This is a genomic window from Mycobacterium sp. 1465703.0 (assembly GCF_001672975.1).
Classification (GTDB): domain Bacteria; phylum Actinomycetota; class Actinomycetes; order Mycobacteriales; family Mycobacteriaceae; genus Mycobacterium.
In genome coordinates this window covers 1-54,419 of the sequence record NZ_LZKU01000090.1, presented here as the reverse complement: position 1 = coordinate 54,419, position 54,419 = coordinate 1, and the positions used below count along the sequence as shown (strand labels likewise).

Annotated in this window: 45 protein-coding genes and 3 pseudogenes; 22 read left to right on the top strand and 26 right to left on the bottom strand. The window is 64.3% G+C overall.

What is annotated here, in order from left to right:
- The 8 genes and pseudogenes from A5625_RS29015 to A5625_RS08530 all read right to left on the bottom strand — a co-directional run.
- Window positions 1-1,028, bottom strand: a pseudogene (locus A5625_RS29015) (hypothetical protein); the annotation flags it as partial.
- A gap of 17 nt (window positions 1,029-1,045) precedes the next feature.
- The gene (locus tag A5625_RS29010) at window positions 1,046-1,696 is read right to left on the bottom strand and encodes a hypothetical protein (RefSeq protein WP_156748048.1); all 651 of its coding nucleotides are present in this window, start codon (window positions 1,694-1,696) and stop codon (window positions 1,046-1,048) included.
- Window positions 1,697-1,800: 104 nt separating this feature from the next.
- Window positions 1,801-2,091, bottom strand: coding sequence for a hypothetical protein (locus A5625_RS08555; RefSeq protein ID WP_066991557.1), 291 nt, complete (start codon window positions 2,089-2,091; stop codon window positions 1,801-1,803).
- A gap of 14 nt (window positions 2,092-2,105) precedes the next feature.
- Entirely contained in the window at window positions 2,106-2,375 is a 270-nt protein-coding gene (locus tag A5625_RS08550) for a WXG100 family type VII secretion target (RefSeq protein ID WP_066991554.1), read from the bottom strand.
- A gap of 81 nt (window positions 2,376-2,456) precedes the next feature.
- Window positions 2,457-3,269: an ESX secretion-associated protein EspG gene (locus A5625_RS08545; RefSeq protein WP_066991551.1), complete on the bottom strand. Its 813-nt coding sequence runs from the start codon at window positions 3,267-3,269 to the stop codon at window positions 2,457-2,459.
- Window positions 3,266-4,348, bottom strand: coding sequence for a PPE domain-containing protein (locus tag A5625_RS08540; protein ID WP_066991548.1), 1,083 nt, complete (start codon window positions 4,346-4,348; stop codon window positions 3,266-3,268). The genes A5625_RS08545 and A5625_RS08540 overlap by 4 nt, the downstream gene beginning before the upstream one ends.
- Before the next feature lie 88 nt (window positions 4,349-4,436).
- Window positions 4,437-4,736, bottom strand: coding sequence for a PE family protein (locus A5625_RS08535; RefSeq protein ID WP_066991545.1), 300 nt, complete (start codon window positions 4,734-4,736; stop codon window positions 4,437-4,439).
- A gap of 18 nt (window positions 4,737-4,754) precedes the next feature.
- Entirely contained in the window at window positions 4,755-5,945 is a 1,191-nt protein-coding gene (locus A5625_RS08530) for a hypothetical protein (protein WP_156748047.1), read from the bottom strand.
- A gap of 1,547 nt (window positions 5,946-7,492) precedes the next feature.
- Here A5625_RS08530 and A5625_RS08520 point away from each other — a divergent pair.
- The 9 genes from A5625_RS08520 (at window position 7,493) to A5625_RS08480 (ending at window position 17,909) form a co-directional block, all read left to right on the top strand.
- A complete protein-coding gene (locus A5625_RS08520; protein ID WP_066991537.1) occupies window positions 7,493-8,899 on the top strand; it encodes a TIGR00366 family protein in 1,407 nt (468 codons plus the stop codon).
- A gap of 14 nt (window positions 8,900-8,913) precedes the next feature.
- Complete coding sequence (locus A5625_RS08515) at window positions 8,914-10,530, top strand: allophanate hydrolase (RefSeq protein ID WP_066991534.1); 1,617 nt, start codon at window positions 8,914-8,916, stop codon at window positions 10,528-10,530.
- Between the two features lie 64 nt (window positions 10,531-10,594).
- A complete protein-coding gene (locus A5625_RS08510) occupies window positions 10,595-11,224 on the top strand; it encodes a TetR/AcrR family transcriptional regulator (RefSeq protein WP_066991532.1) in 630 nt (209 codons plus the stop codon).
- Window positions 11,225-11,264: 40 nt separating this feature from the next.
- On the top strand, window positions 11,265-11,939 hold the full coding sequence (locus A5625_RS08505) for an enoyl-CoA hydratase/isomerase family protein (RefSeq protein ID WP_066991574.1): 675 nt from the start codon (window positions 11,265-11,267) through the stop codon (window positions 11,937-11,939).
- Complete coding sequence (locus A5625_RS08500; protein WP_066991527.1) at window positions 11,936-12,439, top strand: hotdog fold domain-containing protein; 504 nt, start codon at window positions 11,936-11,938, stop codon at window positions 12,437-12,439. Before A5625_RS08505 ends, A5625_RS08500 begins: the two co-directional genes overlap by 4 nt.
- A gap of 99 nt (window positions 12,440-12,538) precedes the next feature.
- Complete coding sequence (locus A5625_RS08495; RefSeq protein ID WP_066991524.1) at window positions 12,539-13,465, top strand: alpha/beta hydrolase; 927 nt, start codon at window positions 12,539-12,541, stop codon at window positions 13,463-13,465.
- Window positions 13,466-13,666: 201 nt separating this feature from the next.
- A complete protein-coding gene (locus tag A5625_RS08490; RefSeq protein WP_066991521.1) occupies window positions 13,667-14,275 on the top strand; it encodes a TetR family transcriptional regulator in 609 nt (202 codons plus the stop codon).
- 302 nt (window positions 14,276-14,577) lie between these two features.
- Window positions 14,578-15,012, top strand: coding sequence for an MmpS family transport accessory protein (locus A5625_RS08485; RefSeq protein ID WP_197516022.1), 435 nt, complete (start codon window positions 14,578-14,580; stop codon window positions 15,010-15,012).
- Window positions 15,009-17,909, top strand: coding sequence for an RND family transporter (locus A5625_RS08480; protein WP_066991516.1), 2,901 nt, complete (start codon window positions 15,009-15,011; stop codon window positions 17,907-17,909). Before A5625_RS08485 ends, A5625_RS08480 begins: the two co-directional genes overlap by 4 nt.
- Here A5625_RS08480 and A5625_RS08475 read toward each other — a convergent pair.
- The 5 genes from A5625_RS08475 to A5625_RS08455 form a co-directional block, all read right to left on the bottom strand.
- On the bottom strand, window positions 17,902-18,684 hold the full coding sequence (locus A5625_RS08475; RefSeq protein WP_066991513.1) for an SDR family oxidoreductase: 783 nt from the start codon (window positions 18,682-18,684) through the stop codon (window positions 17,902-17,904). The genes A5625_RS08480 and A5625_RS08475 overlap by 8 nt on opposite strands.
- Before the next feature lie 133 nt (window positions 18,685-18,817).
- Window positions 18,818-19,186, bottom strand: coding sequence for an STAS/SEC14 domain-containing protein (locus A5625_RS08470; RefSeq protein ID WP_066991511.1), 369 nt, complete (start codon window positions 19,184-19,186; stop codon window positions 18,818-18,820).
- A 106-nt stretch (window positions 19,187-19,292) separates the two neighbouring features.
- Complete coding sequence (locus A5625_RS08465; RefSeq protein WP_066991508.1) at window positions 19,293-20,159, bottom strand: hypothetical protein; 867 nt, start codon at window positions 20,157-20,159, stop codon at window positions 19,293-19,295.
- Window positions 20,156-21,403, bottom strand: coding sequence for an acyl-CoA dehydrogenase family protein (locus A5625_RS08460; RefSeq protein WP_066991505.1), 1,248 nt, complete (start codon window positions 21,401-21,403; stop codon window positions 20,156-20,158). The genes A5625_RS08465 and A5625_RS08460 overlap by 4 nt, the downstream gene beginning before the upstream one ends.
- A 78-nt stretch (window positions 21,404-21,481) precedes the next feature.
- On the bottom strand, window positions 21,482-21,862 hold the full coding sequence (locus tag A5625_RS08455; RefSeq protein WP_066991503.1) for a DUF1801 domain-containing protein: 381 nt from the start codon (window positions 21,860-21,862) through the stop codon (window positions 21,482-21,484).
- 1,343 nt (window positions 21,863-23,205) lie between these two features.
- On the opposite strand from A5625_RS08455, the gene A5625_RS08450 reads away from it, so the two are divergent.
- The 6 genes from A5625_RS08450 to A5625_RS08425 all read left to right on the top strand — a co-directional run bounded on the left by A5625_RS08450 (window position 23,206) and on the right by A5625_RS08425 (window position 36,116).
- Entirely contained in the window at window positions 23,206-29,586 is a 6,381-nt protein-coding gene (locus A5625_RS08450) for a type I polyketide synthase (protein ID WP_066991500.1), read from the top strand.
- Window positions 29,583-30,923, top strand: coding sequence for an aminotransferase class I/II-fold pyridoxal phosphate-dependent enzyme (locus A5625_RS08445; protein ID WP_066991497.1), 1,341 nt, complete (start codon window positions 29,583-29,585; stop codon window positions 30,921-30,923). The genes A5625_RS08450 and A5625_RS08445 overlap by 4 nt, the downstream gene beginning before the upstream one ends.
- Window positions 30,920-31,564 carry a GNAT family N-acetyltransferase gene (locus A5625_RS08440; RefSeq protein WP_082984326.1) on the top strand — a complete coding sequence of 215 codons (645 nt, stop codon included), beginning with the start codon at window positions 30,920-30,922 and terminating at the stop codon, window positions 31,562-31,564. The genes A5625_RS08445 and A5625_RS08440 overlap by 4 nt, the downstream gene beginning before the upstream one ends.
- Complete coding sequence (locus tag A5625_RS08435) at window positions 31,564-34,374, top strand: RND family transporter (protein WP_066991494.1); 2,811 nt, start codon at window positions 31,564-31,566, stop codon at window positions 34,372-34,374. Before A5625_RS08440 ends, A5625_RS08435 begins: the two co-directional genes overlap by 1 nt.
- Before the next feature lie 123 nt (window positions 34,375-34,497).
- Window positions 34,498-35,019 carry a nuclear transport factor 2 family protein gene (locus A5625_RS08430; RefSeq protein ID WP_066991491.1) on the top strand — a complete coding sequence of 174 codons (522 nt, stop codon included), beginning with the start codon at window positions 34,498-34,500 and terminating at the stop codon, window positions 35,017-35,019.
- Window positions 35,016-36,116 carry an NAD(P)-dependent oxidoreductase gene (locus A5625_RS08425; RefSeq protein WP_066991488.1) on the top strand — a complete coding sequence of 367 codons (1,101 nt, stop codon included), beginning with the start codon at window positions 35,016-35,018 and terminating at the stop codon, window positions 36,114-36,116. Before A5625_RS08430 ends, A5625_RS08425 begins: the two co-directional genes overlap by 4 nt.
- Before the next feature lie 10 nt (window positions 36,117-36,126).
- Here the strand turns inward: A5625_RS08425 and A5625_RS08420 are convergent, their stop codons facing one another.
- The gene (locus tag A5625_RS08420) at window positions 36,127-37,098 is read right to left on the bottom strand and encodes an aldo/keto reductase (RefSeq protein WP_066991485.1); all 972 of its coding nucleotides are present in this window, start codon (window positions 37,096-37,098) and stop codon (window positions 36,127-36,129) included.
- A gap of 95 nt (window positions 37,099-37,193) precedes the next feature.
- Between A5625_RS08420 and A5625_RS08415 the strand changes: the two genes are divergently transcribed.
- Both A5625_RS08415 and A5625_RS08410 read left to right on the top strand, forming a co-directional pair.
- Complete coding sequence (locus A5625_RS08415; RefSeq protein ID WP_066991482.1) at window positions 37,194-38,516, top strand: acyltransferase; 1,323 nt, start codon at window positions 37,194-37,196, stop codon at window positions 38,514-38,516.
- 70 nt (window positions 38,517-38,586) lie between these two features.
- A complete protein-coding gene (locus A5625_RS08410; RefSeq protein WP_232003539.1) occupies window positions 38,587-39,414 on the top strand; it encodes a pyridoxamine 5'-phosphate oxidase family protein in 828 nt (275 codons plus the stop codon).
- A gap of 49 nt (window positions 39,415-39,463) precedes the next feature.
- Here A5625_RS08410 and A5625_RS08405 read toward each other — a convergent pair whose 3' ends face one another.
- Window positions 39,464-40,114, bottom strand: coding sequence for a TetR/AcrR family transcriptional regulator (locus A5625_RS08405; protein WP_066991476.1), 651 nt, complete (start codon window positions 40,112-40,114; stop codon window positions 39,464-39,466).
- Between the two features lie 99 nt (window positions 40,115-40,213).
- Here A5625_RS08405 and A5625_RS08400 point away from each other — a divergent pair, with 99 nt between their 5' ends.
- The 3 genes from A5625_RS08400 to A5625_RS08390 are packed head-to-tail and all read left to right on the top strand — an operon-like array spanning window position 40,214 to window position 43,796.
- Window positions 40,214-41,344, top strand: coding sequence for a VOC family protein (locus A5625_RS08400; RefSeq protein WP_066991474.1), 1,131 nt, complete (start codon window positions 40,214-40,216; stop codon window positions 41,342-41,344).
- The gene (locus tag A5625_RS08395; protein ID WP_066991470.1) at window positions 41,341-42,279 is read left to right on the top strand and encodes a fumarylacetoacetate hydrolase family protein; all 939 of its coding nucleotides are present in this window, start codon (window positions 41,341-41,343) and stop codon (window positions 42,277-42,279) included. Before A5625_RS08400 ends, A5625_RS08395 begins: the two co-directional genes overlap by 4 nt.
- On the top strand, window positions 42,276-43,796 hold the full coding sequence (locus A5625_RS08390) for a bifunctional 3-(3-hydroxy-phenyl)propionate/3-hydroxycinnamic acid hydroxylase (RefSeq protein WP_197516021.1): 1,521 nt from the start codon (window positions 42,276-42,278) through the stop codon (window positions 43,794-43,796). Before A5625_RS08395 ends, A5625_RS08390 begins: the two co-directional genes overlap by 4 nt.
- Before the next feature lie 5 nt (window positions 43,797-43,801).
- Here A5625_RS08390 and A5625_RS08385 read toward each other — a convergent pair whose 3' ends face one another.
- From A5625_RS08385 to A5625_RS08340, 10 genes are all read right to left on the bottom strand, one after another.
- Window positions 43,802-44,686, bottom strand: coding sequence for a universal stress protein (locus A5625_RS08385; protein WP_066991464.1), 885 nt, complete (start codon window positions 44,684-44,686; stop codon window positions 43,802-43,804).
- A 148-nt stretch (window positions 44,687-44,834) separates the two neighbouring features.
- The gene (locus tag A5625_RS08380; protein ID WP_066991461.1) at window positions 44,835-45,743 is read right to left on the bottom strand and encodes a formate/nitrite transporter family protein; all 909 of its coding nucleotides are present in this window, start codon (window positions 45,741-45,743) and stop codon (window positions 44,835-44,837) included.
- On the bottom strand, window positions 45,740-46,009 hold the full coding sequence (locus A5625_RS08375; RefSeq protein WP_066991458.1) for a hypothetical protein: 270 nt from the start codon (window positions 46,007-46,009) through the stop codon (window positions 45,740-45,742). The genes A5625_RS08380 and A5625_RS08375 overlap by 4 nt, the downstream gene beginning before the upstream one ends.
- A complete protein-coding gene (locus tag A5625_RS08370; RefSeq protein ID WP_066991456.1) occupies window positions 46,006-46,635 on the bottom strand; it encodes an RNA polymerase sigma factor in 630 nt (209 codons plus the stop codon). Before A5625_RS08370 ends, A5625_RS08375 begins: the two co-directional genes overlap by 4 nt.
- 10 nt (window positions 46,636-46,645) lie before the next feature.
- Window positions 46,646-47,713, bottom strand: a complete 1,068-nt coding sequence (locus tag A5625_RS08365) for an acyl-CoA dehydrogenase family protein (RefSeq protein WP_066991453.1) — start codon at window positions 47,711-47,713, stop codon at window positions 46,646-46,648.
- A gap of 81 nt (window positions 47,714-47,794) precedes the next feature.
- Window positions 47,795-48,319, bottom strand: coding sequence for an OsmC family protein (locus A5625_RS08360; RefSeq protein ID WP_066991451.1), 525 nt, complete (start codon window positions 48,317-48,319; stop codon window positions 47,795-47,797).
- 161 nt (window positions 48,320-48,480) lie between these two features.
- Complete coding sequence (gene efeB, locus A5625_RS08355; protein ID WP_066991569.1) at window positions 48,481-49,797, bottom strand: iron uptake transporter deferrochelatase/peroxidase subunit; 1,317 nt, start codon at window positions 49,795-49,797, stop codon at window positions 48,481-48,483.
- Between the two features lie 2 nt (window positions 49,798-49,799).
- Window positions 49,800-50,984: an iron uptake system protein EfeO gene (efeO, locus tag A5625_RS08350; protein ID WP_369829995.1), complete on the bottom strand. Its 1,185-nt coding sequence runs from the start codon at window positions 50,982-50,984 to the stop codon at window positions 49,800-49,802.
- Between the two features lie 37 nt (window positions 50,985-51,021).
- A complete protein-coding gene (gene efeU, locus A5625_RS08345; protein WP_066991448.1) occupies window positions 51,022-52,632 on the bottom strand; it encodes an iron uptake transporter permease EfeU in 1,611 nt (536 codons plus the stop codon).
- Between the two features lie 91 nt (window positions 52,633-52,723).
- Complete coding sequence (locus A5625_RS08340; protein WP_066991445.1) at window positions 52,724-53,557, bottom strand: DUF3097 domain-containing protein; 834 nt, start codon at window positions 53,555-53,557, stop codon at window positions 52,724-52,726.
- 219 nt (window positions 53,558-53,776) lie between these two features.
- On the opposite strand from A5625_RS08340, the gene A5625_RS08335 reads away from it, so the two are divergent.
- Window positions 53,777-54,064 (top strand): DUF3349 domain-containing protein, encoded by a 288-nt coding sequence (locus A5625_RS08335; protein WP_066991442.1) that lies wholly within the window; start codon window positions 53,777-53,779, stop codon window positions 54,062-54,064.
- Between the two features lie 20 nt (window positions 54,065-54,084).
- Here A5625_RS08335 and A5625_RS08330 read toward each other — a convergent pair.
- Window positions 54,085-54,273: pseudogene (locus A5625_RS08330) on the bottom strand (hypothetical protein); the annotation flags it as partial.
- On the opposite strand from A5625_RS08330, the pseudogene A5625_RS29545 reads away from it, so the two are divergent.
- A pseudogene (locus A5625_RS29545) lies at window positions 54,260-54,419 on the top strand (hypothetical protein); the annotation flags it as partial. The pseudogenes A5625_RS08330 and A5625_RS29545 sit on opposite strands and share 14 nt — an antisense overlap.

The window sequence follows — 54,419 nt, the reverse complement described above, 5'->3', positions numbered from 1 at the left end:
TGGCCGAATAGCGGTGGAGGAGGCGGCTGCTTGTTCTTATCGTCCGCCGGCGGAGGAGGTGGAGGCGCAGGCGGCGGAACGGAATTAGATTGCGACGAACCGGTACTGAACGTAGGGTTTTTGGAAGCGATGGCGTCAATGTTGGGGACATAGACGTTATTCATCACTTGATGCGCATAGTCGTTGAATTCTTGGTCGATCTCGTCTCGATAATTGGGGTATGTCTCAACCAATTGGTTGTACGCGTCTAGTCTCTGATACAAGTACCATCTGGTCTGGAAGACCGTGTGTGAAAAGGCGTCGATCAAAGCGCCCAACGCATTCGTCCCCGCTACCAACGCTTCTGGTTCCCTTAAGGATTGGGTGATGTTCGCTAACGCGGCGTCGTGCGTTTCACCCTGCCACTCGTTCAATTCTTCTTGGGCTCCGAGTGATTGCTGGAATGTTTGCGACGCTGCGGCTATGTTGGCGCTTGTTGCCTTCCATGCAGTGCCGTTTCCATTGTCGAGAGTATTGCTAGCGAACTGAAACGCCGCAGCCAAGTTCATATAGTTGATTTGGCTAAAGTCTTCCATGGGAACAGTGATTGCATTGCTGGTCCCGGTGATGTTGTTGAGTAGCGAGCTAAGGTCGTATTGTGGAACATCGACGCTGCCGTCGTCGCCCCTGGAGATGCCGCCCTGCGAATCTATGGTACCCGGCGAAAGATTGTACTTCGAAAGATCAACACCAGGATAATTTATCTTATTGGGGTCGATGTGATTGGCATTAGCCCAGTTTACAAGGTTATTTATATCGTCCGGTGATAACGAATTAAATTCGTTATCACCGTCGTCGAAGGAATTATGAGTTACAAGATTGTCGAGGCTATATCCGTTCTCGACTGACCATTCGATGAGATCAGGGAGATTAGCATCTTTGAGGTCTATACCTGAACCACTAAGACTATTCTGGTAGATTTCATCGATATTCTGTCCTTTTGCTATCAATCCTTCGATATAGGTATCGAGGTCATCGGCATTAGACATAGTTTTACACCCCGCCGCTACCCGGCCTGCATAAGGTGGTCAAAGGCTTTCTTCACGGTTGTCGACAGTTCATCGAGGTAATCAATGTACTGGTCGAGCGATCTTTCAGCACCCGTGAGTCCTGTCATACCAAGTAGTAGATTCTGCTTTGTTAATACTCCAGACTGCAATGCGCCCGGATCGCCCAGCGACTCCTGGTTGCTCATCTTTTTACGTTCGGCCTTCAGGGTGGAAAGATAGGTATTGATGATTTTTAAATACTTATCGCGAGCCGCCGCAGTCATCTTCAGGTCAGCCTTGCCGTTCTTCTGAATGTCTTTTAGACCACTCGTCAGGTCGGTGGTCGAACCACCCGAGCCCCCGGCAGACCCGGTTCCGTCGGTGCTGTCTCCAGCCGCACCACCATTGGAACCTCCACCACCGTTATTGGAACCTCCACCACCGTTATTGGAACCTCCACCACCGCTATTGGAACCTCCGTCACCACCATTGGAACTGGCTAGAACACTAGATTTTTGGGCACCGCTCGACGGCTGGGGCGCGACACTAGAGATCCGCGGATCGACGGCATTGATCCGCGGCTCGACGGGATGGACGGCTGGCTCTTGGCTGATCAGCGTCCCAGCGACATGCGGCTCGATTTGCCCAACGGGGTTGTTAGTAGCCATGACTTCTTTCCGCAATCTGTGTTAAGTGCACGAGCTGGGTGCTGAGTTAAAAGGACTCAGCACCCAGGTTCCCGCGCGATCGTCAGAACTGTGCAGCGTGCTGGTTAGCCACCGAGGGATGAAGCGTGCCTGGCATCCAGGGCCTGCATGTGGTTCTGCTGGTCGACAGCATTGCCAGTTGTCTGGCGCATTTGGTGCGCTAATTCCTCCAAACCGCTGGTGATCTGATTACCCGTTATTCTGAACTGCTGAGCAGTTGTACCATCGAAAGCCGCTTCCAACCTATTGAACAGGTCGATAACGTCGTTTTTCGCGCTTTCGATTTTGTTGACCCCGTCGCCAACGTCGCTCAGCGTTGAAAAGTTGTTTGCGAAATTGTACTGAATGTCGCTCATTGGTCTTTTTCTCCTTATCCCTGGTCGGCGGCGATCATGTCTCTGACGGCCCCTTCAGCCGACCTCACCGCATTTTGCAACTTCGTGATCATCTGCTCCACATCGTCGTTCTGCGCGCTCGATGATTTTCCGTACCGACCAGCGCTATCGCCCTGCCAGTTCGAAACCAACATTTGCTGTTGGAGTTCCTGAACCTGTTGCAACGCCTGGGTCGCGTGATTGCTAGAGGTCTGGATATCGTTGAGGAATTGGGGAGCTTGGGACGGGTCGATTTTCAAAGCCATGTTGTATCGGTGATCCTTTCTTATTCGTTAATCGTTGAGGCCGCGGGACGGTGTCATTTCGACCACCCAAACGCATTCCGGCTAGCGATCACCCCATCTCTGATCGGCCAGCTCGACCAGCTGGGTGATCGCCTGCCCAAACGCATGCTCGGTACCGGCCTTGAGCGTGGTCCACAATTGCCTGGCCGGCGATGCGCTGGGAGCACCGATAATGCGGCCTCGCTTGGTGTAGAAAACTCCCACCGAGGCCGAGCCGCGACGAATCCGCCCTTCGGTGTCGGCGAGTGCGCAGTACACGATCTCGGCGAACGCCTGCCGTGACCCCAACGCCACACCGAGCCTCATCGCCACGCGAGGATCCGCGCCCAGTGCCCGGATGCGGTCGCCCAATTGCACCGCGTCGTGCGTCCCGGACAAACATGCCGTCATCTCGGTCAGCGGTGCTGCGACCGGGTCCACATCAGCAGGCCTGGCCGGTGGCAGCTCACCCCGCAGCGCCGCGATCACGCCGCTCAATTCGATGCAGTGACCAAGGATCCGCACTGTGACCTCGTCGCGGATCCGACTTGCCAATGCGCACAATGTGTCTCGCCGCACCACACTGGTCCGCGCCGTGCCCTCGGGGGTGACCAACCGCATCGCCACCTCGCGATCGGGTCGCCCCAACGCCTGCAACAGCGGTACCAGATCCGGGTGCACGACATCCCCGACGATCAGCTTGCGCGACACCAGCTCTCGGGCCGCGCGGTCGTACGCGGCTTCACGTCCGTCGATCGTGGCGTGACGCGACTGCATATTCAGCACCGCAGGCAGGTCATTGGCGCCAACACGCAGGGCCAGCACCCGAAGCTGATCGTCGGTGAGCCTCAACTCGTCCACTACCGTCGCGCTCACCGCGTCAATCCTTTGTCCGCGCCGATCACCGGTGGCGACACCCACCGATCGGAGACCTGCTCGAGGGTCGGCGCCGGCGCATCGGCGAACTGCGGTGGCTCCGGCTCGACAGGCCCAGCGAGCTGGTCGAAAACCGACGTGCTGGGGTCCCAGCTGACCTGCGACACCACAAACGGCGCGTCGCTGTGCTGGGTGGCGGGCAGCCACGACGGATCACTCACGGACACACCGGCGCCCAACTCACCACCACCGTCGATGCCGCCCGCCAACGACGAGTGATGCTCACGCGTACTGCCAGCACCGCGGGCCAGCCCCGCCATCGGCCCGTATCCAGCAGGACCCATCCCCGCCGTCCCCGTCGCCGAGCCGGCAGATTCGACTTTGCGCGATTGCGCCGCGGTTCTGCTCGACTTGACCTCGACGGCCCGAAACGCCGCCAGCGGCGGCGCCATCACACCCGCGCCAGCACCAGCCCCCGCGCTCGCGGCCTGGTCCTTGGAGGCCTCGGCGTCCTGCTCGGCGGTGAGCGCCGCACCCTTAGCCGCATCGGGCACAGCGGGCTGCGGCCACGGCCTATCAACACCGTCGCAGGCTTCTTCGTACTGATACATGACCGCCGACGCGGCACCCCGATGAGCAGCGACCGCCTCGTCGAACTCGGCGAACTGCCCGGTCAGCGCGGCCCCGTTGTAGGCGGCCAGCGACGCCATCACGTCGTGGGAAGTCTTGGCCGCAATCACCTGCGACACACTCGGCATCCCCAGCACCGCGACGCTATACGCCACGGCGGCCTGCTCGGCCCGCTGCCCGTTGTCAGCTGCACTTACGGCGACAGAGCCCAGCCACGCACCGAACTCTTCGAGCCTGCGCGCCGCCGCATCAGCACCCTGACTGGAAAACGAGCCCTTGATCTTGTCGACAACGGCGCCGAATTCGGCGGCAATGCTCGCCCATTCATCAGCGACGCGCACCCACGCCGCACCGGCCTGACCCACCGACGTCGGTCCCGGACCGTCGGTGAGATCGCGGGCAAGCCGCTCCGCACTGCGTGACTCCCATGCCACATTGGTAAATCCCATGCCTGCCCTCCCTTCCCTCACAACGGAACTGATGCGCTCGCGATACGGACGCGCCTCAGGTCAATGGCATCCGGCGGTACTGGTTCGCTCAGACGGCAAAATCTTGTTCTGCCGCAACGACGTTGTCGACGTGTGCACGCAACGTTGCCGCTATCTCCTGGATCTCGTGGGTCCCCTGGTCGGCCACCTTGCCGAATTCGGTATGCACGTCATTGAGCGTCGACGCCACCCGCACCGAGACCTCGTCACGGCCCGGGGCCGTCACCGTCAGGTTGGCCTGCTCAGCCTGCATGAGTTTCTTTGCGCGACTGGCTAATTCGTCAAGCTTCCGGGTTGCATCGGTAACTTCGGCCGGCTGCATCCGCAACACATCAACGCCACTTGACATCTCGCAACTCCCTTTTTCCTAGATCGTCAGATCGATATCCGGGCGCGGGATCGCTTCTCTGACCCCGATCACCGGCGGGGCAACGTTGCCCAATTCGCCGACGATGTCGCCACCCTGATCACTGGTATGCAGGAATGCCGCGACAGTATGGCTCCTACCCACGCCGCCATTACCGCCACGCGCCAAGGGAGCACCGCCCATCATCGGAGCACCGCCCATACCCCCGGGCGCGACAGCAGCGTTGATTGGCTCCCCGGGGATCCTCGGCTCGATTTCTGGAAGCAGTGGGGCCAAGCGCGACTGGGCAGCAAGGACCGGCACCCCAGTACCGCTGTGGCCCCCGCCGCCACCCCCACCGTGGGCCGACGTATCGAGGCGATTACCGCCACCGGCGGGCTGCTGTGCGGCGCTGGCCAGCTGCGCACCCGGTCCCCCACCAGCCGAACCAAGGCCACTAGTGGCCGCGCTGATCCCCTCCATCGCCGGCATCGCCAGACCACTCGCCATGCCCAGCATCGGAGCCAACGAGCTCAGTCCCGATGCCCCACCCAGCGGAGCACCAAGCCCAGAGGCCGCAGCCGCGGCCGGAGCCGCAAACGCCGACACCGGACTCAGGGCCGAACCCGGAATCTGGGCCGCCAACCCTGAAGTGGCCAGCGGCGACGCTGGCACGGCCCCACCAGCCGAACCAACCTGCGGGGGGGAGGTCACCGCGACCGGAGCGCCGACCGCGTTGACATTCGCCTCTTGAGCCCCGAGCGTGCTCTGCAGCTGCGCCATCGCTGACGTGGCCTGGGTGACAGCTTGATTGGCCGCCGCAATGGCCGCTGCCCAGCCCCACGGAAAGATGATGTTGGGACCGATTGCCGCCAGCGTCGCCATGAACTGGTTGACGATCGCGACCAATTGGGCCTCGCCTTGCGCCACACTGGCCACAGCCGCCGACAGACTCGCGCTCAAACTATCTGCCTGGCTTGCTACTTCGCTGCCGTTGGCCAACACCGAGGCGGTCTTTGCTGCCGCCGACGACGCGGCAGCGCCCTGCCACACCCCGTCAAGGCCGCCTAAGGCATGCTGCACCGTCTGCCCCGCCGAACCCAAGGTCTGCGAAACCCCACCCAACATCGCCGTCGGGTTCAGACCACCAAACTGCCCCGAACCCAACATGCCCAACATCTCGACCACCGGCCCAATCAAGCCAAGTGGCAAAGCAGCCAGGCTCGACAAGCTCGACAAGCTCGAAAGCGCCGAATTGTCTCCTGGTGATACGGCATTGGGATTGTTGGGGTCATCCGGTGGCTGAGGATCCGCCGGCTGCGCTGCTTGCGGCGAGCCCGGTAGTCCTAGCCGCGAAAGAACCCTGTCCACAGGCTGATTCAGATATTCGGCGAGGTTCTGCTCACTCGCATCGAGGACCGACCCCGGATCAGCTGATGCAAATGCCATCAGAAACCAACGTCACAGGTGGTCGTCAGCAGCCGCAAATGAGGCGTTCGCAGCTTCGGTCGCCGCACCAATCGCCGCATGCGCCCGGCCCACCTGCATAGTGGCAGTCAGATTATTCTCCTGCGCCGACCCATAGGCCGCCAAGTAGCTCGCGCCGATCGGCCCCAACGCAGCGGCGGCTGCGGCTAGCATCGCCTCCGAATCGGCCGCACCAGCAGTCGAAATCATCTCTCCAGCAGCGCTGTTGGCGGCCGCAAAAGCTGCCAATGCCGACGGAACAACTGAAAGAACCACTTCGTGAACCTCCCATCCCCGAGCCGCGGGCCAGAACTGACCCCCATTCGCGCCGTGATGACAAGAAGATCTCTGCCACACACGAGTGCGTCTGGGTTCAATTCTGTGGTCGTCGACCGGACTATTGCTACGACGGGTGTCCTACCAACTAAGAGGCTGCAACTTACTTCGACGAGAGATTACAGCTCAGCGGCAGTGAGTGCGGATGATCGCCGCCTAAGATGTGAGGAGCCCCATCGAAAACCGCTTTCCTAATCCCAGATCTCACAATGGATTCCGCGCACAACGCGATGCTCATCTTCGTGCCCCCAAAAAATTCGGGCATCAGGATCGTTAAGCCACGACAGCACTCGGCAAGTCACGCTAGTAGTCGCCGCTTCGGCGGGTCTGGTCATGTGCAAGTTCAGGTATGTGGGCCGTCGATTCACGACCACCGCCTCGGTCGTCTTCATTGCCGCTGGGCGCACGCGCACCGGTCTCTGCCGCTGGAGGCCCGTCGGCCCATGCATCACCAGTCGCGCCAGCGCCAGCCGCCAGTCGTGCCCACCCGACCACCGAGTGTCACCGGTGGAAGACAACACCACTGGGCACGGCGTCCCGTGCCGACAGCGCCCAACGGTCATGCCTTTGCCGGATACAGGGTTCTGCACCGATCGGACTCAGAGGTGCTCGGTAAGCAGTATCTTGCGCAGCCCCACGGCTCCGAATGGGAAAACGTAGCCTCGTCAAACGAGACCGGCGAGCCGAATTCCGCGGCGGTGCCCAACCCGGGACCGGATCGTCGGGACTTGCAGCCACGTCGAAACCGCTGCTAGGCGCCGGCTGACGGGACTGAGCAGGTTAACCGACGATGCGTCCGGCGGCGCACCAACCGCAACACGTTCTACAGCGCGTCGCAGGTTCTCGTCGTTTGCGCGTCCTTCTGCATTCACCTACTCGCAATCTTTTTGGAGTTGCCTAAGGCAGGTTTCGAAAAGTCAACGAGATCACGACGCGCGCCAGGAGATAAGGGACCAATGACCACGAGCGAGGATCGACAGGTCGAACGGCGCGGCTTCATCCAGCGCCTCACCACACTGTGTGTCCGATACGTCGAACGCCTCATGCCCGACCCCTATCTGTTCGCCATCATCCTCACCCTCGTCGTGGTCGCGCTCGTGGCGCTGCTCGTCCGGGGCGCAACGCCCGCTGGTGTTCTCAAGGCGTGGTACGGCGGAGTGTGGGGGGCGCAGAACATCTACACCTTCGCGTTCCAGATGGTCCTCGTCCTTGTCACCGGCTACACCCTGGCCGAGGCGCCCATCTTGAAACGCGCCATCATTAAGATCGCAAGCAAGCCAACCAACCAGGTTCAAGGTGCCCTGCTGTGTTTTGGGGTCAGCACCGGTTTTTCCCTCTTGAACTGGGGACTGGGTCTGGTTGCGGGCGCGCTGGTCGCGCGCCAGGTCGCAAAACGGCTAAAGGGTGCGCATTTCGGCTACCTGATCGCGGCCGGGTTCATGGGCTACATCGTGTGGACACAGGGGATGTCGTCATCGATCGCGCTTGCCAACACCGATACGAGCAGCCCGATCAACGTGATTCACAAGCTGACCGGCATGACCGTGCCGTTGTCGCAGACGGTTTTCCAGCCCTACAACTGGCTCGCCGTGATTGCGGTGGTCGCCTTGCTCTCCATCGCCATCTGGCGCATGGCGCCCAATCAAAGCCTTGAAGCTGATCCGGCCGTCTTCGAGGACGAGCCCGAACCCGTCAAGCCCGACGGTGAGCGGACAACTGCTGAGTGGCTGGAAGGCCTGTGGATTCTTAATGTCCTTGTGTTTGCCGCGGGCATAACGTATTTCGTGCTGAGCGGCTTCGCGCTGAATATCTCGTCGATGATCATGTTGTTCACCATCACGAGTGCTTTGCTGCACCGCACGCCAATCCGCTTCATCCGGGCATTTTCCAACGCCGCAAAGGTGTCGGGTCCTTTGCTGCTGCAGTACCCGCTATACGGCGGGATCGTTGGCCTATTGGGTTACCTGCCAACCGGATCGGGCAAGGCGCTTCAGACGGTGCTCGCGGAGGCGCTGGTGCGCGGCGCAGATCAGTACACGCTGCCGTTCTTCACCTTCATCGGGTCGGTCCTGATCTCGTTGTTCGTACCTTCCGGCGGCGGACACTGGGCAGTGCAGGGTCCGATCGCCGTCGGCTCTGCGATGGCGATCGGGCAGCACTCGCCGGCTTACCTTGGGCTGATATCGATGTCGGTCGCGGTCGGCGAGGGAGTCGCGAACATGATTCAGCCGTTCTGGCTGTTGCCGGTGCTGGCGATCGCCAAGCTGAATGTGCGCCAGGTTATGGGCTTCACGGTGATTGCCTTCCTGATCGGGTTCGGGGTCGCCGGCGGTGCGGTCCTCATCGCGCCCCACGTGCTTTGAGATCGAGTAAGTAAATGACCCGTTGCTTGCCCACCGCACGCGTAACCGCCGCGTACCGCCGCATCGCCGAAGTCGACCGGCCAGAAATTTGGATCACATTGCGCGAACAGGCCGACGTGCTCATCGACGCCGACGTGGTCGAGCAACGGCTCGCCGCCGGAGAGAGCCTGCCACTGGCGGGAATGGTGATCGCCGTCAAGGACAACATCGACGTCGCCGGCCTCCCTACCACCGCGGGCTGCCCAGAGTTCGCCTACGCGCCAACAACCTCTGCCATCGCCGTAGACCGGCTCTGCGCCGCCGGTGCGGTCGTCCTCGGCAAGACGAACCTTGACCAATTCGGCACCGGCCTGACCGGTACCCGCAGTCCCTATGGCGCCGTGCGTAATTCGCGGCATCCACACCTCGTCGCCGGGGGCTCCAGTTCCGGCTCCGCCGTGGCCGTCGCGCTGGGCATCGCCGACATCGGCATCGGCACCGACACCGCAGGATCCGTTCGGGTCCCCGCGGCACTCAACGGAATCGTCGGAATCAAGCCCACACTCGGGATCATTCCTACCCATGGGGTGGTCCCCGCCTGCGCCGACTTCGACGCCGTCTCGGTGCTCGCGGCAGATCTGCACACGGCCGTCGTCGCGGCGGCCGTGATGGCCGGCCCAGACTCTCTCGATCCGCGCAGCCGTACCTGGCCCGCTGATGTTCGGCTCGGTGCACCCACTGCGCCCCGGATAGCGGTTCCCGAAGCCGCCAACCTCGCCGCGCTCAGCGATGCCTACCGGCACGCCTTCCAACAGACCGTGGCGCTGGCCACCGATGGCGGATTAACGGTCGAACCGGTCGATATCACCGTTCTGTTAGACGCGGCCTTGCTGCTCTACGACGGTGCTTTCGTCGCCGAACGCTATGCCGCGGTCGGTGAATTCCTGGACACCGCGCCAGCGGGCGCAGACCCCTTCGTGGCGTCAATCATCGCCGCGGGACGCGCGATCACCGGCCCTGCGTTCGCCGCTGATCTGGACGCGCTGGCGCGCGCACGGGCCGACGCCGCGGTCGTCCTCGAGGGGTTCGACGCGTTGTTGCTCCCGACCACCACCGAACACCCGTCATTGGCCGACTTACAGGCCGATCCCTATTCGATCAATCGCCGCATGGGCACGTACACCAATTTCGCCAACCTGCTCGACATGGCCGCGGTTGCCGTGCCCGGAGTCCCGACGCAGACCGGCACCCCATTCGGGGTGACGATCGTCGCGCGAACTTTCGGTGACCAAATCGCAGTGGACATCGCCACACGACTGAGCGGCACTACCCCCGCGCTGCTCGTCGAAGCCGGTTGCGAGCTAGCGGTATTCGGTGCCTACCGACGTGATCAACCACTGCACTTTCATCTCGAACAAGCCGGCGCACGCTATTCCCACGACATCAACACGATTGACGACCACCGGTTCGCGTCGGTCGACAACCCGGCCGCCAGCATCGACGGGGAATTGTTCCGCATCTCCGAAGCCGGCCTGGGCCGTCTACTGGCATCCCTGCCCGCGCCCGTGGGTCTGGCCGGTGTCGAACTCGAAAACGGCCGCACCGTCATCGGTTTGACAGCACCGATCACCGATGCGGGACGCATCAGCTGAGATGCGACGCCGCGGGGTTCAGCGCCGTTAGATAATAGAGCACTTACTCTGTTACAGTGGCCGCATGCCACGCCCGCGTATACATGATCCCGACGTCGTGCTCGACGCCGTCGAAGACTTGGTGGCGCAGTCGGGTCCAACCGCGGTGACCATCCGAGCGGTGAGCGCGGCGGTGGGTGTGTCCAACGGCGCGATATACCACACGTTTACGTCGCGGGCCGGGCTGATGGGCCAGGCCTGGCTGCGGGCGGGCCGACGCTTTTTGGCGCTGCAGACTTCGCTGGTCGACGAGGCGGTGGCCAATAACGACACGGGCGGCCCGATCGAGGCCGTAGTGGCCGCAGCCGACGCGGCGGCGGTGTTCGCCGAACGACATCCCGGCTCTTCCACGCTCGTGTTGCGCGTGCGTCGCGAGGAAGTGCTCGCCGATGATGTCCCCGAGGATGTTGCCGATGAGCTGAGAAGTCTCGACAGGCTTCTGGTCGCGTTGATGGTCCGGCTTGCCATCGCGGTGTGGGACCGCAAGGACACGGCAGCGGTGGACGCGATCACCAGCTGCGTCGTGGATCTGCCGACCGCGCTGCTGCTGCGCCGCGGCCGGCTTGGAAGCGGCACCGCACGCGCGCAACTGCACGCGGCCGTGCGCGCAGTGCTGGCGGTGAAACTCCCTGCGGCGCGGCAGCATCGCGGGTGACCAACCGTCAGACATACGAGTGAAACTCAAGGAGAAACAGATGCCAGTGAAATTGGACTACGCCGACAACATCGCCATCGTCCGCCTCGGCGAGGATGAGAACCGGTTCAGCCCAACCTTTCTCGATGACATCGATGATGCGCTCGACCAAGCCGTCTCGGATGGCGCCCAGGGACTGGTCACCACTGCCGGTGGAAAGTTCTACTCCAACGGGCTGGACTTGGAATGGCTCGGCGCCCACAGCGACCAGGGCCAGTGGTACATCAACCGAGTGCATCGGCTGTTGGCGCGCATGCTGACCCTGCCCATACCCACGGCGGCTGCCGTGGTGGGCCACGCGTTCGGCGCCGGAGCGATGCTGGCCGTCGCACACGACTTTCGTGTGATGCGCACCGACCGCGGGTACTTCTGTTTTCCCGAGGTGGACATCCGCATTCCGTTCACTCCCGGTATGGCAGCGCTCATCCAGTCGAAACTTACTCCCCGCGCCGCGATCGCCTCGATGACCACCGGGCGACGCTTCGGCGGCCCGGATGCCGAGCAATTCGGCATCGTCGACGTCAGCTGCCCCGAGGACGCGGTCACCGATACTGCCGTCGACATGCTGCGCCCGTTGCAGGGCAAGGATCCCGGCACGCTGGGCGCAATAAAGCAGTCCATGTTCGATCGGGCGGTCCACGCGCTGACGGATGACGAGAACAGGTCGCAATCATGACAGGTCCCATCACGCCCACCGCACCCAGCACCACGCTAAAGCTCTGGAACAGGCTGCACCGCTTACCTTTCGGCAATAAGATCTTCAGCCGGGCGGTCTGCTTCAAAGCGCCGTACTTTGCAAGCGTGCATCCCACCATCACCGCGTTGCAGCCCGGTCGCTGCGAAGTTCGTGCACCCAACCGTCGAGGTAGCCATAACCACTTGGGCACCTACCACGCGATCGCCTCCTGCAATCTCGCAGAATTGGCTGCCGGGATGATGACTGAGGTCACCGTCCCGGCCACCCACCGCTGGATCCCGGTGGGGATGACCGTCGAATATCTGGCCAAGGCCGAAACCGATATGCGGGCGATCGCGACGGTTGATTCCATGCCGGAACTCGGCGATGAAGCCACCACGCTGATCGTGCCGGTGCGTGTCACCACTGCTGACGAAACCTTGGCGGTGCGGGCGGAAATAACCATGCATATCTCGCCGCGCCCGGCGCGGCGCGCCTAGTTCTGCGCGTCAAGCTCAGGTGATTTCCACCCATGGACATTGCGTCCGTTCCTGTATGGTCAGCGATGTCTGCCGGCGCAAGGGAACAGAGGGCATTCGATGGCAAACAGGCTCCCCGACAACGCCTTCACGTCCCCACACGTATTGGATCCCGGCCTTCGTAAGGTGGCTCGATTCGTACCCCGCGGATACGCCTTGCATCGGGGTCTGAAGCTCCAGCGCGCGCTCCATAAACTGATGGGCAATGCGGGACGCCTCCGCACCGTGCCCGTTGTCACCGTCAACCAGCATGTCAGCGTCCGCCTGCATCGTCCGGCCGGACTTCCCGACCGCGCGCCCGCACTGCTGTGGATCCACGGCGGCGCCACCATCATGGGTCATGCCGCCCAGGACGATAAGTACCTGCGCAAGCTGTCTGAGCGCACCGGTTTCGCGATCGCGGCGGTGGAATACCGGTTGGCTCCCGAACACCCGTACCCGATACCGCTCGAAGACTGTTACGCCGCCCTGCTGTGGCTGGCGCGCCAGCCATGGGTGGATCCGGATCGAGTCGCCGTCGGCGGGGCCAGCGCCGGTGGGCATTTCGCGGCTGCGGTGGCACAGCGGGCGCGCGATCGCAACGACGTCGAAATCGCGTTTCAGATGCTGGTCTACCCGATGCTCGACGATCGCACCGGCGCCAGGCACGACGGTCCCCGGCGCATCATGTGGACCGAATCCGACAACCAACTGGCCTGGCGGTGGTACCTCAACGGCGCCGACCCCAACGAGGCGGCGCCGGCGCGTCGCAAGGATTTGTCGGGTTTGCCGCCCGCCTGGATCGGCGTGGGGACGCTGGACCTGTTTTATCAGGAGAGCTTGGAGTACGCGCGACGCCTGCGCGAGGCGGGTGTGCCGGTCCAGGAGGAAATCGTTTCGGGAGCATTTCACGCGTTCGACCAGATCGCGGACAAGGCGCCGATATCGACGAAGTTCTTCGAAAGCCAATGCGAATATTTGCGGGGAGCGCTTACCCCTAGCGGATAACCGCCATCCACCCGGCGTCCCCTTGGCCACGCATATGCGGATCAGTATGTTTCAGAACGGCTTCCGCTGCGGCATGCATCGCCCCCGGTAAACGGGCAGCATCGCGCGCTCAGTCGGGTCGGCTTTGCTGACGGAGGTTGGGCAGCGCCGAACATGGCGCCTTCTGACTGCAAAGTGTGCACAACGTGCAACTATATGAGTATGGCCAATCCCGTGGGGCTACGCGAGCGCCGTCGCCGACAGACAAGCGCCGACATCCGTGACGCCGCAGTGCGCCTTACCCTGGAACGCGGATTCGACAAGGTCACCGTCGACGAGATCTGCGCCGAAGCGGGGATCGCCACGCGCACCTTCTTCAACTACTTCCCCAACAAAGAGTCCGCGATCGCCTACGGACCTTCGGACATACCGCCCGAGTTGGTAGCGGACTTCGTTGCCGCCGGACCCGCCCCCTATCCGGTGGTACTGGCCGAGCTGATCACCCTCGCGGCCCACCATCTGCGCGACGTGCCACCGCGCCGCGAGCATGCCGCCCACATGCTCGAACTCGCCAAGACGTCGCCGGCGGTGTTGGCGGCGTTCCTCGCCGATCTGGAGAGATTCCAGAACCAGTTGACCGACATCATCGTGCGTCGCCAGGCGATGCGCCCCGATGACGAGATGGCCGCGCTGATTTCGAAGTTGGCGCTGACAGCGGTGCGCTCCGGCATCGAGAAGTGGGCCAGCGGTGAGCCACATGAAACCGACGACACGCCCATGCCCTATGTTGAGCGTGCCGCGGCGCTGGTGAACAGCATCTTCACAAAGTGATCCGAAACACCAGTTGCAAATGTTGCATGCACTGCAAGATATGCACATCATGTACTATGCGCAGGTGGCGGTGCTCGGGGACGCTTCAGGAACAAGGCGAACTGAGCATCGATACCGGGGACGTCGGCCGGGGTGGGCTGCCAACTATCGCGGTGTCTGACGCTCGAGCGCGCGCGAACCGTAGCAATCGACGTAACTCGTTGTTGAGCAAGGCGACTTGTGGGCACTCACCCGCCCACCACCTCCCCTCGCGCAAACGCTGATCCACGTCACGACCGCGTGACGAGGAAAGGACCACCTAGGTGCAGATATCGAGACTGGTGCGCAACGCCTGGCTGCCGCTGTTGATCGTGGCGGTCCTGGTGGTCGGCGGCTTTGCCGTGTTTCGGGTCAAGTCGTTCTTTGGCGCTCACGACACCGGCATCATGACGAGTCCACGGCTCGACGATTCCAAGCCGTTCAAGCCCAAGGTGGTCAAATACGAAGTCTTCGGCTCGGCTAACCAGGCGAACGTGAACTACTTGGATTTGTCGGCCGACCCGAAGCGGGTCGACGGCGCGCCACTGCCATGGACTCTGGTTCTCAGCACCACCGCCCCCTCGGTCTTCCCGAATCTTTCGGCACAGAGCGACGGCAATTCCCTTGGTTGCCGCATCACCATCGATGACGAAGTCAAGGCCGAGAACATCACCCACGGCGTGCACGCCCTGACCTTCTGCTTGGTGAAATCCGCATGAGCACAACAGTCGACGACACCCGCACCGACGCCATCCCGGTCGTCAAAGAGCCCGTGCATGACAAGATCCCCCGGATCATCCGCACATTAGCCGTGCCGATCATTCTGGGCTGGATCGCGCTCATCGCCGTGCTCAACGTCGTCGTCCCACAGCTGGACGAGGTCGGCAAGATGCGCTCGGTGTCGATGGCACCGGACGATGCGCAATCGGTGGTTGCGACCAAGCGTATGGGCGCGATATTCAACGAATACAAGTCCAACAGCTCGGTGATGATCGTGCTCGAGGGCCAAAATCCGCTGGGTGCTGACGCGCACGCCTACTACGACCAGATCGTCAAAAAGCTCGACGCCGACACCAAACACGTTGAGCACGTGCAGGATATGTGGAGTGATCCACTGACCGGGGCGGGCGCGCAGAGCAACGACGGCAAAGCCGCCTACGTCCAGGTCTACCTCGCGGGTAACCAGGGCGAAGCCCTGGCCAACGAATCGGTGGAATCCGTTCAGAGCATTGTCAAGAGCGTGCCTCCACCGAAAGGGATAAAGGCTTACGTCACCGGGCCAGCGGCGCTGTCGGCGGACCAGCATGAGGCCGGCGACCGCAGCCTGCAGCTGATTACATTGGCCACATTCACCGTGATCATCGGCATGCTGCTGTTGGTCTACCGCTCGGTCATCACCGTGCTGCTGACGCTGGTGATGGTGGTGCTCGAGCTATCGGCCGCGCGTGGCATGGTCGCTTTCCTGGGCTACTTCAAGCTCATTGGCCTTTCGACGTTCGCCACCAACCTGTTGGTCACGTTGGGAATCGCGGCCGCCACCGACTACGCGATCTTCTTGATAGGCCGATATCAGGAAGCCCGGGCCACCGGCGAATCCCGAGAAGAGGCCTACTACACCATGTACAAGGGCACTGCCCATGTGGTGCTCGGGTCCGGTCTGACCATCGCCGGCGCGACGTTCTGCCTGCACTTCACCAACCTGCCGTACTTCCAGACGCTGGGTATTCCGCTGGCCATCGGCATGGTGGTCGTGGTCGCGGCGGCATTGACCCTGGGTGCCGCGGTCATCTCGGTGGCCACGCGGTTCGGCAAAACCTTGGAACCCAAACGCACCCAACGCACTCGCGGGTGGCGCAAGATCGGTGCACTCGTTGTCCGCTGGCCCGGCCCGATCCTGGTCATGACGATCGGGGTGGCACTGGTCGGCTTGCTGACCCTGCCCGGCTACCGCACCAATTACAACGACCGCAACTACCTGCCCGCGGACCTGCCCGCCAACGAGGGGTACGCGGCCGCCGACCGGCACTTCTCCCAGGCGCGGATGAATCCCGAAGTGCTGATGATCGAAAGCGATCACGATCTGCGCAATTCGGCGGACTTTTTGGTCATCGACAAAATCGCCAAGACGATCTTCAAGGTCCCAGGCATCGGGCGCGTGCAGGCCATCACCCGCCCGCAGGGCACGCCGATCGAGCACACCTCGATCCCGTTCCAGATCAGCATGCAGGGCGTCACCCAGCAGATGAACCAGAAATACCAAGAAGATCAGATGGCCGACATGCTGCATCAGGCCGACATGATGCAAACCACCATCGACAGCATGGAAAAGATGTCCAGCATCACCGTGCAGATGTCCAACGACATGCACATGATGGTCAAAAAGATGCACGACATGACCATCGACATCAACGAATTACGCGACCACATGGCGGATTTCGAGGACTTCTTCCGGCCGATCCGCAGCTACTTATACTGGGAAAAGCACTGCTATGACATCCCGGTGTGCTGGTCGCTTCGCTCCGTCTTCGACGGCCTCGACGGTATTGACACGATGACCGACGACATTCAGAGCCTGCTGCCCATCATGGATCATCTAGACACCCTGATGCCGCAGATGGTCGCGCTCATGCCCTCCATGATCCAAAACATGAAGGCCATGAAAACAACGATGCTGACCATGTATTCGACCCAGAAGGGTCTGCAGGATCAGCAGAAGCAAGCCCAGGAGAACTCCAACGCGATGGGCAAGGCGTTCGACGCCTCTAAGAACGACGACTCGTTCTACCTGCCGCCGGAGACGTTCAACAACAAAGAGTTCAAAAAGGGCATGAAGAACTTCATCTCCCCCGACGGCCACGCCGTGCGCTTCATCATCAGCCACGACGGCGATCCGATGTCGGCGGAAGGCATTTCACACATCCCTGCCATCAAGAAAGCCGCCTACGAAGCACTCAAGGGCACCCCGCTGGAGGGCTCGAAGATCTATCTCGGCGGCACCGCGTCGATTTACAAAGACCTCGGCGACGGCAACAAATATGACCTGCTGATCGCCGGAATCGCCTCACTGTGCCTGATTTTCATCATCATGCTGCTCATCACCCGAGGCGTGGTGGCATCCGCGGTCATCGTGGGCACCGTCCTGCTCTCGCTGGGCGCCTCGTTCGGCCTGTCGGTGCTGATCTGGCAACACCTCATCGGCATCGAACTGCACTGGATGGTGCTGGCGATGTCGGTCATCATCCTGCTGGCCGTCGGCGCCGACTACAACCTGCTCCTGGTGGCCAGGTTCAAAGAGGAGATCCACGCCGGCCTGAACACCGGCATCATCCGCTCGATGGGCGGCACCGGCTCGGTGGTGACCTCGGCAGGCCTGGTGTTCGCCTTCACGATGATGACAATGGCGGTCAGCGAATTGACCGTCATCGGCCAAGTCGGCACCACCATCGGTCTCGGTCTGCTCTTCGACACCCTGATCGTGCGGTCGCTGATGACACCGTCGATTGCCGCGCTGCTCGGCAAATGGTTCTGGTGGCCACAACGCGTCCGGCAACGCCCGGTCCCGGCACCTTGGCCCAAACCGGCCAAGGAAGCCGAATCGCTAACCGCCGCTAGGTAACCCAGTCCGGCTGTTCGTCGGTCTGAACGGTGGAGAAGTCCTTGTGTCCCAGGCCGGCGGTGGTGCCGCCGTCGACGACGAACTCCGAACCGGTGGAGTAGCTGGACTCATCGCTGGCCAGATAGACCACGAGGTTGGAGACTTCCTTGGGTTCGGCGGCCCGGCCCAACGCGCTCTGGAAGATGTCTTCGGGGACCCATTCGGTCATCGGAGTCTTGATGAGACCGGGATGAATCGAGTTGACTCGAATTCCGCTGGGCCCCAGTTCGAGTGCGGCCGACTTGGTCAGTCCCCGGACGGCGAATTTCGTTGCGGTGTAGCCGTGGCAAGCGATGGTGCCGGCCATGCCTTCGATCGACGAGATGTTGATGATCGATCCCCGGCCCGCTTCCTTCATCGGCTTCACCACAGCGCGGATACCGAGAAAGACGCCGGTCAAATTGATGTCGAGGATCCGCTGCCACTCCGAGAGCGCGTAGTCCTCCAAGGTGCCGATGTTGATGATGCCGGCGTTGTTGACCAAGACGTCGATGCGGCCGAACTCGTTGAGGGCGGTCGCTACCGCGGCATCCCAATCTTCCGGCTTCGTCACGTCGAGGTGCAGATAACGGACGGTGTCGCCGACCTCGGCCGCCACCGCCTTGCCTTCGTCGTCGAGGATGTCACCGAAGACCACCTTGGCTCCCTCGGCGACCAGCGATCGCACGTGCGATGCGCCCATCCCCCGAGCTCCGCCGCTGACGAGGGCGACCTTCCCGGCCAACCGTTCTGCCACTGCGTTTCTCCTGTCGTGTCGGTGCGCCACAACGATCCGCGTTAGTCGAGCATGCAGGCATGGCGCATATCGGCACCATACAGATACGCCGTGATGTATGACCAGGGTCAGGTCAAGAGCGTGCGCACGCCCCTCAGCCGGCCGCCCACTCTTTGGCGCGCTCCAGCTCGTCGAGGCCGAACACCGCGAGCTCGCCCGGGACCATCCACGACAGCGCGTGCAGGGTATGGGCCACCCACTCCTTGTCCGACACGACCGCGATTCGCTTGAAAGCCGAATGATGCGGCAGGACAGTGCCCAAGCCCAGCTTGAGGTCTTCGACCAAACCACCACGCCCGAAGCCCTCGTAGTCGGATGCGATGACCTCGACGATTCTTATTTCACCGGCCTTCAGCGCTTCCCCAAGGGCGGGCTTGATCTCGCGCAGTTCATCACCTCGCAGCCGGCCCGACACGCGGATTCCAGTCACGCCGTCCGGCATGTCCGACAGCACCTCGATCATCGAATTCTCCTTCCTCGCGCGCTTTTGAGCTTGTATGCGAGGCCGACGACTGGCTAGTGCCGTAAGTCACCAGCCCGGCATACCAAGTCGCGCCGGCTCGGACGGCTTAGCCGACGATGTCGAACACGGCCGCGGCGGAGGTGACCGCCTTATCGGCGTTTCCCTCGTCATGTAGCAGCATGCGCACGCCGACGCGGCCGGGTCCGCCCGGATGCGCGGTGCCCTCCACCCGGAAGGGCCCCACCTTGCCGCGCGACATGAACATCACATGCCAACTGACCACCTGCAGCTTCTTGGTCCCGGCGACCTGAGCGGCGAGATCGATCGCCGCGGTCTCGAGGACCACGTGCTGTGGTCCGATGTGCAGCGCGGCATCCGGCGACGCGAGTTCGGTGCTCAGCTCGGGCAGGATCCAGTGGCCGTCGCCGCGCAGGCTGGCACCGAAGGCCTGCCACAGCGGAGGCAGGTCCGGCGAGTCCTCGACCACTAGCTCGGTGCCCGAAACATCCATCCTGTCAAGGCCTTCCGGCGGAATACCGATAATGGCGCCCTGCCCCTCGTTGAAGGCGATGACGCGGTCGGGGTTGTCGGCGTCGACGATCGTGCAGCGACCGTAACCCATGGTGCGCCCCTGGTGCACAATGCCCGACCCGACGATCTCGATCCTGGCGACGTCGTAACCGGGGTCGACTATCTGCACCGACGCGATAACCGGATTCGGTACGGCAACCATATCGGTCTGGCAGCCCTCCGGGGAGGAAATGGCCAACGGCGCCACCATGATTCCGCCCGCTTCGTTGCGCATATCGCGACGGATGGTGACGGTGTCGTCGCTCTCCCCGAGGTTCATCGCCGAGTGTTTGCGACCGATGTAGCGGTAGCTGAGCAGGCCGGTCCAGCGCCGGTACAGTTCGTCGCGGTAGGCGTCGGAGTCGCCCGCCAGCTCGCGGATGTCGCGAAGTCGGTCGCTCAATGCCGTTCGCCCCCCGTGCTTTTGCCCCGTCTCACCTGGTTGAACGGCACACCGCGGTCGTCGGCGCGCTCACGGGGGAAGTTCAGCACCCGCTCACCGATCACATTGCGCGCCATCTCGGTGGTACCGCCGCCGATGCTTGCAGTCTGACGGCCCAGATAGCGCGTTCCGATGTCAAGCAGTCCGCGTTCGTCGTCGACGACGCCCGCCGGGCCCGCCACGGCCAGCGCGGTGTCGGTTTCGACATCGTGCACCTCTGCCATGTAGAGCCGGATGATCGAACCCGCTGCGGGCGGCAGGGATCCGCTGGCCACGGCGTGGAAGACGTGCTCACTGAGTTGTCCATGCACGGCGCGGTGCACCAGCGCCCGGCCAACCACTTCCTGAAGTCGTTGATTGCCAGCCTGATTCGTCTTTTCCAGCAGCGACACCAGGTCGACGGAAACGTCGTGCGCCTCAGCGATTCCCGGTCCGCTGGTGTACTCGGACCCGTCGCCCATGGTGCGCCGCTCGTGGTAGAGCTGCCGCGATGCGACGTCCCAGCCCTTGCCCGGTTCCCCGACGACAGCGTCGTCGCCCACGTCGACGTCGTCGAAGAACTCTTCACAGAATTCAATGGAGCCGTTGACCTGCTGGATACGGCTGATGGTGACACCGGGGTGGGCAAGCGGCACCAGGAACATCGTCAGCCCATCGTGTTTGGGCACGTTCCAGTTGGTCCGCGCCAGACACAGGCCGTAGTCGGCGGCAAAAGCCCACGTGCTCCAAGTCTTGGCGCCGTTGATGATCCACCGTCCGTCCCGGCGTTCGGCACGGGTGATGACGCCCGCCAGATCCGATCCACCATTGGGCTCGGACAGCAGCTGCACCAAGACTTCCTCGCCACGCAGCGCCGCAGAAATGTGTTGGCGCTTTTGATCCTCGGTGCCCATGTCGAGAATCGTCGCGCAGCAGATGGCGAAGGACGGCACGTTGAGCAGAAGCGGAGTCTCGTACGCGTGGGACTCGATGTCGAACGCCTTCTTGTATTCGTAGCTCAGCCCCAGTCCGCCATACTCGCGCGGGAAGCAGATCCCGGCGAATCCACCCTCCCACAGCAGCTTTTGCAGTTCTCGAGCCCGGTGCCACGACGACAGCTCATCGCGTTCCAGCAGCGCCGCCTTGGCCGGATCCAGTGGTGGCATATTCGCGGCCAGCCACGCCCTGGCCCGGCTCCGAAATTCCTCGACCGATTCCGACGTCACCGGATGGCCTCTCATTCGAGCGTCGACCTTGTGCTGGGCGACTGTACAGCACCGCCTGTCCGGTGTATAGGTCGGCGCCTAGGAACTGTTGAGATCGACCGCGGCGCGAATGAGCGCCTTCTCGTCGATCGGGTCGCCCTCGTGGAAATCGATTGCGCGTCGGGTGTTGCCGTCCAGGCTGGAGTTGAACAGACTCGCGGGATCCTGCAGCGACGCACCCTTGGAAAAGGTCATCTTCACGACGTTCTTATAGGTCTCGCCGGTGCAGATCATCCCGTCGCGGTACCACACCGGAACGCCCCGCCACTTCCACTCCTCGACCACGTCGGGGACCGCCTGCTTGATCAGTTGCCTGATCCGAGCGAGCGTCTCCCCGCGCCAATCTCCCAACTCCCCAATCCTGGCGTCGATCAGTTCGGCGGGAGACTTGGCTGCGGCGCCGCCGTTAGGGTTGGCCATCGTGGCTCGCTTTCAGTGATGTTGTCGCTCGCCGGACCGTACCTCACCGGATCGTGAGCGCCGGCCCGCCCGCATCGATCATCGCGGCATCGTGTACGCACGCGGATCGTCGCCATGGCTTGCCCCGCCGCGATGGTGCTGCATGGTCATCGGTGCGCGCTGGCGTTCGACACGGCATTGCCGAGCTACGACCCTGGTTTCCCCACCCCGTCGGGTCCCCACCAGAAGGCGGGCCGCCGAGCGCGACGGACGCTCGCCCACGGCGGCGGTCAACGGTGAGGTGCGGCGCGTCGCGGCGCCGGCCTGATCAGTGTTGAGAGGGAATACCCACCCGTCGAGGTGAGGGCCGGCTCACGGCAGGAGATGCTCGGCTGATCCCAGTTTCGGTCCGAGGATGACACTATGCGCAGGGGTTTGAGGACCACGCATTCCCTCGCGAACCTCAGCAATGGCCTGCGGCTACTGAAATATATTTGGGTGCTTCGTTTTCGATCAGCCGACGCAGGGCCGCCACTCGGCTTGACGACGGCGCGGGTGGTGCGTTGAGAGATGCCACCAGTCCGGTGACGACCCCACCAAGGTGCTGAGAGATTACGCCGGCGAGATCCTAGTTTGTTGTACCCCAACATATCTCGATACAGGCAATATCGATATCCGTTGCGCTACAAGGAATACCCGCCCCTGCGACCCAGGCGCCCGGTGCCCGATGCCCGCCGCGAGAGAGCGGCGCTCGAACTCAGCAGCCGGTTGATAGCTGCACCTCCCGCCATCCGGGCTAATGCCCGCCTAGGACATGTCGCGGCAACCCGTCCACGCGGCCAGCAAATTAGGTACGGAAAGCAATCTGGCAACGATATTGGTTTTGCTGCCCGCTGGGAGCTGGCCAAGTTCCGGGAACTGACGAGCTTTTGCATCGCTGCCCGTCCGAATGTACGAGGTCAGAGACGGCTGCAGCTTGACTAGCGCGTTCTTGTGTCGCAACTTACTCTCGGGTAGTGTCCGACGGCGTCCGGCGCGATGCCCACCGGAACGGCTCTCTAGCAACGGAGGTGCCAGGCAGCTTGCCTCGTAATCCCATCTCACCGACGCGTCGTCGACTCAGCTATGAGCCGACCGTGCCCCGCGTTCAGCCGGGCCTCGTCCCACGCTCCCTGACCGACGGGTAGCCATTCCGGGAACGACACATGACGGGTACCTGACGCGATTCTTTCGCACTGCCAATCATGGCGTGTGCATGACGGCACTTGCGCCGCAAAGCGCGGCTTTGCGGCTTTCATCCGAGATATTCACGCGAGGACTCATCGACGAGACCTCAACAGCTTCAGACAGCGAGGCATACAGACGTGGTAGAAGTCGCGATTGTTGGTATGGGATGCCGATTCCCGGGTGGGGTGGCGAGCCCCGAGCAGTTCTGGCAGTTTCTGGTCAACAAGGGCGACGGCATTGTTCCGGTTCCCGCCGACCGCTGGCGCATCGAGGATTACTACGACCCGGACCCCGACGCTCCCGGCCGGATGTATACCAAACACGGTGGCTTCCTGACGGAATCACTGTGGGACTTCGATCCCGATTTCTTCGGTATCAGCGCCCGTGAAGCGTCCGTCATGGATCCACAACAACGGCTGTTGCTCGAAGTGGCTTGGGAAGCCCTCGACGATGCGGGGCTGGCCGGCCGCGTAGCCGGCCGTCCGGTCGGTGTCTATGTCGGCGGCTTCACCAACGACAGCGCGATGTCGCGCGCTACGCAGAACGCGCGCCCTTATATCGGCACTCACACTCCCACCAGCTCGGCGTTCACCCTGCTGTCCAACCGCATATCGTTTGCCCTCGACCTGCTCGGGCCGAGCATGACTATCGACACTGCCTGCTCGTCTTCCCTTGTGGCCCTGCATGAGGCAACGCAGGCGATCGCCCGCGGCGAGTGCGAAATGGCCCTGGTCGGTGGCGTCAACGCGATGTTGCAGCCGGAAACGTTCATCTCAATGTGTAAGGGGCGCTTCCTGGCGCAGGATGGCCGATCGAAGAGCTTCGACGCGTCGGCCGACGGATACGGCCGCGGCGAGGGCGCCGGCGTTGTGCTGCTTCGCCCCCTGACGGATGCTACGGAAAGCCGCGACCGCATCTATGCGGTGGTGCGCGGAACCGGGGCAAACCAAGACGGTCGCACCATCGCCATCACCGTGCCCAATCCCGAATCCCAGGAAAGACTCGCCACCCGTGTTGCCGCCGAGGCAGGGATCGCTCCTGCGGCCATCGGCTACGTCGAAGCCCACGGCACCGGGACTGCGGTCGGCGATCCGCTGGAAATGGAGGCGCTGGGCAACGCGTACGGATGCGTCGAGAACCGCGCCGCCGATCTCCTCGTGGGTTCGGTCAAAGCGGCGATCGGCCACACCGAGGCTGCGGCCGGAATCGCCGGGGTGATCAAAGCCGCGCTGAGCGTCTATCACCGGACCATCACCGGCCAAGCGTGGCTGGAAACACTCAACCCCAATATTCCGTTCGCAGACTTGCGACTTCGCGTGCCAACCGAATGCGAGCCATTTCCCGGCGGCTACGACAAAGCGATCGTCGCGGTCAATTCGTTCGGCTACGGCGGAACCAATGCGCACGCCATCCTCGAGGAGGCGCCGAAGCCCGATGTTGCCCAAGAGCGAAGCACCAGACCGCTGCAGTTGCTGCCGGTATCCGGCCGGACCGAACCGGCCGCGCGGGCGGTAGCCGCGGGGATGGCAGAGGCCGTGGCAACCGACATGGACCTTGATCTGCTCACTGAGGCCGCGTGGACGCGGCGGGCGCACCACCTGACCCGGAAGGCATTTGCCTTCACGGACCGCGAAGATTTGCTCAACCAGCTGCGCGAGTTCGCCGGCGGGCAGGGCCGCGCGGAGCCACGCGTGACCGGCGCGGACGGGCAGCGCCCCGTTTTTGTTTTCAGCGGAATGGGACCGCAATGGTGGGCGATGGGTCGCGGCTTGCTGTCGTCAGAGGGACCATTTTCACGGGTCGCGCGGGAAATAGATGAGGCATTTCAACCGATCTCGGGCTGGTCGATCATCGACGAGCTGCTTCGCGACGAATCGGAATCCCGGATAACGCAGACGCAGTTCGCTCAACCGGCGAACTTCCTCGTGCAGGTCGGGCTGGTCGCCGAACTCGCCGCGGCCGGAGTGCAGCCAAGCGCCGTCGTCGGCCACAGCGTCGGCGAGGTCTCCGCGGCATACGTTTCCGGCGCGTTGAGCCTGCATGATGCCCTGGCGGTGAGCTACCACCGCGCCCGCCTGCAGGCGACCACCGAAGGAACCGGCGGCATGCTCGCCGTCGGACTGTCCGAATCGGAAATAGCCAAATGGCTCCCCGACGACGGCAGCCTGTCGATCGCCGCGATCAACAGTCACACGGCGGTGACCCTCGCCGGGCCGCATGCGGCCCTGGATACCCTCGATCAAAGCCTGCAACACGCAGGAGTATTCGCCCGGAAATTACGGGTGCAGGTCCCCTATCACAGTCACCTGATGGATCCCATTCTCGCCGAGATCACCTCGGAATTGGCAGCGCTCAACCCGAAGGCTCCCGCACTGGCGCTCTATTCCACCGTCACCGCGGCTCGCGTGACGGACGCCAGTTGGGGCGGCAATTACTGGCGCGACAATGTCAGACAGCCGGTTCGTTTCGCCGACACCGTCAATACCATGATCTTCGAGGGCCGGTCGATCTTCTTAGAAGTCGGCCCACATCCGGTCCTATCGGGCAACATCCGCGAAATATTATTGCGGGCCGGCAAAGTCGGTGCGGCGATGCCGACCCTGAGCCGGGACAAGGACGATACGCACAGTGTGATGGAAGCACTCGCGGGGCTCTATGCGGCGGGTGCGCTGGACACCTCTCGTTGCCCTGGTCTGACGGCCCCGACCGACCAGACGCAGGTGGCGACACCGCACGTGGTATTGCCGCGCTATCCCTGGCAGCGGCAGCGCCTGTGGACCGAGCCCGAAACAATCCGCCGGCAGCGGCTCGGCAGTCCCGACGAGTACCCGCTGCTGGGTGCCCGCACGGAGGCTGCCGTCGACGAATGGCAGCTGGAGCTCTCGATCGAGCGGCTGCCGTGGCTCGCCGACCATGTCGTCGACGGTGTCGTCGTCCTGCCGGGCGCCGCCTACCTCGACGCCGCACTCAGCGCCGCGGCGGCACGCACCGGACGCCAGGATTTGGCGTTGGAATCCATACAGTTTCGGTCACCCCTGGTCATCGCCAAACATGCGGTCCCGGTAGTCCAGTTCACCGTGGAACCGACCACCCGCCGGTTCACGATCCGGTCGCGCAACGTCGACGCCGACCTGTGGACGGTCAACTGCACCGGGAGACTGGTCGAGGCGCCCGTTGACGCCGTCAAGGTCGACGTCAGCGTGCTCAGCAATGCCCTGCCGGTCGACGGCGCCGACCTGTATGACGCACTGGCTGCGCGCGGGCTCGTATACGGACCCGCGTTCCGTTGCATTGTGCGCGCGCAGCTTGGCAGCGCGGCCGTGCGTGCCGACCTGGAGATCTCGCACCTGGACGACCTGGGACACGTCGCTCATCCAGCGGCCGTCGATGCCGCACTGCAGTGCGTCGCGCTGCTTGCCGGCTCCGGTACCGATGGTGCGCTCATTCCCTCGGCGGTGGGCACTGTTCGGCGTTACGCGTCCATCCAGGCCGATGCTGTCGTCCTTGTTCGACGACAAGACGACTCCGGGCTGGTCGACATCGTCATCGCGGACCAAACCGGTTCGGTCGCCATGGAATTGGGCTCCGTCGAGTTCAAGCCGGTCACCCCGCCCGCGTCGGTCACCGACCAGCTGGACCGGTTGTTCTACGAGCCGGTGTGGGAACTCGCCGACGATCGTGACCTGGCCGATGCCGCCAGGGAAGCCGCCACAGCGACGTCGGTTGTGGTCTGCCTGGGTGACAAAGTGTCGCGCCGGGTTCGGGCGATCGCGGCCGAGTGTGGAAACTCCACCCTCGTCGACGTGCACGATCCGGCAGATTCCGGCGCCGAGGGACGTATTCGCGACGCCTTGCTGACGGCAATGTCCTCGGCGGGCGATGACGGCGTCCGCCTGCTAGTGATCGCCTCCCCTGAGTGGACTGCGGACGAGAACACCTATGGCCTGGTAGCCATCGCGCGGGCAGCCCAGTTGGCCGCGACCGCAACGAATGTCGCGGACTCCGAGGACCAACCGCGACTGCTGCGCGGCGTCGTGGTGACCGAGAACGCATTCTGCCTTCCGGGCGATGTCGAAGGCGCCGCCATGTCCGTCGCGCCACTGGTCGGGGCGCGACGGTCGCTGGCCAACGAACAACCCAGCCTGCAGTGGCGCCTCGTCGACGTCGGGGCCGGTGTCGGCGATGACCAAGTCTCGGCAGAACTGGTCACGTCGGGGGTCTTCGCCTCCGACATCGCCGACGAGGTCGCACTGCGCCACGGGGCTCGATGGGTAATTCGGCTGCGCGCAAATCTTTCCGAACATCTTGCCGCGCGCAACGAGGCACGTCCCCTGTCCGATCCGGAGACATCGTTCATGGTCGAAGTCCCCGCCAGCAAGATGCTTTCCGATCTCGCACTTCGCGAGGTTGACCGCGTCGAACCCGGGCCCGGACAGGTCGAGGTCCGAATGGACGCGGTCAGCGTCAACTACAAGGACCCGTTGAAGGTGATCGGGCTGCTCACCGACAAGGAGCTTGCGGGAACATATTTCGGTAAGGCACTCGGATTGGAGGGTGGCGGCACGGTCGTCCGTGTCGGCCCCGGAGTCACCGATATCGCCCCCGGAGACAAGCTGGGCGTCGGAGCGCGCGGGATGATGCGCCGCTACATCACCATCGAGCCGGAGGCCGGCAACACCACCCGGGTGGTCCAAACCTGGATCGCCGAACAATGCTGTTCCACGTTGCCCTTCTTCTGCGCCCAGTACGGGCTGGTCGACCTCGCCAACACGCAAGCGGATGAGACCGTTCTCATTCATGGAGCCGCGGGAGGCATGGGTCTGGCGGCGATCCAGATCGCGAAGGACCTCGGCGCGCGGGTGATCGCCACCGCCAGCACCGAAGAGCGCCGCGCGGCAACGCTCGCCGCCGGGGCGGATCACGCGATCGGTTCTCGGTCGGTGAACTTCGTCGACGAAGTCATGCAGCTGACCGATGGCCGCGGCGTCGACGTGGTCTACACCTCGGCGCCCGGCGAGATCGGCGCGCAGAACTTCCGCGTGGCTGCGGAGTTCGGGCGCATCGTCGACATCGGAAAGGCCGACATCTATGGCGGCGGCACACTGGATCTCGCACCGTTCGACCGCAACCTGTCCTATTTCGCCGTCGACATGGATCGCATGCTCAGATACAAACCGGCCGTGGTGCGCTCGTTGACGCGGCAGGCAATCCACCGCCTGTCCGACGGCCACTTCAACTACCTGCCCTACACCAGCTATCCGGTGAGCAGGCTGGCCGAAGCCTTCGAAACGGTCGCGCGATCGCGACACGTCGGCCGTGTCGTTCTCAACTTCGAAGAGCCCGAGCCGATGGTGCGTCCGCGGATCCCTTCGTTCCGAATTGCACCGGACGCCAACTACCTTGTGACGGGCGGCTTTGGCGCCTTCGGTCTGGCTACGGCGAAGTGGCTCGTCGCGGAGGGCGCGCGCCATCTCGTACTGCTCGGCCGCAGGGGCCCGGCGACCGACGTCGCCCGCAGCCACATCAGCGAGTTCGAACAGGCGGGTGTGGACGTCGTCATCGAGACAGTCGACGTCGCCGACTACGACGCGGTCCTCGCGGCGATCACCCGTGCCCATCGGCCCGCCACGCCACTGCGGGGCATCTTCCACACCGCGGGGCTCACCGATAGCCGTCCGATCTTCGAGATCACCCCCGACAGCTTGCGGGAAGTGTTCCGGCCCAAAGTCATCGGTGGCTGGAACCTGCACCGCGCCGCCGAGGAGACCGGAGCCGAGTTGGACGCGTTCGCGCTGTACTCCTCGGTCAGCGCGCTCGTCGGCGGCGCACCCCAGCTGTCGTACTCGGCGGCGAACTCGGCGCTGGACGCGCTGGCGGCAACCCGGCACGCGCAGGGGAAGCCCGCCGTGGCGATCAGCTGGGGTGCCATGGGCGGTGGTGGAATGGCCGAAGCGAGCGAAGAAGCCGTGCGCTACCTCGCGTTGCTGGGCTTCAGTCCAGTCGACATGGACGCCGCCACGCTTTACCTGCGTGAGTGCTTGGTCCTGGGAATCCCGCACGCCGCCGTGATGAAGATCGATTGGTCGGAATGGGCCATGGTCAACGGACCGGGAACCCGCAACCCGCGATTGGTGGAGCACATCGACTCCGCCGCGGCCAGCAGATCGGGAGTAACGGCATTGCAGGCCGAAATCCTGGCGCTGCCCGAAGAAGAACGCCCAGCGGTGCTCACGCACATCCTCGCCGAGCAACTCGCGATGGTGATGGGCGTTTCCAGTGACGCGATCGACGTGCTGAGCGCGCTGCCCGATCTCGGCCTCGACTCACTCATGGCTGTCGAGTTCGCCGCTCGTATCGCGAAAACACTGGGCGTCGAACTGTCGGTGCTCGAATTCGGCCGGGCTGCCGGGCTATCCACCATCGGCGCCCAGCTGGCCACCCAATTCACAGGCGCCGCAACGCCGGCCGATGCCGCGTCGGTGCCGTCAACCACGGTCAAGGAGGCCGCAGCTTTATGACCATCGACCCCCGGGAGCTCGCCCGCGACCTGCTGGCGCGCTCCGCAGGCGGGCGTACGGCCGCTCCGGTCGCCGTTCGCCCTGCGCCAGTCGGTCCCGGCCGGACTCGCACGCTGGCCCGACCGATGACATCGTTCGTCGACCATCCCGACGTCGTGCGGGTGCGTGAGGTATACGGCGGCCTCGACGATCTCTACCGCGCAGCGGAATTGACCAACCCGCTGTTCGAGCCACACTGGGGCTCCAACGGTGCGAGCGTGCACCAAGGCGGCCGCCGACTGATCAACTTCAGCAGCTTCAGCTATCTCAACCTCGCCTCGCACCCGCGGGTCCACGCCGCGGCCAAAACCGCGATCGAGGCGTACGGCACCTCGGCATCGGCCAGCCGGATCGTCTCGGGTGAGATACCGCTGTTCGGGGAGCTTGAGACGCGACTCGCGCACCGCTACGACGTTGAGGCGGCGGTGGTCACGCCCAGCGGGTACGTCACCAACGCAGCCGTCATCGGCTACCTGTTGGGAGCCAAGGACGTCGCGGTGTGCGACGGTCTCGTCCACAGCAGCGTGGTTTCGGGTACCCGCTGGGCCGGCTGCAAACGCCTGACCTTCCGGCACAACGACCCGGAATCGCTGGACGCCGTGCTGAAGATGTCCCGCCGTAGCTTCCACCGGGCGCTGGTCATCGTCGAGGGCTGCTACAGCATGGACGGCGATATCGCCCGGCTGCCCGAACTCATCGCGGTGGCCCGCCGGTACGACTGCTCCATCATGATCGACGAGGCGCACTCCTTCGGCGTTCTCGGCAGCACCGGTCGTGGAATCCGCCAGCACTTCGGCCTTCCCGGCGATGCCGTGGATATCTGGATGGGAACCTTGTCGAAGGCGCTCGGCAGCGTAGGCGGTTTCGTGGCCGGCAACAGCGATCTCATCCGCGCGTTGAAGTACTCGGCGCCCGGCGTGAGCCTCTTTGCCACCGGCCCGGCCCCGTCCACGATCGGGGCCGCGCTGGAGGCCCTCAACGTGATCGACGCCGAGCCCGAGCGGGTCGCGCGGTTACAGCACAATGCGCAGCTGCTGCACGGCCTGGCCCGGACGCATGGGTTCGATACCGGATCATCCGGCGGAACGCCCATCGTGCCAATCATTTTCGGCGATATCACCCGTGCCGCCCTGGCAGCGGTCAGGATGGCGCAAGAAGGGGTCAACGTCGCCATCATCGACTCCCCGTCGGTGCCGGCCGGAGAGGAGCGGTTGCGTTTCTGCGCCACAAGTGATCACACCGACGCAGAGATCGCGTACGCCGTCACGACCCTTCGCACTATCGTCGACAGCTTATGAGGTCGCGCGAAGAGAGTTGGCCGACAACCGGTTCCACTCTGGTGGTGCGCGATGCGGAATGCAGCGACATCAAGGCCATGACGACCGTCCTCACCACTGCGTTCGCCCATGATGACCCGTTCGGCGAGTGGCTGTTCCCCGATCCCCACACGCGGGCACGTCGCGAGCCGAAAATGCTGGCGGCGATGATCCGCCACCGGTTCATCCCGCAGGGCTCGGCCTTGGTGGCGACAATCGACGAACGTGTGGTCGGCACCCTGTTATGGAACGCAAGCAGCCGTAAGTTCCGCCCGATCCATGCAATGCTCGGGGGTATCGCCCTGATCGGTTCAATGGGCAGCCGGGTGTCTGCCGGCATCGCGATGGACTCGACACTCGCAGCGCTGGATCCTGGTCGACCGCACGTCGTCGGCGTGTATCTCGGATGCGCTCCGGATGTACAACGGCGCGGCGTCGGGCGCGCGCTGGTGAATGCCCTTACCGCCCAATGCGACCGAGACGACTTGCCGCTCTATCTCATGTGTAAGGACGCCAACGTCACCTACTACCGGGATTCCGGGTTCGACGTCGTCACCCTCTCGCAGCTGGGTAACGACGGTCCGGTGGTCAACGTCATGGTCCGACCTCCAGATCATCCCTGATGGCGAACTCCGTCCGCTTTGGTCACCGCCTGTCCATCTGGGTGATCGTCGTCTGGCTGCTGGCCACGGGTGCGGTGAATCTCGCCGTGCCGCAGCTCGAGCGCGTGGTACGCGAACACTCGAAATCGTTTTTCGCACCGGACACTTCCGCGGTCAGCGCGGCCGTCCGGATGGGCCACGAATTCGGCGACTCCACCACCAACAACGTGGCTTACGTGGTCATCGAGAGCTCGGCGGCACTGGGCTCCGGCGATCATCAGTACTACCAGCGCCTCATCGACGCATTGCGCGCCGACAAGGCCGACGTCGAGTCGGTGATGGACCTGTGGTCCGACCCCTACTCCGCGCCGATCGCCGAGGCTTCCGACCACCGTGCGGTGACCGTGCTGGTAAGGCTGTCCGGCGATATCGGGGATGCTGTGGCAGCCAAAGCCATTGCCGCCGTGCGACATAACATCGATGGGCTGCAGCGCCCGGGAAATCTCGGGGTCTACGTCAGCGGGCCCGGGGCCAGCGTCGTCGATGAATTCGCGACCATCGAACACCGACTCGCAACCATCACGATCGTCACCGTGATCGTCATTGCCGCGCTGCTCTTCGCCGTCTACCGCTCGGTGACAACCTGCGCGGTGGTGCTCACGACCATCGGTCTGTCGCTGGCAGCCGCTCGGGGGGTGGTGGCGCTACTGGGCGCACTCGGTGTTGCCGAGGTCTCGACGTTTTCCGTGTCGCTGATGTCGGCGATGGTCCTCGGGGCCGGTACCGACTACACCATCTTCCTCATCGGCCGCTACCACGAGGAGCGGCGCCGCGGTGCCGCCGCCGACGTCGCACTGCGCAACTCCTACGCGCGCACCGCACCGGTACTCATCGCCTCGGCGTCGACGGTGGCCGTCGCGCTGTGTTGTCTGGTCTTCACCAAGGTGGGGCTGCTGCGCAGCGCAGGCGTTCCCTGCGCAATCGCGGTGCTGCTCACCGCGATTGCATCGCTCACCCTCACGCCGGCCCTTGTTCGGCTGGCCGCGGGACGCGGACTGTGCGAGCCGAGGCGATCCGATGCCAGACGCTGGCGGCGACTGGGGACCGTGATCGTCCGCTGGCCAGCCCCCATCCTCGCCAGTGCCACCGTGCTTCTTTTGCTCTGCGCCGTACCGGCTCTCGGCTTGAGGCTGAGCTACGACGAGCGCGCCGGCCAACCGGTGTCGTCAGGTTCCAACCGCGGATACCAGGCGGCCGATCGCCATTTCCCGGCCAACGCCCTGCTCCCTCAATACGTCTTGGTCGAGACCGACCATGACATGCGCAACCCCGCCGGGCTGATCGCGATCGAGGGCATCACGCGCCGCATCATCGCCCTGCCCGGGGTCCGCGCCGTCCAGTCCGCGAGCAGGCCGACCGGAGCAGCGCCCGCCGGTGCCGGCCTCATCGACCAAGCCGGCCTCATCGGCCGCCAGATCAAAGACGGGTTGCTCTCACTGCACACCGCGATCGAAAGCATCGACCGCACACAGGCGTATCTCTCCCAGCTCGCCGACGGGCTCAACCAGCTCAATACCGGCCTCGCGGACACGGTCGAGGGTCTGCGCCGGATCAACACCGGCGCATCGAACACCAGGGCCGGCGCCAGCGGGCTGCACAGCATTACGGATTCCATCTCCGAACAGCTCACACCCTTGCGTGACTTCGTCAGCGCCACACCGGATTGCCCGCAAAACGCCATCTGCGCGCTGGTCAACCGGGTGATTGAACCGGTGGACGCCGCGGTGACGAGCACCCGGCAACTCGAGCAGGGCACGTCGCAGCTGGTCGACGGATCCGGCCGGGCCGCTGAATCGCTCGCCGCGGCAAGCTCGGCGATCTCGGCCACGCGCGCCAAAATGGGGCAGGCACGTGCGATGATCACGTCGCTGAGCCTGGATACCGGGTCCGCGCTGCCCGAATTCACCCAGCTCGCCGATTATCTGACCGCGTTGAGCGCTGACTTCGCGGGCAGTCCCGAGCGGGGTTTCTACCTGCCCGAACCCGCACTGCACAGCCCCGGGTTTCAGCGCGCTGCCCAACTGCTCTTCTCACCCGATGGGCACGCGACGAGGTTGCTCGTCTTCGGTGAAGGCGAAGCGTGGGGCCAGACGACGGCTGACCACACGACGAGCATCCGCACCGCGGTACACGAAGCCACCAAGGAAGGAACCCTGCGCAACAACGTCGTGCAGATCACCGGCGTCGGCGCCTACACATCGGATCTGCAATCGACGCTGGCCCGCGACATGTCGCTACTCGTGGCGGTCGCGCTGATCCTGATCTTCTTGGTGGTGCTGCTCCTGATCCGCAGCCCGGCCGCGGCCATCAGCGTGGTCGCGACCGTCGTGTTCTCTTACCTTTCCGCGCTGGGAGCCACTGTCGCGTTGTGGACCGGCCTATTCGGCCAACAGATCCACTGGGCGGTGCCGCCACTATCGTTCGTCGCGCTGGTGGCCGTAGGCACCGACTACAACCTGTTGTTCACCGCCCGCCTCAAAGAAGAGGCGCCCCGCGGGCTGAAGACAGGGATGGTCCGCGCGTTCGCCAGTACCGGCGGTGTGGTCACCACCGCCGGAATCGTCTTCGCGCTGACCATGCTTGCGTTGCTGGCCAGCAGGGTGAGCAGCATCGCCCAGATCGGCACCACGGTAGGCATCGGGCTCGTCATCGACACACTGGTGGTGCGCACGTTCATCTTTCCGGCGCTGGCCCGGCTGCTGGGCCGATGGTTCTGGTGGCCGCATCTCCAGCCGGCCCTCATTCCGGCGAAGGATACGACACGCCGATAGCCGGCCGGGAACGCTCCAGGCAACCCGCGGCCCTGGCCGGACATGGTTACGGGTTTATAGTCCTTGCCGGAAACGTCGCTCTGCCGTGGGTGAGCAAGCGCTGATCAAGAGAATCGAGCCGCAATGACATCGGAGGACCTGGTGGCCGGGACACCGCCGGCGATCGAATCCATCAAGCAGCTCAAAGCCCGCTACTGCCGCTACCTGGACACCAAGGACTGGGCAGCGTGGCGAACGATTTTCGCCGACGATTTCGTCAGTGACACGTCCGAGGCGGGCGGCAAGGTGATCGCCGGCGCCGATGATTTCGTGGCATTCACCCGCCACGCCCTCCACCGGCCGACACAACCCACCGCCCACCAGGTACACACACCCGAAATCGAACTCACCTCGGCGACGACCGCGCGTGGAATCTGGGCGCTGCAAGACGTCGTCCGATTCGGGCCCGGGGTAACCTTGGTCGGCTACGGCCACTACCACGAAACGTATGAGAACATCGCCGGCCAGTGGTTTATCAAAAGCTCCAAGCTAACTCGACTTCGCGAGGACATCGTGACGCCGTTCTTCTCGATCTACGTCTCTCCCCGACTCCGCACGGCGATCAGCAAGATCGCCGGACGGGATGGATCGGTGACGCGCCCATGACAGTGGACACCGTGTTGGTCACCGGCGCCTTCGGGCAAGTCGGTAAGCGCTGCACGCAGATCCTGCTGGAACGCGGCAGAACCGTCGTCGCGATGGATCTGCGCAACGACAACACGGTCGCCATTGAAAAAGAAGTCGCGGCCGGCGCGCACCCGGGCACGTTGATTCCTGCATACACCGACCTACTGGACGCCGAGGCGGTCAACGCTCTCGTTGCCGCCCACGAGCCCGGAGCCGTCGTTCACCTGGCCGCCATCGTGTCCCCACCGTCGTACCGCAATCCCGAACTGGCCCGGCGGGTCAATGTCGGTGGCACCGAGAACCTCTTGGCCGCCTGCGCCGCGCTCCCCCGCCCGCCCCTGTTTCTGATGGCGTCCAGCGCCGCGGTGTACGGATCGCGCAACCCTTACCGTCAACCCGAACGGATCACCCCGGACACCCCCGTGAACCCGATCGACCAGTACGGGCAGGACAAAGTTTTTGCCGAGGCGGCGATCCGTGGCAGCGGTCTGCCCTACGCGCTCTATCGGCTCGCCGGGGTCATCTCGCCGGACACGCAGGCGGCCATCAACGGCGACTACCTCACCCTGATGCGTTCGATGCCCAGCGACAACCGAATTCATGCGGTGGACGCGCGTGACGTGGCGCTGGCATTCGCCAACGGCGTCGACCGCGAGGACTCCATTTCCGGCAAGGTCCTGCTCATCGGCGGCAACGAAACGTACGTGCTGCTACAGCACGCCCTGCAGGACGACCTGATGAGCGCGGCCGGCCTGGGTCCGCTCGGCCCCTCGGCCGGGCTGCCCGGCGACCCGGCCGACGACCGCGGCTGGAGTTTCACCGGCTGGTACGACACCACCGAGGCACAAGCGCTGCTGGACTTCCAGGAGCACGACTGGAGCCAGACACTGGAGTGGATGGCCGAATCGCAGGGCCGCCTGCGGATCGTGCTGCGACTGATCGGCCCGATGCTACGCCCGGTGCTGCGGTCCGTTCTGGTTCTGCAGCGCCGGCTGGAGGGACGCGGTCCGTACGCCGACCCGTGGTCACTGATTGAAAAGACCTACGGCGCAGCGGCATTGGCCAGCGTCGACTAGTATCGACCCACTAGCGGTCGATCCACGCCATTTGCGCCTCGGCGTGGTGCCCTCCCACAGGCGGGGTGAGTCGATTGAGTCTGTCCAGTTGGTCAGCAGTCAGTTCTAGCGCGTCGGCGCCCACGTTCTCTTCCAGCCGGGCGACACGTTTGGTTCCCGGGATCGGCACTATGTCAGGACCTTTCGCCAGCAGCCAGGCCAAGGCGACCTGAGCCGCCGTGGCACCGACGTCCGCGCCGATATCGCGCACTTCGTCCGCGCACCGCAAATTGTGTTCGAAGTTGTCGTCGAAGAACCGCGGGTTTGTCTTGCGGTAGTCCGAATCAGGCAGTTCCTGTGGGGAGCGGATGGCGCCGGTGAGGAATCCCCGACCCAGCGGCGAGTAGGCGACAAACCCGATGCCCAACTCACGCAGCGCCGGCAATATCGCGTCTTCTTGGTCGCGCGTCCATAGCGAGTATTCGGATTGGACTGCCGTGATGGGGTGCACCGCGTGCGCGCGGCGAATGGTGTCGACGCCGACTTCGGAAAGACCGATATACCGGATCTTGCCCGCGGCCACCAACTCCGCCAACGCCCCGATCGTGTCTTCGATCGGGGTCTGGCGGTCGAGGCGATGCTGGTAGTACAGGTCGATGTGATCGGTTGCCAACCGTTGCAGCGAACCATCCACGGCGACACGGATATTGGCGGGACTGCTGTCAAGCCCGTCGCGACCGGTATGCGAGATCAGACCGAATTTGGTTGCCAATACCACCTGATCTCGCCGACCCCGTAGGGCTCGGGCCAGCAGCTCCTCATTGACATACGGGCCGTACACCTCGGCGGTGTCGATCAGCGTGACACCCAGGTCGATGGCGCGATGTATGGTGCGGATCGATTCGCCCTCGTCGGTGCCGGCGCCGGCGTAGGCCACCGACATGCCCATCGCACCAAGTCCGAGGCGGCCGACCTGCAACTCGGCGAGGTGAGCCTGCTTCATGGACCGACTCCTGTTCTTGACGCGTTGCGGGAGGCCCCGCTGGGTGCGGAACGGTACCGTGGCGCTGTGTACCGCGTCGAGCTTCCCCCGATCTGATGAACCGCGCAAACACCTCCCGTCCGGCGCGCAATCTGGCGGCCGACTACTACCGCGTATCGGGCGTCGTGCTGATCGTGCTGGGGCACTGGCTGGCCGGCTGTGTGACCTACCACGACGGACAGTTCGGCCGGCAGAACCCGCTCGTGGACATCCCTTGGACCCAATGGCTGACCTGGCCCTTCCAGGCGGTTCCGACATTTTTCCTGGTTGCCGGCTACGCCGGCGCCGTCTCATGGACGCATCGGCGCAACATCAGCGGAGTTTCGCGTCGAGCCTGGGTGCAGCACCGGGTGGCGCGAGTCCTCGGCCCAACCGCGGCCTACGTCGTGCTGGTGTCGGTGGTTGTGATCGTCCTGGGTGCCTGCGGTGTGGCGGGTTCGGTGCTCGAGTACGCCGGTTGGGCGGTGGCCATGCACCTGTGGTTCCTTGCCGTGTATCTGGTGGTGGTGTCGCTGACGCCGGTTGCGATTGCCGCACAACGCCGTTGGGGTCTTTTGGTACCGGGTGCGTTGGCGTTGGCGGTCGCGGTGGTGGACGTCGCCAGGCTCGCCGGTCACGTACCCTACCTCAATTGGGTCAACTACCTGTTGGGCTGGGGAACTTTCTACCAACTTGGGATCGCTTGGCACGCAGGGGCTTTGGCAGGCCGCAAACCCTGGTTGCTGGCCGCCGTCTCGTCGCTGGTGCTGGCACTGTTGGTTTGGTTGGGAGTTTATCCGGTCAGCATGATCGGTGTTCCCGGCCAGACGATCGACAACACGACACCACCGACCGTGGCGTTGTTGGCGTTCGGGTGCGCCCAAACCGGACTCGCGATGGCGATCGCGCCTGCCCTCAACCGTGCGATGCGCACCGCCCGCGTCGAGCGTGTGCTGTCCGTAGCCAACAACAACATCATGGCCCTGTATCTGTGGCACATGATCCCCGTCGTGATTGTGTCGATCGTCGGGTACCCGGCTGGGCTGTTGCCTCAACCGCCCGAAGGTAGCGCGGCGTGGTGGCTGGCCCGGCTGGAATGGGTTGCCATCCTGAGTGTCGTGACGGTTGCCGAGATACTGCTGTTGTGGTTGGCGCGTAGGGTCTTCGCGGCCCCCCTGCCACTGCTCGGTCTCCCACTCAACGAACGTTGGGGGGAACCGGTGATGCTTGCCGGTGCCGCGATGGCGGCCTACTCGCTGTCCCTGATAGCCGCCGGGGGCTTCGCTCCCGACGGGCGATTTCCCTGGCTGACCGCGGCGATCTTCGCCGGTGGGTCGCTATTGGCGGCGTTTCATCCCACCGCCGAGTTAACGACGGCGGTGGCCGGGCGACACCGCTAGGAAACATTGCGTCGCTGACATTGTTACGGCGGATATGACAGCGACGGGTTTCCACGAGGGAGAGCGCGCCATGCAACGCCGAGCGGGCGTCGAAGCCGAGGCCGGGCGGCTCGAGAGCATGCTTGACTCGTCGGGTATGTCCGGGGGCGCCGCAAGCTTTCTCGCATCACAGCGGTTCGCCGCACTGACCGGACGCGACCACGACGGCGTCCTATGGGTCTCGCCGTTGGCCGCGCCAGCGGGTTTCCTCCGCGGACAAGACGATATTTTGCGCGTCGCGGCCCTCCCCCGTGACGGCGATCCCCTGCACCAGATCCCGATCGGCCAGCAGGTCGGATTGATCGCCATCGACTTCGCCACTCGCCGCAGGCTGCGGGTAAACGGCGAACTCGTCGGTGCGGACCACGCAGGCATGACCGTCCGCGTCGACCAGTCGTACGGCAACTGCCCCAAATACATCCACCGCCGGCCGATCGATGTCGCCAGTCTTGCCGCCCCTGCTCCACAACGCCCCAGGCGCGCAACGCTTCTCGACCCGGCAGAGCAAGCCATGATTGCGGCCTGCGACACGTTCTTCCTAGGCACAAGTCATCCCACAGGCGGTAGCGATGCATCACACCGCGGAGGCCCGGCCGGATTCGTCCGAGTCGACTCACCCGACCGGCTGTGGTGGCCAGATTTCCCGGGAAACAACATGTTCAACAGCTATGGCAACCTGGCCGTCGACGACGAAGCTGCTTTGCTGTTCGTTGATTTCGAGACCGGCGCCACTTTGCACGTCACTGGGACCGCTCACGTGCGGTGGACCACGCCCGGCACGGCCGGGGATGATGGCGGCGTTGGAAGGAATGTCGCATTCGCGGTCGGCGCCGTCGCGACGCTACCCGGTCTGGGGTGAGCACTGACATGTTCTCAGCCACCGATTGACGGCGTGGCAGCGGCAATCGCTAACCCTCGAGGAAATCGTCGTCGGGTAGCGGCCGTTGGCAGATATCGTGCGCCTCGGCGGCACCGAGGCCGAACAGGCGCAACACGTTCTCGGTGACGACGTCGGCGGCGCGCGCGTCGTCCCGATCGGGATCCTCCCGCAATAGGTTTCCGAGGCCCATCAACGCGCCGCCGGCCATGGCGAGGGCCAACTGGGGATCGTCCACCGTGAACCGCCCGGCGGCCACGCCGGCTTTGATGTCGCGCAGGGCCCGCGGTGCCAATCCGTCGGACGAGGACAACAGCGCCAGTCCATTGGCCAACAGAATTTGGCTCTCTTGCGGGCGCCGACGAAAGAGGCGGCCGGTCAGCCGAAAACTGGTAGCAAACGTTTCCGCCGGGTCCTCGATGGATTCGGTCAGCCGGTCCAGCATCGCTCCATAGGCGTCCAGTACGTCGGCGACAGCGGCGTCGAACAACTGCTCTTTGCTGTCGAAGTGGTTGTAGAAGGAGCCCATCCCCACGTCGGCGGCTTGGGTGATCTCCAGAACCGGCACGTTGACCTTGCCCTCGGCGATCAGCCGTTGCGCAGCCTTGACCAGCGCCTCTCGGGTGCGCCGCTTGCGGCGCACCAAGCGGTTGGGCGTCTGACCGTCGGGCATTGCGCTCATCTTTAGCAGTATGCATCAGTTATGAGAATTCCGTCAGAAAGCTTGACTGAACATTGACTCGTATGTGACGATTTCGTCAGTTACCGTGGGAGACGACCGATGGATCTGACCAAGAACGCACAGTTGGACGGACACAGCCAACAGGGCGCGCTGCCCGACGAGCACCCGGGGCGGTCGCGCAATCCGGTGATCAAGGTCGTCGACATCGCCTGGCTGGAATTCGAGCGACCAGACCTGGCGCGGGCCGAGGCGTTCGCCCGGGCATTCGGTTTTCAGACGGCACATCGCAGCGCGGGCGAAGTGCAGTTGCGCGGCACCCTGCCCGGCGGGCCGTGCCTCATCCTGCGTCGCGGGCCGCGGTGTCGGTTCACCGGCGTCGCGTTCCGGGCCGGCGACGAGGCGGACGTGCTGAGGCTCGCCGATGCCCGCGGTGTCGCCGCCCGGCCACTGCCCGAGGCGGTCGGCGGCCTCTCGGTTACGCTAAGCGACCCCAGTGGTATGCCGGTCAGCGTTGTCGCGGGCATGGTCGAACTGCCGGAACTACCTGGCCAGCAACCGCTTTCACTCAATGTCGGAGGAGCCGCCCACCGCGTCAACGAGACTCAGCGTCCCCTTCGGGCGCCCGCGCGGGTACAGCGCCTGGGCCATCTGGTCATGCAGTCCACGAAGTACCGCGAGGCGCTGGACTGGTATCTGGACAACCTGGGGATGATCGTCAGCGACTTTTTGTACTTCCCCGGCCAGCGCGCCCGGGGACCGACGATGAGTTTCATCCGCTGCGATCGAGGGCTCACCCCGGCCGACCACCACACCCTGGCGATCGCGCTGGGCCCGGCCAACCGTTACGTTCACTCGGCATATCAGGTCAGCGACCTCGACGCCTTGGCGGCCGGTGGTGAATACCTGCGCGAGCGTGGCTATTTCCGGTCCTGGGGCATCGGCAGGCACATCCAGGGCAGCCAGATCTTCGACTACTGGCGCGATCCCGACGGCTATTTGTTCGAGCACTTCGCCGACGGCGACCTGTTCGACAACACGCTCGAACCCGGATGGGCACCGTTCACCGCCTCCGGCTTGGCCCAATGGGGGCCGCCGGCGAGCCGGGACTTCCTCGGGACAGATATCAAAGCTGCGCGCCACGAACTGGTTTCGATCGTCGCCGCACTAAGGCGACACAACGAATTCGACCTCGGCCGGTTGGCCGGACTACTGAAAGTGCCCGCCTCATGACCGTTTCCGTCCTGCGCACCGCCGACGCCTGGTGGCTTAAGACCCCGAACGGTGCCGCGAAGATCGACACCGCCGCTACCAGCACCGCGGGCCTCCTGGCCGACCGGTCCGTCATCGAAGCTGCCGCTGACCGCGCGGACACCGTGCCGCTCGAGGGTTTACGACTGGTGTCGCCGGTGACCAGGCCGTGCCGGGTGATAGCCCAGATGACCAACTTCGAATCGCACGTCAAGGACGCGGGTATGGATCCGTCGTCGGTTCCGCTGACCTTCTTTCGGAAGGCGTCTGCGTCGATCAACGGTCCGTTCGATGACATCGTCAAACCGCAACACGTCAAGCTACTGGATTACGAGGTGGAGATCGGACTGGTGATCGGGCGCACCATCCCGGTCGGCACAAGCATTTCCGAAGCAAGTCTCGGCGACCTCATCGCCGGATTGGTTGTCACCAACGACATCTCGGCGCGCGACATCCAACTGCCGCAGACCCAATTCTACGAAGCAAAGTCGTATCCGACGTTCACCCCGGTAGGCCCAGAACTCGTGCTGCTCAGCCCCGACGAGCTCACGCGGTTCGGTGATCTGCGGCTGCGTTTGTGCGTGAACGGCGACGAGCGCCAGAACGCGCTCGTCGCTCCGGACATGCTTTACCGTCCGCTGCAGGCACTGCAGTCACTCACCCAGTTTCAGGAACTCGCACCCGGTGATTTGGTGCTGACCGGAACCCCGGCCGGCACCGCGTTGAGCGCTCCGCCCAAGCCGCTGCAGATCATCGGAAACCTGTTGCCGCCCAAGGTGAAATGGAAAGTCTTCTTCTCCCGCCAGGTTGACAACGCGAAGTATCTGCAAGACGGTGACATCGTCGAGGCATCGGTGGCCACCGACGACGGGGTCATCGACCTTGGAACACAGCGCGCCACAGTCCGATTCGCGTGAGTGACGTTGGGCGCCCGTCCGTCGTGGTGGTCGGCGCCGGGCCGACGGGGATCACGGTAGCGAGCCTGCTGGCGCAATACGACGTGGATTGCCTGGTGCTCGACCGTTGGCCCGCCGTGTACCCCCAGCCGCGCGCCGTGCACCTCGACGACGAGATCTATCGCATCATCGCCCGACTCGGCATCGCCGACGAATTCGCGTCGATATCAAGGCCCACCCGGGGCTTGCGGTTGCTGGGCGCGGATTTCGGTGTGCTCGCTCAGTTCGACCGCGGCCAATCCCGCGATACCAACGGCTTTCCGCAAGCCAACATGTTCGACCAGCCGGAACTGGAGGCGTTGCTGCGGACGAACCTAAAGCGCTACCCGAACGCGCGGTTGCGCGGCAATGTCGAGGTCACTGGGATCAGCCACGGCGCAGAAGGCATCCGCGTCACCTACACCGACCGCTCCACCGGACATGTTCAGCACGTCGACACCGACTATGTGCTGGGCTGCGACGGAGCCAACAGCATGGTGCGCTCCCACATCGGCTCGGCGATGCGCGACATGAATTTTCAGCAACGCTGGCTGGTGGTGGACGTGGCCACGGGCGCCGATCTATGCCAGTGGGATGGCGTCCACCAACTATGCGACCCGGTGCGGGCGGGGACCTATATGCGCATCGGAGAGTCCCGCTACCGTTGGGAGTTCCAGCTGATGGCCGGCGAAACCGCCGCGGACTTCGCCACGGTGGACGCGCTGCGGCCGTTGATCGCACCCTGGACCGTAACGGTCGCCGATGGCGAACTGAACCTGCTGCGCGTAGCCGAGTACACCTTTCGAGCGCAGATCGCCGATCGGTGGCGCAGCGGCAACGTGTTCATTCTCGGCGATGCGGCACATCTCACTCCCCCGTTCATTGGCCAAGGTATGGGGGCCGGGTTACGGGATGCGGCCAACTTGGCGTGGAAGATCGCCGGGGTTCATCGCGGCACCCTGGCGGCCGACATTCTGGACAGCTACGAGCAGGAACGCAAACCGCATACCCGGCAGATGATCCGGTTGGCGCTGGGTATCGGCTGGGCGATGACCGGCGGTGGTGGAGCGGGCGATGCGGTGCGCCGGTTGGTGCTGCCGCGGTTACGTTTCATCCCCGGCCTGCGTGCCAAGATCGTCGACTCGACTACACCGGCGCTGTCTTCCTCTGCACTGGTGGACGGTTCGCGACTGCCCCACCGGCTCGCCGGCAGGCTGTGCCCGAATCAGCTGCTGGCTGACGGACGACGCCTCGATGATGCGCTTGGCGCGGGTTTCGCGTTGATCACCACGATCCGCCCGACTGCCGCCGACGAAGCCTCGCTGCGGCGTCGCGGCGTCGTCGTCCTAACCGCCCGACCCGGCGATGCGTTGGCGGCCTGGTTGCGCCGAGGGCACGCCAGCGCCGCGGTGGTGCGCCCCGACCGGACCGTCGCACGGGCCGGACGTGACATCGCGGCCCTGTGCGACTGGACCACCGATGTGCTGCGTGAGCGGTGACAGCGTTAGGTAGCCGGCGGTCGGGCGACGATGATCGGGATGCGGACCGAATGCAGGACGGCGTTGCTGACCGAACCCAGCAGCATCCTGCTCAGTCCGCCCCTTCCGTGGCTGCCGACGACCACAAGCTGCGCGCTCTCCGACTTGTCGATGAGATGACGCGCCGGCCGGTCTTGGGCGATGAGTCGATGAACCGTGACGTCGGGATAGCGTTCCTGCCAGCCCGCCAGGCTTTCGGCAAGGCTGCGCCGTGCTTCGCCTTCGACCGCAGGCCAGTCGATTTCGAAGATCTCGACCACCGCGGCGTCGCTCCAGGCATGGATGGCCACCAGGTCGACGCCGCGACGCGACGCCTCGTCGAACGCGATCTCGGTTGCCAGTTCGGATGCCGGTGAGCCATCGGTGCCCAACAGGACGGGAGCATTTCGCGGAGGCGGCTCTTCGTTCCGGAGAACCGCGACCGGACAATTCGCGTGCCGCACCACCGTCGAGCTCACCGATCCGAGCAGACCACGGGCCAGTAACCCGTGGCCGGAGCTGCCCATGACGATCATCTCGGCCGCATCGGACAGCTTCAGCAAGGCCGGTACTGGTGCCGAGTACACCAGCTTCCTGGCGACGGATACCTTGCGATCTGCCGGAATCGCCTCTTCGGCGACTTTCGTCGCGTGCATGATCGCCTTTTTGCCTTCGTCTTCCAGGCTGGTGATTAGGGACTCAGGGCACGGGACCGGCGGGAATGTCGCGGTGGGGGTCGACACCGCGTGTGCGACGGTCAGCGGGATGTTCCTCATCGCCGCTTCCTGGGCCGCCCAGGCCGCGGCGACGGTTGACGCCGGCGAACCGTCGACCGCGACGACGATACCGAGTTGCTTGACGGGTGCGGACATTTCGTTCTCCCTCCATCGTCAACGACGTTATCCGAGGAGGGCATGTCGATCGTGAGACTTTAGTCCTCAACTGGCAGGCCAGAGGACCCCGCCAAGGCCCGTTTCGTCACCCGCTGCTCACGTGCCGGTCAACGTCGACCGCCGCCGGCTAGATCTGGCGCCGCTGCAATTGCGCAATGATCCAGAACGGCAACGCCACGAACACGGTGCCTCCGATCAGGTTGCCCACCGTGGTGACACCGATGTTGGCGAGCAAGCCGTGTTCGCCGAACCCCCAGCTGATCGCGCTGTGCGGGGCGGTTGGGTGGAAAAGGCTGAGCAGCAACGGAAGACCGAGAAATCCGACATTGGCGATGACGTGCTGGGTGCCGCCGATCACGAAGGCGAACGGGCCGTAGAACGCGAATGCCATCCGGGCGACGTCACTGCGGGCCTTGAAGAACATGCACATCGACGTCTGCAGGAACCACGTGCACACCACGGCGAGCAGCAGCGCCGTCCAGAACGGTTGGCCGGCCTTCAGGGCGCCGACGGTCGCCGCTCGCTCGGCAAATGCACCCAGATAGGGCCCACCCGCGGCGGCGCACACCGTGACGAACACCAGCGCGCCGACGATGTTGCCGATGAGTCCGACGGTCACCAGCAAGACGTAGCTGCCCACGCTCAGCGTGCGCTTGAGCACTGCGAGAAAGCCGGCGGCCATGTCCGCGGTGATCAGAGACATGCCCGAGACCAGGATGAGGACGAAGGACATCCCGAAGGCCAGGCCCATCAGCAGGCTTGCCACACCCGGTGTCTTGACTCCGGTGCTCACCATCAGGGCCAGCAGCGCGCCGAACGCCACCATCACACCGCCGACCAGCGAACGCATCAGGAATGCCCAAGGGTGCGCGGCCTTTTCGACCGCCATGGCCGCCACTCGATCCACCATGGCGCCTACGGACAGCGGCTCGAACGGATCCTCGGAAGCACCGTTCGCCCTGATCGGTAACGCGGTCACGGTATCCGCAATCACCGCTTCGCTCTGAAGCTCTGGCGCTGGCGCGTTGATCGTCATGTGTGTCCGCCCTTCCTCAAGGTGTTGATCGCGGTGATGACACCGGCAATGTGGTCCTCGCTGAGCTGCTCGCCGTCAAAGACATGACTGAGCAAGATCTTGAGGTCGAGCATCTGTTGCAGATAGATCAGGCATGGCGGGCATTCGTCGAGGTGCTTGGCCACGATCGGTCCCCACTGCTGCGGGTCGGAGTCGACCAAGTCGTCGACCAGTCGAACGAAGTCGACGCAATCGATGGCGGGGACTGTGTTGTCATGAACGGTCATCGTTGATACCGCTTTTCCAATTCGGTTCGGAGATTTCCCCGAGCGCGGTAGAGCAGTGCCCGTTGCGCCTCGGCGGACAGTTCGAGAAGCGCGGCCGCCTCGTCGGCCGACGTTCCGACGATGTCACGCAAGATGACCAGTTGCCGTTGGCGTTCGGGCAACGCATCCAGCGCCGCCCGCACGTAGTCGAGAAGTTCGCCATCGACGGTTTGATCTTCGGGGAGGAGGCGCCGCGACGGCGGCAGGCTCCAATGTCCAGCATCGGGGTGACCGGCCGGATGCATGCGGCCCGACAACGGGTCGACGTCGTCGCCGTCCGTGGCGGCCAGCACCTCATGGTGACGGATCCGGGATTCGCGGCGCCGGTGCCGGGAGGCAGTGTGCTTGACAATGCCGAAGAGCCAGGTGCTCACCGACGAACGTCCCTGGAACGAATCCGACGACTGCAGCACCTGCACCCACGCCTCTTGCACCGCTTCTTCGGCCAACGTGGCCGAATCCACCATGGTGCGTGCGAAATTCACCATCGGCCGGTGAAAGTCGCGCACCAAGCTGGCCAGTGGAACACCGCCGACCAAACGTTCGGATTCGGCGCCGTCCGGCGGCACCGCCACCGGAGTCACCATCGACCCGCGCTCAGACGCATCTGGCCAGTTCCCAGCGCAGTTGACCTTCGGACGGTGACTGGACGGGGATGAACGCCGCCTCCCGGTAGCGCCGGCTCGCCGACGTTCTGCTCGCATACCCTTTTCCGCCCGCGGTGCGGATCTCCAAGGCAGCACTGGCGCTGGATAATTCGGCTGCGGCTAACCGCAGCGACAACAGTTGCTTCTTGGAGGGCGGCTCGGCTCCTCCCACAGCGGCAGCCAGACTCGCCAACGTGGCCTCGGCAACGATCAGCTTCTCCGATACGCGGTCGACGTCGTCGCTGAACACCTCGTTCACCCCGGCGAGCCCCTGCCGGGCCTGATCCAGGGACGTCCTGGTCAGCCCCAGACACATTGCCGACTGCAGCACCAGGAAAGTCGGCCGGACCTTTTGCAGAAAGCTCTCGAAGTCGCCCGACAACGCCTGTCCGGCGGAAACGTAGGCCCCGTCCAAGTTCAGGTAGGACGAGGCGGTGCTACCCATGGCCAGCAGATCGAAGTGCTCACCCAGTACTACACCGGGCGTGTCCAAGGGCAGCGCGACGATCAATCGCTCGCCGGAATCGGTACGCACGGCGGTCACCATCGTCGAGTCGGGGTACAGGTTGCTGGCCCACCTGATCGGACCCGACACCGCATAACCGCCGGCCACGGAGGTGGCGGTCAACTCCAGGCGGCCGCAGCCCGCTGCCTCCTTGAACGCCGCGGCCATGCCGGTAACCCCCAGCACCCTTCCGGCCAGCAGTGACTCGACCGCGGCGGTACTGAATGCGGTTGCGGCGGTGAGTAAATACTCGACGGTCATGCGATGCGCCCACAGCGAGAAACCGGTGCTCATGCACGCCCCGGAGATCAGCCGGATCACCTCGGCCATCACCGGAAGGCCGCCGTCGAGGTTGCCCGGAGCGCCGATGCCGAGCAGACCGGCCTCACCCAGCCTGGTGAAGCTGCGGCGAGAATCGTCCTCACCGCGGTCCAAGGCCGCGGCGCGAGCCCGAATGTCCTCCAACAGTTCCACATCCAACCGGCCGGCCGCAGGATCCAGGGTCGCCGTCATTTCGCCTCCTGAGCGTAGATAACCTCACCGAACTCGCTCTTGGTCAATGTCTTTGCCACGGTGGGTGTTCCGTCACGAAGCTTATTCAGTGATCAGAGTCGAGTCGACGGTTACCGGATTGCGGAACGTGTTCACCACCGGTGACCAGGCGATGGCGATATCGTGGATCTCCTTCAATGTCGCTTCGTCGGCGTCACCGGCGAGGCGCACCTTGCACCGGACAGCACTGAACCCAAGGTGCTTGCCCTGGGGGGTATCTCCCACTCCCCACACCGCGGAGATGTCGATGTCGCCTTCCATCTCGACCTCGATCTTGGTCAGCGTCACGCCACGATGGGTCGCGTTGGCCAACAGGCCCACCGACACGCATGATCCAAGCGCGGCGAGCGCGGTCTCCGAGGGATTGGGTGCCGAGTCATCGCCCAGCAGCGCGGGCGGTTCGCCCACCAGCACCGGCGCCAGGTCCCGGACGTAGGTCATGTTGCGGAAGCCCGTCTCACAGACCGTCTTGGCCTTGAGTGTCTTCCTCCCTGTCTCGGGGTTGGCCTTGGCGTTACAGGACAGCCGGTCAAGGCCTTCGGCGTCGATGACGAGCGCGTCGGTCATGTGTTCTCCGTTTCTCGCTGATTGTGCGGCGTCACGGAGTTAGTGCGCGGCGGGCACCGATGCGTGACGGCGGGTGAGATTGATTTACCGCACCGACACGAAACATCACCCGCCTGAAACGCAGCGCCACCTGCCGGCCGCTGCCGATCGGCGAAATTTGCTCAGCTGAACAGACTTTGCCCTATGTAGTGGCCTTCAGCGGGGGCAGGCGGCACCGCGAAGATTGCTGAGCCGATGTGGCGGATGTATTCATTGAGCAGGTCGTGAGCGCCCAGGCGATTCTGCAGACGAATAAAATCTTGGGGATCTTTTTGATACGAGACGAACAGCAGACCGGCGTTGAGTTGGCCATTGGCATCAAGGCCATCGGTGTAGTTGTAGGACCGTCGGCGGATCATGATGCCGTCGTTGTTTTCCCGGGCGGCCAGGCCGACGTGTGACATCGGATCGATGAGCGGGTTGCCGTCGGCGCCTTTGGCGGTGAAATCTGGTGTATCGAACTCGTGCTTGCCGCTGAGCGGCGCGCCTTCTTCTTTGGTACGGCCGAAGATCCGCTGCTGATTGCCGATCCGATCGACGTCCCATGTCTCCATCAACATCCGGATCTTGCGCACCACCTGGTACGTCCCGCCGTTCATCCATGGCTGGTCACTGTTGTCGACCCAGACGTGACGCGCGTACTCGGCGTCAGTGGCGATGTTGCGGGTACCGTCCTTGAACCCCAACAGGTTACGCGGTGTGTGCTGGCCGGGGCCGGCGGAGGCTCGGCCGAACCCCAGCACCGCCCAGAACGGCGAGACGATGTTGCGGCCAAGCCGGGCCAAGTTACGCACCGCGTGGTAGCAGACCTGGGGGTCGTCGGCGCAGGCTTGCACGGAAAGGTCACCGCCATGCAGGCGGGGATCCAGGTTGTCCCCGTTGAGCGGCGGCAGGTCGATGAACACGGCAGGTCGCCGAGCGGCCAGTCCGAACCGATCACCGAACAGCGAGGGGCCCAAGCCAATTGTGACGGTGAGACTGGCGGGGCTCAGGCCGTAGGCCTCCCCGGTGTCAACCGGAGGCTGCACCTCGACCTGCGGCTGTACGGTGCCGACCGGCTTTCCCTGCTGCAGAATCGCGGCGGCCGCCGACCAGCGCGCCAACAGGGTTCGCAGTTCGGCGCGGCCGGCGCCGGGCGCCACCGAGAACGACATGAACATGGCGTAACGCTGTGGGGGCGTGTCGATTCCGCCTTGGTGGGGCTGGCCGTAGAAGGGGTAACTGCGGCGCAGGTCGACGGTGTCGTCATCGTCGCCGCGTTGTCGTGCCGCCATGGCGTGAGCGGCGAAGCCGCCGCCCGCGGCGCCGATGGCGGCGCCGCTGAGTCCCGCCAGCATGGCACCGCCGAGGGCGCGCCGGCGTGACACCCCGGTCGAGTCCGGCGGTGCGCCAGCGTCTTTCGGGTCGTCGTTGCTGGGTTGGGTGAGATCGTCGGTCATGATCACCCAGCCGAGACGACTTTTTGAGCGACGGTGGACAGGCTCTGGTGCAGCGGCTGGATGACCGCGGTCAGTTTCGGCGCGTCGCTGGCCTTGAGTTCCGGGGTATAGGTCTTGTAGCCGCCGAGTGCGGCGGGGTCGCGATACCCGTCCAGCGTGGCGAGCACATCCTTGAACTGCTGATCGATCTGCCGGACCAGATTGCCGTCGATCTTCTCCAGGCCCGGCCGCAGCGAGGCGTATGCCTGCTGGGCGCCTTCCACGTTGCCCGAAAAGTCCACCAGGTCAATGTGACTGAAGGCTTCTTCCTCACCGGTGATCTTGGTGTTTTGAATCTCTTCGATCAGGTCGCTGGCACCGTTGGCCAGGTCCTCGGGCTTGTACTGCAGGGTGGCGACGATGCCCTTCAATTTGCCGACGTTGCCTACCAATTCGCTGCTGAACGCCTTGGTTCCGGGCGTGATCGCGTTACCCTGCCACAGATCACGCTCGATGGCGTGGAAGCCCTTCCAGCCGACCTTGGCGTCGACCGGAGTCGACTCACGCATGTCGATCAGGTAGTCCAGGCTGCCGGCGTTATCGCCGACCGCAAAGCCGGGCAGCACGAAGCCCTCCACGGTGGACTCCGAACGCTCCCAGTACAACCGGGCTTTGGCGTAGGCCGCCTTCGCGCCATCGAGGTTGCCCGACTGGATCGCGGCGTCGAGTGCCTTCACGCCGTCGTTGAGCTGACCGATCTGGTTGACGATGTAGGCCGCGTAGTCTTTGGTCCCCTGACCCAGAATGCTGGCCACGGTGCCCGTCGGCGTCGCCGGCGCCTTACCCGTCACCGTCAGAGTCTGATATTCGGTGCTGGCGCCCGGGCAGTAGAGCTGGTAGGCACCGCCGTCCAGCGTGACGGTGAACGACACCGGGTCCAGACCGGGCGCGAGGTTCTCTTTCTCGCCGACGATCCGCTGGTCCCTGAGCAATTCGACTTCACTGATCCCAGGTGCATTGGTGTTGGCGACCGTGAAGGTCACCGGCCCGGCGGGAACGCTGGTGGTGTCCAGCCCGCAGCCGTCCTGGCCACCGGTGTTGGCCATGGTGATCTTGACGGCGTTCGTCCCGCCGGGTTGACCGGCATGCCCGGAATTCGCAGGGCTGGACTGCCCGTTCGAGTGGCTACATGCGGCCACCGGCAACACCGTCGCCGCGGCGAAAACCGTTGCGGTCAACCAGACTTCAGGAGACCGGCACGTTGCCAGGGCGATACGACTCACCATTAATCGATTTCCTCTCATCGGTTTGCCTGCGGTCCACGCGCACCGAGGCTATCGCTGACAGCGCGCAAGCCAACGCAAAACCCGCTATTGCCAGTGGAAGCCAGACGTTCCAGAGCTGCCGCTCGCCGCGATTGCGGTCGCCCGCTGCGATCTCGGCCGCAGTCGAGTGGTCTTCGGCACTGGACGTGGACCAGTCCGTCGCCAGCCCGCCAAGACTGACGGTCTTGGCTCCGGTCAGCCCGCCGCCGGTCAAAATCGCCGTGCGGTTGCTCGTCGCTTGCGCACTGACCACGGCATCACCTCGCGCGAGCACGGTATACACGGTGGTCGTCGACCATTGACCCTGAAACGGCCCCGGGGTGCGGCCGACCGCGAGGCCGACCGGCAGCCGGCCGCCGGTCATGCCCAGTAACTGATCCAGCGTGACTTCCGGCGCACCATCGGCCCCGGCCGCCTCGGAAGCCTGCCATACCTGTACCGGCAAGCCGTCGACTGTTTGGTGGTCTCCCGGGACAAGGACGATGTGGTGGGCGGTCGAGGCGCCCTGGGGGACGATGGTCAGCTCGCGCCCGTGCGGCCCCATCGCCATCGACACCAAAGCCGTGTGGCCGGACCGGTCGGCGACGGTGCGCGCCAGCAGCCTCGGCGACGAGCTGGCGACGGGCGTCATGATCGCCAGCCCCGCCCCGACGATGAGCAGCACTGCCGACGTCGCCGCCAGCAGCCGGCCGCGGGCTCGCGGCGCGGCGGCAAGCCGCGCGGGCCACAGAAAGATGACCAGTACCGGCACGGCATACAGCAGCCACCCCAGCACCTCGATGAGACGAGGGTCGGCGGGGATGCCGAACACCCCGGTCGTCACCGCGCCCAGCACCGAATTGCTGGGTATCCATCCGGACAAATCGAGGACCTGTTGCTGGCCGATGCTCACCCAACCCGCCTCGTGCGCGGTGCGCAGCGCACCCAGCACCAGCCCGGCGGCGATCAGCACCAGGAACACCCCGGTGACCCGGAAGAACCGGCCGAGGTTGATGCGTAGGCCGCCGTAGTACAGGCCCACCCCCAGCCCGACCGATGTCACGATGCCCACCACGCCGCCCAGCACGGCGAACCACCGATTGCCGTGCGACGTCTCGGCGGCCGCCAGCAAGAACACCGACGTCTCGAAGCCCTCCTTGAGGACGGCCAGGAAGGCCATCACGGCCAGGGCGAGCGCACCGCCACGGTTGACCGCCTGCCGGGCTTCGCGCTCGAGTTCCCCCTTGAGCTGCCCGGCGTTGCCGTTCATCCAGATGATCATCGACGTCACGAACACCACGGCAACGGCGTTGATGACGGTTTCCATCATCTCTTGCTGGGCCTGCGGCAGGCTGGCGGCGAACAGGTCCAGGCCGACGCCCACGCCGACGCTGAGGACCACGGCCAGGGCAACACCGGCAAACATGGGGCGGATCGTCTGGCCGTTTCGCTTGAGGAACGCGGCGACGATGCTCACGATCAGCGACGCCTCCAGGCCCTCGCGGAGGCCGATGAGGAACGTGCCGATGAATACGCCGAAAATGCCCTGCATACGCCTTGTTTCTATCCCGCCGATCGGGACCGTCGGCTTAGCGTAGCCTAACCATTCGGCGGCTATTCGCCCTGGTCCGGTGGTTGCGGTGTCAGGAGCCCGGCGCGGTGACGAAGTCGATGAGTTCTTCGACCCGACCGATCAAGGCCGGCTCCAGATCGTTCCAGTCCCGGACCCGCGAACGGATATGCCGCCAGGCCCGGGCTATGTCGGCCTGGTCGTTGTGAGGCAACCCGAGCGCCTGACATACGCCGTGTTTCCACTCCACCTGCCGCGGCACCTTCGGCCAGGCTTTCAGGCCTAACCGCTGCGGTTTCACGGCCTGCCAGATGTCGACGTAGGGATGACCGACCACCAGCGTGTCGGTGCCGCCCGGGCCGCGCCGCACCGCGTCGGCGATCCGCGCCTCCTTGGAACCCGCGACAAGGTGATCGACGAGCACACCCAATCGCCGTCCCGGGCCCGGCGCGAACTCGGCGACGATATTGACCAGGTCGTCGACGCCGCCGAGTTGCTCGACGACGACACCTTCGATCCGCAAGTCCTCACCCCACACCTGGGCGACGAGTTCGGCGTCGTGGCGGCCCTCGACGTAGATCCGGCTGGCCCGGGCGACGCGGGCGCGGACACCCGACACGGCCACCGAACCGGACGCCGTCCTCGCTGCGCCGGCCGGCGCAGGCCGGCCCGGCACGGTGAGGATGACCGGACGCCCGTCGAGCAAATACCCTGGGCCCAAAGGAAAGCCGCGCACGTGCCCGCGTCGGTCTTCCAAGTCCACTCGACCGTATTCGACGCGGACCACCGCGCCGACATAACCCGTTTCGACATCCTCGACCACCAGACCCAGTTCGGCCGGGTGCTCGGTCGAACGAGGCTGGCGTCGTCCCGCGGCGAGTACGTCAGTCCCATAGCGATCCACCACGCGGCCATACTAGAAAGCCTTGCGGCAAAACACTGTTGCGGCACGCCACGCGTCACGAATCGTCGCCGAGGTCACTTCGGCACCCCGCATCACCAGTTGTAAAAAAAGCGTTTAACTGTGTGGCGTTACCTGGCTGATGGCATTGCCGATGGTACGTTGCTAGCTAAGGCAAGCACTGCCGCTTACGAATAACCAGCGGCGGTTAGCGAGGTGGGACGGATGGACCTGTCGCATTGGGTGACGAGCATTGTGGCTTTCGTGCGGGCAGGGTACCCCTCCGGCATGCCGGCCACCGGGTATGTGCCGCTGGTGGCATTGACGCGCCGACGGCTTTGCGACGACGACATCACTGCCATCGCAAAGGATCTCATTACGCGTCGGCTCCGGCCGATCAGCCCCATTGATATCGGGGTAGAGATCACCCGTATCAGCAACCAGCTACCCTCCCCCGAAGACGTCTCGCGTATCCAGCATCGCGTGCATGCGCTCCGCTGCTCGCGCGGATAAGCGACGCCAATTCCGCGCCGTCACGGTGATTTAGGCACCTGGGCGCCGCAGGCGGCCAGATAAGCAGGGTAATTCCAGGTCTGCAGAAACTGTTGGCCCGCTTGCAATCCCCGTGAATAGAGCGCTTCGCGTTGCTGTGCGGTGATGTCGAAGTCGATCGGGCTGACATCGTCGGCGGGCACAAAGATCGTCCGTCGGACGGTGCACGGGCCGGTGTCGTTGGGCATTGCGGCGATAGAGACGTTGGTGAGCAATCAAGACAACGCCTACATCGATGACCCGTGCACCGTCCGACGGACGATCTTTGTGCCCGCCGACGATGTCAGCCCGATCGACTTCGACATCACCGCACAGC

Bases quoted from the DNA above. Each gene is read 5' to 3' on its own strand.
- A5625_RS08435 (WP_066991494.1), top strand. From the start codon at position 31,564: ATGGCGAACTCCGTCCGCTTTGGTCACCGCCTGTCCATCTGGGTGATC.
- A5625_RS08365 (WP_066991453.1), bottom strand. From the start codon at position 47,713: ATGACGGCGACCCTGGATCCTGCGGCCGGCCGGTTGGATGTGGAACTG.
- A5625_RS08490 (WP_066991521.1), top strand. From the start codon at position 13,667: ATGGCCAATCCCGTGGGGCTACGCGAGCGCCGTCGCCGACAGACAAGC.
- A5625_RS08515 (WP_066991534.1), top strand. From the start codon at position 8,914: ATGACCCGTTGCTTGCCCACCGCACGCGTAACCGCCGCGTACCGCCGC.
- A5625_RS08480 (WP_066991516.1), top strand. From the start codon at position 15,009: ATGAGCACAACAGTCGACGACACCCGCACCGACGCCATCCCGGTCGTC.
- A5625_RS08555 (WP_066991557.1), bottom strand. From the start codon at position 2,091: ATGAGCGACATTCAGTACAATTTCGCAAACAACTTTTCAACGCTGAGC.
- A5625_RS08425 (WP_066991488.1), top strand. From the start codon at position 35,016: ATGACAGTGGACACCGTGTTGGTCACCGGCGCCTTCGGGCAAGTCGGT.
- A5625_RS08370 (WP_066991456.1), bottom strand. From the start codon at position 46,635: ATGGTGACTCCGGTGGCGGTGCCGCCGGACGGCGCCGAATCCGAACGT.
- A5625_RS08470 (WP_066991511.1), bottom strand. From the start codon at position 19,186: ATGATCGAGGTGCTGTCGGACATGCCGGACGGCGTGACTGGAATCCGC.
- A5625_RS08375 (WP_066991458.1), bottom strand. From the start codon at position 46,009: ATGACCGTTCATGACAACACAGTCCCCGCCATCGATTGCGTCGACTTC.
- A5625_RS29010 (WP_156748048.1), bottom strand. From the start codon at position 1,696: ATGGCTACTAACAACCCCGTTGGGCAAATCGAGCCGCATGTCGCTGGG.
- A5625_RS08440 (WP_082984326.1), top strand. From the start codon at position 30,920: ATGAGGTCGCGCGAAGAGAGTTGGCCGACAACCGGTTCCACTCTGGTG.
- A5625_RS08385 (WP_066991464.1), bottom strand. From the start codon at position 44,686: ATGTCCGCACCCGTCAAGCAACTCGGTATCGTCGTCGCGGTCGACGGT.
- A5625_RS08505 (WP_066991574.1), top strand. From the start codon at position 11,265: ATGCCAGTGAAATTGGACTACGCCGACAACATCGCCATCGTCCGCCTC.
- A5625_RS08520 (WP_066991537.1), top strand. From the start codon at position 7,493: ATGACCACGAGCGAGGATCGACAGGTCGAACGGCGCGGCTTCATCCAG.
- A5625_RS08400 (WP_066991474.1), top strand. From the start codon at position 40,214: ATGGATCTGACCAAGAACGCACAGTTGGACGGACACAGCCAACAGGGC.
- A5625_RS08395 (WP_066991470.1), top strand. From the start codon at position 41,341: ATGACCGTTTCCGTCCTGCGCACCGCCGACGCCTGGTGGCTTAAGACC.
- A5625_RS08405 (WP_066991476.1), bottom strand. From the start codon at position 40,114: ATGAGCGCAATGCCCGACGGTCAGACGCCCAACCGCTTGGTGCGCCGC.
- A5625_RS08415 (WP_066991482.1), top strand. From the start codon at position 37,194: ATGAACCGCGCAAACACCTCCCGTCCGGCGCGCAATCTGGCGGCCGAC.
- A5625_RS08540 (WP_066991548.1), bottom strand. From the start codon at position 4,348: ATGGGATTTACCAATGTGGCATGGGAGTCACGCAGTGCGGAGCGGCTT.
- A5625_RS08430 (WP_066991491.1), top strand. From the start codon at position 34,498: ATGACATCGGAGGACCTGGTGGCCGGGACACCGCCGGCGATCGAATCC.
- A5625_RS08410 (WP_232003539.1), top strand. From the start codon at position 38,587: ATGCAACGCCGAGCGGGCGTCGAAGCCGAGGCCGGGCGGCTCGAGAGC.
- A5625_RS08380 (WP_066991461.1), bottom strand. From the start codon at position 45,743: ATGACGATCAACGCGCCAGCGCCAGAGCTTCAGAGCGAAGCGGTGATT.
- A5625_RS08445 (WP_066991497.1), top strand. From the start codon at position 29,583: ATGACCATCGACCCCCGGGAGCTCGCCCGCGACCTGCTGGCGCGCTCC.
- A5625_RS08455 (WP_066991503.1), bottom strand. From the start codon at position 21,862: ATGGCCAACCCTAACGGCGGCGCCGCAGCCAAGTCTCCCGCCGAACTG.
- A5625_RS08550 (WP_066991554.1), bottom strand. From the start codon at position 2,375: ATGGCTTTGAAAATCGACCCGTCCCAAGCTCCCCAATTCCTCAACGAT.
- efeU (WP_066991448.1), bottom strand. From the start codon at position 52,632: ATGCAGGGCATTTTCGGCGTATTCATCGGCACGTTCCTCATCGGCCTC.
- A5625_RS08360 (WP_066991451.1), bottom strand. From the start codon at position 48,319: ATGACCGACGCGCTCGTCATCGACGCCGAAGGCCTTGACCGGCTGTCC.
- efeB (WP_066991569.1), bottom strand. From the start codon at position 49,797: ATGACCGACGATCTCACCCAACCCAGCAACGACGACCCGAAAGACGCT.
- A5625_RS08335 (WP_066991442.1), top strand. From the start codon at position 53,777: ATGGACCTGTCGCATTGGGTGACGAGCATTGTGGCTTTCGTGCGGGCA.
- A5625_RS08420 (WP_066991485.1), bottom strand. From the start codon at position 37,098: ATGAAGCAGGCTCACCTCGCCGAGTTGCAGGTCGGCCGCCTCGGACTT.
- A5625_RS08535 (WP_066991545.1), bottom strand. From the start codon at position 4,736: ATGTCAAGTGGCGTTGATGTGTTGCGGATGCAGCCGGCCGAAGTTACC.
- A5625_RS08510 (WP_066991532.1), top strand. From the start codon at position 10,595: ATGCCACGCCCGCGTATACATGATCCCGACGTCGTGCTCGACGCCGTC.
- A5625_RS08500 (WP_066991527.1), top strand. From the start codon at position 11,936: ATGACAGGTCCCATCACGCCCACCGCACCCAGCACCACGCTAAAGCTC.
- A5625_RS08495 (WP_066991524.1), top strand. From the start codon at position 12,539: ATGGCAAACAGGCTCCCCGACAACGCCTTCACGTCCCCACACGTATTG.